The following is a 57252-nucleotide window of genomic DNA, read 5'->3' as shown; positions in this document are numbered from 1 at the left end:
GGCGAAGAAATCGCAAGCAGTCTTGCCGCTGCACATTTCATGGGGCAGCGCCGTCAACCGGGTGGGCATTTCGCCGGCATCCAGTTCTTCCTGGACAACGTCGACATCTCGAAATGGCCTTATCGTTTGCCAAGCCCCGCGGGCACCCACATGGCCGCGTCGATGGAGCAGATCGAATCCGTCTTGGCCGCCCGTGCGGCCGCCTTGGGCGTGGATGTCAGGCGTGGTCTCGGCGTCGAGGGTTTCGATCAATCGTCTGACGACGTGAACATTCACACGGACAGTGAGGCTGTTCGCGGGCGCTGGCTCGTTGGATGCGACGGCGGCCGCAGCACGGTTCGCAAGGCTGGCGGCTTCGAGTTCGTCGGCACCGATCCCGAGTTCACCGGTTATTCCGTTGAGATCGAATTGGCCGATCCGGACAGCCTCCCACAGGGCCGCCACTACACGCCGACAGGCGTGTACACTTACGCGAGGCCGGGGACGATCGCGATGGTCGAGTTTGACGGAGCTGCGTTTCATCGAACGCAACCGATGACGCTCGGGCACGTGCAGGCAGTGTTGCGACGTGTCACCGGATCTGATGTCACCGTTACGGCCCTTCAACTTGCTACGACGTGGACGGATCGTGCCTATCAGGCGACCGCTTATCGGAAAGGGCGGGTACTGCTCGCTGGTGACGCCGCTCACATCCATTCTCCCTTGGGCGGCCAGGGGCTCAATCTAGGGCTGGGGGATGCGATGAATCTTGGTTGGAAGCTGGTTTCCACGATCCATGGCCACGCGCCGGCGGATCTGCTCGACAGCTATTTCAGTGAGCGGCATCCCGTGGGCGCACAGGTTCTCGACTGGTCACGTGCGCAAGTCGCGCTCATGCGGCCAAGCCGGAGTTCGCGAGCGCTCGAAGCCATTGTGCGGGATCTCATCGACACGCGTGACGGCGCGACCTACTTCGCCGAGCGCGTGTGGGGTGTCTCTCTCCGCTACGAACTTGGCGGCGGCCACCCCTTGGTGGGCCGCAGCGTTCCTGACTTTGAATTGACCGAGGGTACGAAACTGGGTGAGTTCCTTGGGAAAGGAAAAGGCCTCTTCTTGGATTTTTGCGCGCATACGCCACTTCGAGCACTAGCTAGTCGCTGGAGCGAACGGATCAATTACGTCGCTACTGGCGCCAAAGATCGGCTGGGCTTGAGCGCCTTGCTCGTGCATCCGGACGGTTTCGTCGCCTGGGCCGCTGACGACGTCCCTATTCTTGAAGAAGCAGCTCAAACCGCGTCGCGATGGTTTGGCGCAGCTAATGAATGATGAAGAGTTCTCATCTTCATCCGCCAGGGCGAAGCGCGATGGCCTGATTCATTTGCATTTTTTTTATTGGCGCGCCCGAAAGGATTCGAACCTCTGACCCCCAGATTCGTAGTCTGGTGCTCTATCCAGCTGAGCTACGGGCGCGCATTTTTCGTCGCATCGGGGCGGTGGGCCCCGTCCGGCGGTGTGGCCGGGCGGCGAAGCACCCCTCTCTAGTTGGTCGCGTCGCGGAGCGCAAGTGCTTCGGACAGAGCTTTAGCGGACGAGTCGCCGCGCTCCCCCTGACCTCAGAGTTGGCCGCGACTCCTGATGCGCAGCGGGGGTCAAGATCGAGCGCTCTCGAGGACGTTTCAGTCGACGTGCCGATCCGGCAGCTCTATGCGGAAATGCGCGCCTTTTTTGCTGTCCATAAGCTTCAGCGAGCCGCCGTGGGCCTGCACCAGCTCGGCCGAGATGACGAGGCCGAGGCCCGTTCCGCCCTTCTTTGTCGAGCCTTGGAATGCCTTGAAAAGATTTTCCCGGGCCTTTGGCGGAATGCCGCTGCCGTTATCCATCACATCGATGATGACCTTGCGTCCTTCGCGATGAGCTGCAACGCGAACCTCGCCGTCGGTTTTACCTTCAACACTTTCGATCGCCTGCGCGGCATTGCGTATGAGATTGCTCAAGGCGCGGAACAGGTGCTCCTGATCGGCGTCGATCCGCAGGTTGGGATCCATCTCGGTGATGAATGCAACGTTGCCTTCGCGGGGGAGGCCCTGACTATCGGCGACTTCTTCGACCAGAGGCTTCAGCAACATCAATTCGCGGCGTGGGGCAGCTTCGGAAACGCCGCCGAATTGTGCCGATGAATTGCAGAACTGAATGGCCCGATCGAGGGAAGCAATGAGCTTTGGAACAAAGCGCTGCACCGTCGGGTCGGGGAGATCGACGAGCCTGTCGGATATCAGCTGCGTATTCGCGAGCATGTTGCGCAAATCGTGATTGATTTTCGAAACCGCCATGCCGAGTTGCGCGAGACGGTTCTTCTGGGTGAGCAAATTGCCGAGCTGACGCTGCATGCTTGCGAGCTCGCGTTCGGCGATGCCGATCTCGTCGCCGCGGCCGGTCTCCGGCATGATGCGGCTTTGATCTTCGGGGTTTTCCGCGAAGTGCAGCATGTTGCTCGTGATGCGCGTCAGTGGCTTTACGAAGAGCCGGCTCAGCGCAAAATAAACGACGATCGCCGTCAGCACCGAAAGGATGATCGACAGCCAGAGAATGTTCATGCCGTAGCGGATCATCGCCGCTTTGAGCGGCGCTTCCGGAATGACGATTTCGATCAGGTCGTTGTTGTCGGCCCCGGTGTGGCCGATCACGCGGATGGTGCGATCGCTCGAGGCAAGCGTCGTCACCGCATCCTTGGCTTGCTGGAGACGCGTCGTCAGGCTTTCCCAGAAAGTTTCGGGCTCGGGCGGCAGATAGTACACGTAGTCGATGGTCAGGTCGCCTTCGGGCGGAAATACCATCCGGCGCTCGCCTTCGCTTCGCGATGCGATTGCGCGCACTTGCGCGGTCCGAAGGAGATCAGCGCGGAGAGCCGACGGGATTTGTCCGCCGGGAAAAGCATCGGACGTCAGCGCCGCAAGTTGGGCCGCTGTCAGCCGCTCTTGAAGCCAGGTCACGCGGTAGCTTGCGATCGACGGCAGAAAGATCAGCGCTTCGGCGAGCAGAACGAATGCGGCCGTGAGGATGATGAGCTTCGCCGGAAGGCCGCGGCTTTCCCAGAGGTGCTTCAGGGCATGCCAGGGCGCGGCAGCAAAAGACGTTTTCGCCTTCAGGTCGTCAGTCTCTGGGTTGCCGCTGTTGGTAATTGCGCGCTGCACCGGATCGTACTTCTCCATTGGCGGAGATCATTAACCGAGCTTTGCCAGTAACGCGATGACTTTGCGCAAAAAGGGGTTACTCGGAACTGTTGCAAAGTAACGGAATGCAGCTTTCTTGTTGATCTCCGAAAGCGTCGGGTAGGGCGAAATCCATTCCGTCATCGCCTTGATGTTGAGGCCTTGTGATATGGCAAGCGACCACATCTGAATCAACTCGCTGGCCTCAGCTCCGACGATGCCTGCGCCCAATATTTTCCCGTGCTTCGACGTTATGACCTTTATGTGCCCATCGGTCTCGTGTTCGAGCTGGGCCCGGTCGTTCTCATGATAGGGCCAGCGCAGGACGTTTATTCTGCCGTACTTGGCGCGCGCCTCGGTTTCGTTCAGGCCGACAGTTGCAAGTTCGGGGTCTGTAAAGACGACGCGCGGCGCGACCCGGGCCTTTGCTCTCGCAGGCAGGCGGAAAAGCGACCTTCGCAAGACAGTCTCGGCATGATCGCCCGCGACGTGGGCGTATCGCGGAGCGCCCGTTGCGTCGCCGATCGCGAAGACCCGACTATTGGCCGTTCTCAATCCGGCGTTAACTTTGATGGCATTCGGCTTGACCTTTACGCCGGCGGCGTCGAGGCCGAGATCGGCAATGTTGGCTTTGCGTCCGGCTGCGAGGAGGATAGCCGACCCCTCGATGGTTTCGGACGCGCCACTGGTTTGAAGTTCGACGACGATTTTCCCAGTGCTGCCCGAGACGCGCTTTATCTGCACGCCTTCGCGAATGACGATGCCTTCATCGGAAAGCCGTGCGAGGAGCGCGACTGCGAGTTCGGGGTCTTCGCCGCCGAGCGCATTGGCGTTATCGAGCACGGTCACGCGGGAGCCAAGGCGGCGGTAAGCCTGCGCCAGTTCCAATCCGGTCGTTCCAGCGCCGATAATGAGGAGGTGCGGGATCAAGCTCGTATTGTCGAAGATTGTTTCGTTCGTGAAATAGGGGACATCCGCCAGGCCCGGAATGGGTGGAATGATTGGCGAGGAGCCCGTTGCGATGACGATCCGGCGTGCTGTGATCCGGTAGTCGCCAGCCACAACCGTCGACCGGTCGACGAACTTCGCAGCTGCCGAGATGACGCGGATGCCGAGGCCAGTGAAACGCTCAACGGAATAGTTCGGCGAAATCTTCGCGGTCACGTCGTCGATGTAATGGCTGACCGCGGCGTGGTCGATCAGCGGCTCGACACCGCGGATGCCGAAGGGCGAAGCGGTGCGCATTGCGTAGGCTCGTTTGGCTGCGACCAGCAGTGCTTTCGATTGCACGCCTCCGTAGTTAAGGCTGTCCCCGCCCATTTTGTGCTTTTCGATTAGAACCACGCGCTGTCCGAATGCGGCCGCGGCCGAGGCGAGGGCCAAGCCACCGGCGCCCGCACCGATTATGCAAAAGTCGGTTTCGATGTTTTGGCTCTGAGGGGCCTCGTCGGCCGTGTCCTTGGGCATAAAGGGCGATCCAGAAATGAAATTGGTTCGGCTAATTCGAATGCGCTTTTGATGCTCGCCCGGAAGACGCGGGCGTCAGTCTCCAACGGCGTCAGCGGGACAGTTTAATATGCTGGTGCCGCTTTGGGTGCGGGAGATCCTTCTCTATCCCCTGTTCGCAAGAGCGCGGCCCCGCCAGCAACCGCGGGATGGGCTAGGGCCTTATTCCGGCTTATACGACTGGTGGCGCGGAGAGGTTGCTTCGCGGGCGTTTGCAGACGGCTGCAGCAATCCTTCGGATTAGAACGGTTGTCGTGGCTTGCGCTCGTTGACTTGCCCAAGCGGCCCGACTATAAGGGCGCGAATTCCCGAGATATCTGCACTCTGCTGGGGTCTTGAGCCCCGGGCGACGTGTATTGGTAAGTCTCGGAAAAAAATAAGCAATATGCCGGCGTCCAGTACTGGATGCGGCTCAAGAGACTTGGACGGAGAGTTCCGTGAAGCGCACATATCAACCGAGCCGCCTTGTTCGCAAGCGCCGCCACGGATTTCGCAAGCGTATGCTGACGACCGGAGGTCAGAGAGTTCTGGCGCGCCGTCGTTCGAAGGGCCGCAAGCGTCTTTCGGCCTAGTCGGCTCTAGCGCCAAGGCCCCGTTGTCGCTTTGTCGCGGCTCTGGAGGCTGTCATTCCGATCCTGCCAACGCTCAAAGTGCGGTCCGAATTTCTGGCTGTGCGTGGCGGCCGGCGATCATCCACGCCGGCATTTCTAATTGAAATGCGTGAACGATCCGACGCGCCGAAGCGCGCCGGCGCAGGGCCCCGTTTCGGGTTCACGATCACAAAGAAAATTGGTAACGCGGTTACGCGTAACCGTATTCGCCGCCGCCTGAAGGCGGCCTTCGCGGCAGACCTTAAACGACGGGAACTCGGGTCCTGCGACTATGTCGTGGTTGCCCGCCGCGCCGCCCTGGACCGTCCGTTTGCCGAGCTACTTGGCGACGTCAGCCAAGCCATGTCCGCGCTAGCCCGCAGCCGGCCAGTCCGAACCGATAAAATCCGAGTTGATAAAAAAGGTTCAGCGTGACTGGGTGTCCCCTTCCTTTTATGACCAGTTTCCGCCATCGCTTCCGGGCCTAAACTAGGCCCCTGCCGCCGGCGCCGTGCCCTGAGGATTTGATGAGCTCTCCCAACGATCCCAAAGACCAGAACAATTTGATCCTCGCCGTGGTGCTGTCGATCGTGGTGCTGATGGGCTGGCAATACTTTTTCGCGCGCCCGCAAATACAACACGAGCAGGCTCGCCAAGAGTTCAACAACGCCCAGAACAACGGCACGGCGAACGTCGAGCGCCCGCCTAACGGCGCCACTTCGCCAGTCGCCCCTCCGTCCACCGCTGTTCCCGGTACAACGCCGCCGCCGCTCGAAAAGCCGCTGACACGCGAAGAAATCCTGAAACAATCGCCGCGGATCGAGATCGCCACGCCGTCACTCGAGGGCTCGATCGATCTGAAGAGCGGTCGCATCGACGATCTCGTGCTGTCGAAATACCGCGAGACGGTCGATCCCAACAGCCCGAAGGTGACGCTGCTGTCGCCTGCCGGGACGACTGATCCTTATTTTGCTGAATTCGGCTGGGTGCCCCAAGCGGGTTCGGCCATCAAGGTGCCGGACCGCGACGCGGCTTGGACGGCCGAAGGCGGGACGACACTGACGCCGGAAACTCCGGTGAGCCTGGTGTGGGACAACGGCCAAGGGGTCGTCTTCCATCGCACCATGTCGATCGACAAGGACTACATGTTCAAGGTCGTCGACGAGGTCGAGAACAAGACCGGCGCAGAGATCACTCTGATGCCCTACGCGCGCGTCCATCGCAGCGGCCATCCGCCTTCGCAGGTCTTTTCGGTTCTTCATGAAGGTCTCGTCGGCGTTTCCGGCGAGCACGGCCTTCAAGAGTTCAGGTTCGCCGACGCCGTCAAAAGCGGCGTTCCGACGACATTCGAGAATGTCATCGGCGGCTGGCTCGGCATAACAGACAAATACTGGGCGACGTCACTGGTTCCTGATCAGACGGCTCCCTATCGCGCGACATATACCGCACTTCCCGCTCGCGATCCGGGTGGCAAGGACGCGTTCCAAACGGACTATCTGCGCGGCGCTCTATCCGTGCCGCCGGGTATGCGCAAGGGAACCGAGGCGCATCTGTTCGCCGGCGCCAAGAAAGCTTCTTTGATCGACGGGTACGAGAACGCGCTGCATATCCTGCGCTTCGACCGCATGATCGATTGGGGCTGGTTCTATTTCATCACGCGTCCGCTCTTCCATTTGATGGAACTCATCAATGGGGTCGTGCACAACTTCGGCATCACCATTCTCATTCTGACGGTGTTCGTGAAGGCGGCGTTCTATCCGCTCGCCACCAAGCAGTACATGAGTATGGCGCGCATGAAGATGATGCAGCCGGAAATGGCGCGCATCAAAGAGCTGCATAAGGATGACCCGCAGCGGCAGCAGAAAGAAATCTTCGAGCTTTATCGCAAGGAGAAGATCAACCCGCTTGCCGGCTGTTGGCCGATCCTCTTGCAGATCCCGGTCTTCTTCGCGCTCTATAAGGTGCTGTTCGTCACGATCGACATGCGTCACGCGCCGTTCTTCGGCTGGATCCACGATCTTTCCGCGCCCGATCCGACGTCGCTCTTCAATCTGTTCGGACTGCTTCCGTTTGCGACGCCCGAGTTCCTGCACATCGGCGTGTGGCCGTTGATCATGGGCATCACGATGTGGGTTCAGATGCAGCTCAACCCGCCGCAGCCGGATCCGATCCAGCAGCAGATCTTCCAGTGGATGCCCGTGATGTTCACGTTCCTGCTGGCGAGCTTCCCGGCAGGTCTCGTGATCTACTGGGCGTGGAGCAACACGCTCTCGATCGCGCAGCAGATGCTGATCAACAAGCGGGCGGGCGCCGAGATTCATCTATTCGGGAATCTCAAGCGAACGTTTGCTCCGCTCCTACGATTGTTCGGAGCCAGTAGCGGCTCCGGCAAATAACTTTGCCGGAGGCGGCCCCTTTTTGCGGGGCCGCTCCATCGGATCAGAAAATGACAGACGCAGCGACGTTATCGGCTGACGAGATAGAAAATGGCCGGCGTCTGTTCACGCGTGCCTGGACTTTCGCGCGCGGCACGCCAGATCTCGATCACCTGCCGCCCGACGACCGGCCGGAGATAGCCTTCGCCGGGCGTTCAAACGTCGGCAAGTCGAGCCTCATCAATGCGCTCGTCGGCCAGCTGCGGCTGGCGCGCGCGTCGAACACGCCGGGACGGACGCAGGAGCTGAACTTCTTCACTGATCCGGAGCGCGATCTCTTTCTCGTGGACATGCCTGGCTACGGATTTGCTGAGGCCCCGAAGGAAAAGGTGGCGGCCTGGAACAAGGTCATTCGCGCCTATCTCGCCGGACGGCGGACGCTTCTCAGGGTGTTTCTTCTCATCGACGCGCGCCACGGGCTGAAGCCGCCGGACGATGAGATCCTGGACCTGCTCGACGGCGCGGCCGTGTCCTATCAGGTCGTGCTGACCAAAGCGGACAAGATCAAACCGACGGACCTCGAAAAGGTCATGGAGCGCACGCTGAAAGCGCTCGCGAAACATCCTGCGGCATTCCCAGCCATCATCGCGACGTCATCGGAGAAGGGGCTCGGATTTGAGGAGTTGCGCGGAACGATCGCCCAGCTTCTGGAATCGCACGGGAAGTGACGTCAGTGCAGAAACTTCTGCATTAGGCCCATTCCGGATTCGCCGAAGGTTGCGAGTGCTCCGCCGACGACCGCCGCGACCGTCCAACCGAGAAAGCGCGTGAGGGTTCGTGCGATGTTGGCGCGGACTTTTACTTCGACGAGTTGATCGGGAAGTGCTGTTTCGGCTGCAACGCCGTCGGCGCCGATCGTGCGGGCGGAGACGATAATCTGCAGGCTCGACCAGCCCCGCGATTGCGGCGTGATCAGAAAACGCCAGCTCGCGAAATCGTCGCTCGCGTAGCCGAGGTTGCTTTCGATCCATTGCGTTTCGGGCGAAGCGGATTCGATGAAGAATCCGCCCTCGGGCGCGCGAATGCGAACCGACATTGCCTTGGTGACGGCGACAGCGTGCTGCCAGACTTGGCCGCCGCCTTCGAGGCCTTCCGTTAGCGCTTTGACCGAGGCTTTGGCGATGCGGATTTCAGCGCGAGAGGTTTTTCCGACGCGCATCGAACGGGGAATATTTTCCGCGAGTTGCCCGGCGTCGACGTTCGAGCCCTTGGCGCGTTTTTCCTTGCGACGCACTTTGCCGTCCGGCGCTGGGCGCTGCGAAGCAGGCGGGCCCATCGGAGAATCGGTCCGGAAAGCAGGGTCGTGACCGAGAGCGGGTCTTGAACCCGGAGGTGCTGAACCCGGCGCCATTGGGCCGCCCTGTGCGGGTCCCATCGGCGCCGACGGCATCGGAGCGGACGGCATGGGGCCGGAAGGCATAGGACCGCGCATCCGCGGGTTTACGGGTCCGCCGTGGATTGGCGCTCCGGGTGGAATTGGAGGCGGCTGTATCCTGGAAGGTTGCGGGCGCGGCGGCAGGTCCGCGAAAATATCGGGCGGTGGTGCGGGGCTCGCCTGTGGCGATACCGGGCCAGCCGGATGGGGCTGCGGGAATGACTGGTCGTTCGGCCTCGCGGGGGCGGCCGGAGCTTGCTGTCCCTGCCAAGCGGGATGAGACCACGACGGATCGCGCTGGGCACGCCCTGGCTGCGGACGCTCTGGTTGGGCTGCTGGCGCGCCGCCGCCAAAGCTCGGTTCGGGCCGATACCGTTGCGCTTCGTGCGCTTCGCGCTCGCCGCCAGTCGGCAATTGCGGGTCGAGTGGCGCGGGAAACGACGGCGCGGGTGCGGGAGCTTCGGGTGCCGGATAAGGTGCGGCTTCGGTCTGTGGCTGCGGTCCGGTCGCGCCACCCGCGCTGCTGAACGTAGGCTCTTGCCGGACTTCTCGCCGGGCTAGCTCTTCTGTCTGCTCGCGTTGGGGCTCAGGCGCCGAGGCGACCTCCGGCGGCGGCACCGTGGGTTCGGGATGTGAAGGCGCGGGGCTCGGGGCGGCCGGGCTCGGGGCGTATGGGCCGGGCGGGGGCGGCGCCGGGGGCGCGGGCCGCGGCATGTCCTTCATGATTTCGCGCAAGGACGGCGCCGCACGCGATTGGACGCGTTCGCGGGCCCGGGCGAGCACGTCATCGGCGACGGGCGGCGGCGGTTGGGCCGGTGCCTCGCGCGGCGGCGCCAGCGCGGCTTGTAGGGCCCGGATGGCGTTATCGAACGTCAGCCCGTGGGCTTCGAGAATTTGTGCGGCCAGGCTTCGCGCGTCGCCGACGATTGCGGCGAGCACGATCGCGCCGTTGATATCGCGCCTGCGGCTTCCGCGCGCGGCTGCTGCGGCAGCCTCGAGGATGCGCCGAACGTCCTTCGATACGCCGAGGGAATCATGGCGTTCAGCAGAGGGTTCAGTGCCTTGCAGGACGCGCGAGACGACGTCGGCCTTCAGGCGTTCGGCGTTGATTTGGCTGGCGTCCAGCACCGCGCCCGCATCGGGATCGTCGCAGAGGGCTGCAAGCAGATGCTCGAGCGAAACCTCTGCCGCGCCGCTCGACCCGGCAAAGTCGGCACCCCGTGCCAGCGTGGCACCAAGATCCGACGACATCGGAATCTGCGTAATATCTGTGGCCGTCACGCCCACGACGTCTCCCAAACTGAAGGCCAAGACGGCCAAGACTGGCCAGGACTCAATGCATTAACGTGCCGAAAGGACATGCTGATGGCAAGGTATAGCAATGGCATGATCCTGGCACGGCAGAATGACTTTTCCTCCCCAGATGCCCCCAACGCCTGCGTCAGTAACGCCCGCGGGAGGCAAAGGCCGGGAATTCCGTTGAGGCATTTGGCCGAGAAGCTATAAGACCGCGACGAAGCGACCGGCTCCCCGCCGGCGCGAACAGAATGGCAAAAGGGGGAGCGCGTGACGTCGACCAAAAATCTCTCGGGAAATGCTGGCGCGGCGCCGGTTGAAACGCCTCTCAGCGCACATCAGCAAGCGCGTATCCTCGCGGAAGCCATACCGCATCTGATTCTCTACGATGAAAAGACCGTCGTCATAAAATTTGGCGGCAATGCGATGGTCGACGAGGAGCTTTTCAAAGCCTTCGCGCAGGATATCGTTTACCTGAAGCAATCCGGCATCAATCCGATCGTCGTGCATGGCGGCGGCCCGCAGATCGGCAGTATGCTGCAGAAGCTCGCGATCAAGTCGGATTTCGTCAACGGTCTGCGCGTGACGGACAAGCCGACGGTTGAGATCGTCGAGATGGTTCTCTGCGGAAAGATCAACAAGGAGATCGTTTCCGCCATCAACCAGCAGGGCGGCAAGGCGGTCGGCATCTCGGGCAAAGACGCCAACTTGATGATCGCCAAGAAGATCACCGAAATGCCGCACCCTCAGTCGAACGAGATGCAGAAGGTCGACATCGGCTTCGTCGGGGATCCGGTGGAAGTCAATCCGCACATCGTCGAAGTGATTTCGAAATCCGATCTCATTCCGGTGATCGCGCCCGTCGCCATCAGCCGCGAGGGCGAAACGCTGAACGTCAACGCCGATACGTTCGCGTCGGCTCTTGCGGCACGCATGCAGGCCAAACGGCTGCTTCTGCTGACCGACGTTTCCGGCGTGCTCGACGAGAACAAGAAGCTCATTCCGAGCCTTTCGATCGAAGAAGCGCGCGCCATGATCAAGAGCGGCGCGATTTCGGGCGGCATGATCCCGAAAATCGAGGGCTGCATCGAGGTCGTCGAGGCGGGCGTCGAAGGCGTCGTCGTGATCGACGGACGCGTGCCGCACTGTGTGCTCTTGGAACTCTTCACCGAGCACGGCGTCGGCACGCTCGTGAAACGCGCCGAGCGCAAGCGGGGCAAGGCCTGATGGCCATTCCGGCCTCAGCGTCGGATTTGCCGAAGCTCGTGCCGGCTGCGGCCAAGCGTGGGTTCACTCACGTCGACGCCTGGATTTTCGATCTCGACAACACGCTCTATCCGGCGTCCTGCAACCTCTTTGCGCAGGTCGATCTGCGCATGAGCGAATTCATCGCGAAGACAATCGGTGTTCCGCGCGAGCACGCGCGCCATCTGCAGAAGGCCTACTATCGCCAATTCGGGACGACGCTCGCCGGGCTGATGAAGGTACACAAGCTGCAGCCCGGTCCGTTCCTCGAATACGTGCACGATATCGATCTTTCCGTTGTCCCAGAGATGCCGGATCTCGCGTCTGCGATCTCGGCTCTTCCAGGGCGCCGCCTCATTTTTACGAACGGCTCTCGCCGTCACGCCGAGAACGTTGCGCGCAAGCTCGGCGTGCTCGATCTCTTCGAGGACATCTGCGATATCGCCGCGATGGACTATGTGCCGAAGCCCGAACGCGAAGCCTTCGACAGGATGCTGAAGCTGCACGATGTTCCTGCGGCACAGGCGGCGATGTTTGAAGATATGCCGCATAATCTCGTGGCGGCATCGACGCTCGGGATGACGACCGTGCTCGTTCATTCCGACTACATCGATCATCCCGCGCAGCTGAAAATCCGGGAATGGCGCGAGCTTCCGGATCATGTGCACTACTTGACGCGCGACCTCACAAAATTTCTCGTCGACGAGGTTTCGGCTCCAGCGAAGTAGGATGAGTGCGATGCCGGGCGGCGTCGAAAAGCTGGCCATCTTTGGTGTGCCGCTCGCGTTCATTTGGCTCTCTTTCATAGTCGAGCTGACGCCCGGCCCGAACATGACGTATCTCGCCGTTCTGACGTTGGCCGATGGCCGCCGCGCTGGTTTCGCGGCAGTTGCCGGTGTCGCCTCCGGCCTTCTTCTGATTGGCCTTCTTGCCGCGCTCGGAGTCGCGGCGCTCATTTCGGAATCGCGGATCCTCTACGAATTATTCCGTTGGGCCGGCGCTCTCTACATGTTCTGGCTGGCCTACGACATTTGGCGCGGCGAAGAGCCAACGGAGGCTAAGGGTGAGGCCGCACAAGCCACGCCGGACCGGTATTTTTTTCGCGGCTTCCTGACGAATGTCCTCAACCCAAAAGCGGCGCTCTTCTACATCGCGGTGCTTCCGCAATTCATCGATGCCAGCCGGGATCTGCTGCCGCAAACGGTGGCTCTCACTCTGGCCTACGTTGCCATCGCGACGATCGTTCATGGCGGGATCGTCGCGTTGGCTTCGAGAGCGCGGCCTTTGCTGCAGGACGCGGATCGTATGCGGGTGGTGAGACGAGGACTGGCGATCGGTCTCTTGCTGGTCGCGTTGTGGCTTCTGTGGTCGACGAAAGCGTCAAACGGCTAGGCGAGCGGCCCAGATTTTCTCGCGGGGCGGCCATCGATCAACCGCGGCCGATGAAGGGCATTTCCGTCGCCATCAGCGTCATGAACTGCACGTTGGCATCGAGCGGCAGGTTGGCGATGTAGAGCACGGCGTCCGCGACGTGGGCAACGTCCATCCGCGGCTCGACCATGACGCGACCGTCAGCTTGAAGAATTCCGCTCGCCATTTTGGCTGTGACGTCCGTCGCGGCGTTGCCGATATCGATTTGCGAGCAGGCGATGTTATCGGCGCGGCCATCGAGTGAAATGGATTTCGTGAGACCGGTGATGGCGTGCTTCGTTGCGGTGTAGGCGGCCGAGAATGGGCGCGGCACTTGCGCCGAGATCGAGCCGTTGTTGATGATCCGTCCGCCACCCGGCGTTTGCGCCTTCATGATCCGGATGGCTTCGCGCGCGCAGAGAAACGGTCCCGTCAGATTGACGTCGACGACGCGCTTCCATTCTTCGAGCGCCAGGTCTTCGAGCGGTACGCCCTGCGTGAAGGTTCCGGCGTTATTGAATAGGAGATCCAAACGGCCGAAAGCGGAGCGCGTCTTTTCGAAAGCGGCGTGGACTGCGGATTCATCGGTGACGTCGGCTGGCGTGACCAGGAACCGGCCTCCGCCAGATACGGCGTCTGCGGCGGTTTTTTCCAGTTCGGCGACGCGCCGGCCGAGAAGGGCGACATCAAATCCATCTGCCTGAAGCTTCAGAGCAACAGCTCGGCCGATGCCCGATCCGGCGCCCGTCACCATTGCCACGCGTGAATTGCCAATCATTTTCGTCTCTTGTGCTGAACATGCGAAACGGCTGCATAACTCCGAACGGCCCGGCGCGCCAGTTTGTGACGCCATGTGGCCATGATAGAAGAATCGCCGCTCGGGGCAGCACGGGGTTCGCGGTCATGGCGGGGACGGAAGCGGCAGGTTCCGCATTTTGCGTCAATTGCGGCACGGCATTGCAGGGGAAGTTCTGCAGCGGCTGCGGCGCACCCGCGGCGGCCCATCAGGGCAAGGAAGGTTGGAGCGCTCTTTCTTCGGAGTTCTTGAGCTCCCGCCGCGACAACAGCTTCTTCCCGGTTGTCGTTTCGTTTCTGATCCACCCCGTCGATACGATCATCCGGCTGACGGACGATCCCGCGTATCGCTCGCATTGGGCGTTCCTGACAGCGATGGTCGGGTTCCAGCTCACGCTCGCTTACGTCATTGTGCCGAAACTGCTTGCGACGCTTTTCAGTATTCCGAATACGGCCAGCAGCGCGACGGTCGTGACGAACGAGGTCGTGCAGTACGTCGGGATGGCGATCCTGACGCCCATTCAATACTACGTGTGCCGCGCACTCGGCACGCTGCCGCGGTCACCGATGTCGTATGTGAAGCTGTGTGTGTTGAGCGTCAGCTATGGATCGATGGTGGCGATCGCCGTCACGCTCATTGCGTTTGCGACAGGGTTTGCCGTGTTGAAGACCCAGGCGGACATCGATCTTAGCGTTGTTTGGCAGGTTTTGACGCTTGCGACTTACGCCGTCGTCCTCGTCTTCGTCTCGGCGAGCCATAAGAGATTTTGGGGAATGTCCTGGCCGGTTGCGATCGGCGTCACGCTCTTTGTCGGCGCGATGTCGTGGCTGGTCGTTTATCCGGCGCTAACGGCGCTTGCGGAACGGGCGGATGTGGCGGGCACTCTGGGCAGCGTTCTGGGATAGACGTCAGGTAAGGCTATGCGGTCGAGCCTTTATCTTGCTGGTACTTACCTGGTTGGGGCTTACCTCGTCGGGACTGGCTTTTCGCCCCGGTAATCGTAGAAGCCGCGCTTCGTCTTGCGGCCGAGCCACCCGGCCTCGACGTATTTCACGAGGAGCGGACAGGGGCGGTACTTCGAGTCCGACAGGCCTTCGTACAGGACCTGCATGACGCTGAGGCAGGTGTCGAGGCCGATGAAGTCGGCAAGCTCCAAGGGACCCATCGGATGATGCGCGCCGAGGCGCATCGCCTTATCGATTGCATCGACGGTGCCCACGCCCTCATAGAGCGTATAGACGGCCTCGTTGATCATCGGCAGCAGGATGCGGTTGACGATGAAGGCCGGAAAATCTTCCGACACTGCTGTGGTCTTGCCGAGGCTTTCGACGAAGACGCGCGCCGTCGCAAACGTCTCGTCGCCGGTCGCGATGCCGCGAATAAGCTCGACGAGTTCCATGACCGGCACCGGGTTCATGAAGTGCATGCCGATGAAGTCTTCGGGCCGGTCGGTGGTCGAAGCGAGCCGCGTAATCGAAATGGACGACGTGTTGGAGGCCAGCATGGCCGTCGGCTTCAGGTGCGGACAGAGCGCCGCGAAGATCTTGTGCTTCAGGGCTTCGTCTTCGGTGGCGGCCTCGATAACGAGATCGCACTCTCCGAAGTCTTCGAACGATGGTGCAAAGCTGATGCGCTCGAGCGCCGTGTCGCGCTCTTCTTCCTTGATCAGGCCCTTGGCGATCTGACGCGCCATGTTCTTATGGACGGCTTCGATGCCTTTATCGAACGACTCCTTTTTCAAGTCGTTCATTGCGACCGAGTACCCCGACAGGGCGACGACGTGCGCGATACCGCTGCCCATTTGACCGGCACCGATGATGCCGACCTTGCTGATCGTCCTGGCAGGTTTCACGCCGACCCTGCCTTTTTCCATCAGCTTCTGAGCTTGCCCCATGAACGCATGTCCTTCGCGGTGAATAGAAGCCGGACTTAGCGTCCGGCTTTCTGCAGTTCTGCGTCGAGTTCGGGCAGGGCCTGGAACAAATCCGCCACGAGCCCGTAATCCGCGACCTGGAAGATCGGCGCTTCGCCGTCCTTGTTGATCGCGACGATGATTTTGGAGTCCTTCATGCCGGCGAGATGCTGAATAGCGCCTGAAATGCCAACGGCGATGTAGAGGTCGGGCGCCACGACTTTGCCGGTCTGTCCGACCTGCCAGTCGTTGGGCACGAAGCCAGCGTCGACAGCGGCGCGCGAGGCGCCCATGGCGGCGCCCAGCTTGTCAGCAATCGGGGCGATATATTTGGTGAAGTTCTCGCCGTTCCCCATGCCACGGCCGCCGGAGATGATGATCTTCGCCGAGGCCAGCTCGGGGCGGTCGGATTTAGAGAGTTCGGCTTTCTCGAAGGTCGAGATGCCGACGGGGGCGGGAGCCGCGACCGTCTCGACTGCAGCCGAGCCGCCTTCACCAACTGCGGGAAATGCGGATATGCGGACGGTGATCACCTTCGTTGCATCCGACGATTGAACGGTCTGGATGGCGTTGCCCGCATAAATCGGACGTTCGAACGTGTCGGGTGAAACGACCTTCGTGATGTCGGATATCTGCATGACATCGAGCTTAGCGGCGACCCGCGGCAGGATGTTCTTGCCGTATGCGGTCGCGCCCGCAACGATCGCCGAATAGTTCTTGGCAATCGAGAGAATGAGTGCCGCAACTTCCTCGGCGAGGCCTTTGGCAAGCTGCGGCGCATCCGCGACGAGAACCTTCGAAACGCCTGCAAGTTTGGCTGCGGTCTCGGCGGCGCTACCAACGTCGGAGCCTACAACCAGAATGTGGACGTCTCCGCCAAGATCCTTCGCCGCGGAAAGTGTTTTGGCCGTTGCCGGCGAAAGGGCATTGCCCGAAAGCTCAGCGAGGAGAAGTGTCGTCATTAGAGAATCCCCGCTTGGCTTTTCAGGAGTTCAACAAGTTCAGCAACGCTGCCGACCTTCACGCCGGCTTTACGCGATGCGGGTTCGCTCGTCTTCAAAACTTTGAGCCGGGGCGCGATATCGACGCCAAAGTCTTCCGGCTTCTTGACATCGAGCGGCTTTTTCTTGGCCTTCATGATGTTTGGAAGCGATGGGTATCGCGGCTCATTCAACCGCAAGTCGGTCGTGACAACTGCGGGCAGGTTGACCTTGATGGTTTCGAGGCCGCCGTCGACCTCGCGGGTAACGGATAGCGAACCTGCTTCCGGAACGATCTTCGAGGCGAACGTGGCCTGCGGCCAGTCGAGCAAGCTCGCGAGCATTTGGCCGGTCTGATTGCTGTCGTCGTCGATGGCCTGCTTGCCGAGAATGACGAGATCGGGCTTTTCGGTTTCGACGAGCGCCTTGAGGAGCTTTGCCACGGCGAGCGGCTCGACGGTCGTGCCTTCCGGGACTTCAATGAGAATCGCGCGATCGGCGCCGATGGCGAGCGCTGTGCGGAGCGTTTCCTGGGCCTTCGCCGTGCCGATCGAGACGGCTACGACTTCCTTGGCGCCGCTTTTTTCCTTTAGGCGAACAGCTTCTTCGATGGCGATTTCATCGAATGGGTTCATCGACATTTTGACGTTTGCCAAGTCGATGCCGGAGCCGTCCGGTTTGACGCGAATCTTGACGTTGTAGTCGACGACGCGCTTGACCGGGACAACGATCTTCATGTCATTCGCCAGGATGCCCGGCGCTCCCTTGTTGTTGTTTCCCGCGCTTCGGACGAACGCAGGTTCTTGCAGCGCGCCTGCTGTCCCAGTCGGGCAAACCGGCTGCGCCCCAAAGGGCCGGCCTGCCCGGTGGCAGAAATAGCTCTCGCAACTGCGAAAGGCGAAAGCTACGGGCGGGTATTGCTCAAGTCAATCGGCGCGTGCGTCGCGGTGTCCTAAAGTTTTGAGGTCATTTCAGGGTACCGGAGAAGGGCTTGGCGGGTCTCTCGGATTATTGCCCTTCGGTCATCGGTTCCTGTCACCTGTTCTTGCCGGGGACCCACAGGATATCGCTTTTGCCCCGATCGTTGACGTAGCGGCTTGCGACGAAAAGGAAGTCGGAGAGCCTGTTAATGTATTTGAGGGCGGGTGCGCTCACCGGCTCATCGGGGAGGGCGGCCAGTTCGACCATTTTCCGTTCGGCCCTGCGCGAAACCGTCCGTGCGACGTGAAGCGCCGCGCCAACCGGGCTGCCTCCTGGTAGAACGAACGAGCGCAAGGGTTCGAGTTCGGAATTCATCTGATCGATCTCGTTTTCCAGTCGCGTCACCTGCGCATCGGAGATGCGCAGCGGTTCGTAGGAAAGTTTTTGGCCCCGGTCCGGCACACAGAGATCGGCGCCCAGATCGAAGAGATCGTTCTGGACGCGAAGTAACATTGCATCCACGTCCGGCAGTTCGCCCGCCAATTGGGTGCGCGCAACGCCGATGACGGCATTCGTTTCATCAACGGTGCCGTATGCCGCTATACGGGGAGACGTCTTCGGAACGCGCTCGCCAGTCCCTAGCGCCGTCGTCCCGGCATCGCCGGTTTTGGTATAAATGCGATTGAGTACGACCATTGGTGCGAAAACCTGGTTTGGCTCATGCAGGATAAAAGCGTCAGCGCCTGTGGCAGGCGGCCCGCCATTAGTGGGTCACAAAGACGTAGGCAAGAATAATAAGGATTGCCACAAACTGGAGGCCAACGCGCCACCGCATGAGCTTCTGGCTCAGATTGGGGTTTTTGCCCTTCATCATGTTCCAGAAGCCGAACAGCAACACGATGAGTACGGCAAAAACAGCAATCGTAGTGGCATGATAGAGAATAGTTTGCATTACCTACATCCGAACCGTGATTTGAGATTTTGCTTACGCCTTCCACCTGGGATGAGCAATGTTCATGTGGTTAAACTGACAGTCCGTACAGGTGTGCGGCCAGCCCGGACGGGGTTCGGCCAGCAAAGCATTACGCATTTGAAATTTGCTCTCCGCAGTAAATGCCTTAATTTTTCCGCCGCATCATTCGCACGCTCGGTTTGGGTCGTCCCAAATCGTGCACACTCTGCGATGTGCGCCCAATGAGCAGAGGCCTCGTGTCAAAGAACCTATCGTCGTCGCGCAGTGGACGGCCTCGCCTTAATGGCGCGGGCGGACGTGCGGGACTGGCCGGCGCACTGATGCTGTCGCTTGCCGTCGCTCCGCTTGGTCCCCTCTATGCGGAAGACGCTCTGCCTTCCGATCCGGGTACCGCACGCAAGGTGCTCGAAGACAAGAAACGCGAACTCGATGCCAATGCCGCCAAGGAGCTGACGATCCAGTCCGACGTCGTGCAGCTCGGCGCCGAGCGCGAGCGGCTGAACGGCCGCCTCGTCGAAACGGCGGGCCTCATTCAGCGCAGCGAAGCGCAGATGACGTCGATCGAGGGACGTCTTTCGGAGCTCGAAGAGCAGGAGCGTGTCGTGCAGGGCTCTCTCGCCCAGCGGCATGGACAGATCTCGGGATTGCTGACCGCATTGCAACGCATGGGGCGCAATCCGCCGCCGGTCCTCGTCACGCGGCGCGAGGATGCCCTGAAGATGGTGCGGAGCGCGATGCTGCTGTCGTCGGCGTTTCCGGATCTAAAAGACCAGGCGGTCACGCTCGGAACGCAGCTCGCCGATTTGCAGCGCGTGATGGGTAATATTCGTACCGAGGGCGCGAGGCTGCAGGCCGAAACGGACCGCCTCAACGAGGCGCGCACCCGTCTCGCCAGCCTCATGGAAGCCAAAAAGCTGACGCTCGCCGATCGCCAGTCGGAGCTAGCGTCGGTTCGTGTCGCGACCGCCGACATCACGAAGAGCGTCACCAACCTGTCGGAACTGATCAACCGTCTCGATACGACCGTGACGGAGAAGACAGGGCTCGGCGCTTACAACGACGAACTCAAGGCACGGCATCTCGCTGACGCGTCGCAAGGACAGACGCAGCCGGCCGGACCGCAGATCATCAAGCCTCCGCCGCCCGAGCAGGATGGCGATAACGCGAAGTCGGCAGCAGCAGGAACGCTTGCCACCAATGTCGCGACTAATCAGGCCCTCAAATCGCCGGCAGCCGCTCCGCAGGTGAAGGCGATACCGGTCGGCGGGCTGACGAAAGTCTCCGCGCCCGAAGCCGACCTTGCGACGGCTGCACCGAGCCCCGCCGGCGGAAGCGGCTCGAAAGTAGCCATGGTCGAATTGGCTCCCGGCGGATCATCGCTCATTACCGGCAGCCCGGGCCGAATCAAACCTGCGATTCCGTTTTCGGACGCTCGCGGCAAGCTGCCTTTGCCGGCCCAAGGACGGCGCGCTCTGACGTTCGGCGAACGCACCCAATTCGGCGGCCAGTCGAAAGGCATGGTCATCGAAACGCGGGCTTCGGCGCAGGTCACATCACCGTGTGATGGCTGGGTTGTCTACGCTGGAGAATTCCGCAGCTACGGCCAACTCTTGATCATTAACGCGGGCGATGGCTATCATGTGCTGCTCGCGGGTTTATCGCAGATCGACGTCCAGCCGGGACAATTCGTGCTGACCGCGGAGCCAGTCGGCACTATGAGCGGTGGGCAAAAGAATTCCTCGCCCGCGCCTGTTAGCGGACCTGTTTTATATGTTGAACTTCGTAAAGATGGGCGTCCTATAGATCCCGATCCCTGGTGGGCATCAGGTCAGCAGAAGGTACAAGGCTAATGCGCAAGACTGACTATGCATTCTGGACATTCCTGTTGATGACAGGTTTGGCCGGCGCGACCACGCTGCTGAACGTCACTCAGACGTACTCGGCGACCGCGTCGCAAAATTCCGAGCTCTATAAGCAGCTCGATCTCTTCGGCGACGTGCTCGAGAGGGTTCGCTCCGATTACGTCGAAAAGCCCGACGATACCGCGCTCATCGAAGCGGCGATCAACGGCATGCTCGCATCCCTCGATCCGCATTCATCGTACATGAGCCCGAAGAATTTCCGGGATATGCAGGTTCAGACGCGCGGCGAATTCGGTGGCCTCGGAATCGAAGTCACCATGGAGAACGGCGTCATCAAGGTCGTTTCGCCCATCGACGACACGCCCGCCGCCAAGGCTGGCCTGATGGCGAACGATCTCATCACCCATCTTGATAACGAAGCGATTTCCGGCCTCACGCTCGAACAGGCCGTCGAGAAGATGCGCGGTCCGGTCAATACGCCGATCATGCTGACGGTCGTGCGCAAGGGCAAAGATGAACCGTTCGACGTGAAAGTCGTGCGCGACGTGATCCGCATCAACGCCGTCAAGTCGCGTGTCGAAGGCGATATCGGCTACGTCAAGGTTACGACCTTCAACGAGCAGACACACGCCAACCTGGTGAAAGCCGTCGAAACTCTCGACAAGCAGATCGGGCCCAACATCAAGGGTTACATCATCGATTTGCGCAACAATCCGGGCGGTCTCCTCGATCAGGCCATCGCGGTGTCGGATGACTTCCTCGAGCAGGGCGCCATCGTTCTCACCAAGGGCCGCAACAACGAGGAAACGCAGCGGGCGAACGCTCGTCCGGGCGATATCTCGGACGGCAAGAAACTCGTCGTCCTGATCAACGGCGGCTCGGCGTCGGCTTCGGAAATCGTTGCGGGTGCTTTGCAGGATCATAAGCGCGCGACGGTCATCGGCACGCGGTCGTTCGGCAAGGGATCGGTCCAGACGATCATTCCGCTCGGCGCCAACGGTGCAATCCGCTTGACCACGGCTCGTTACTACACGCCGTCGAACCGGTCGATCCAAGCCAAGGGTATTGAGCCGGATATCAACGTCGAGGAAGCCGTGCCGGATGACATGAAGGACAAGATCGCCGCCGAGAAGCCGCGCGGCGAGGCGAGCCTTCGCGGCCATCTGAAGAATCCTGACGGCACCGAGAAGGAAGACGATCTGGGCGAACCGTCGGGCTCGGCGTCTTACGTCGCCAAGGACGCCGACAAGGACACGCAGTTGCAGTACGCAATCAACTTCCTGCACGGCACAGCGAAGGGTCCGGAGACGTCCAGCGCGACGCCGTCGCCTGCACCGACCACGACCGGGCCGACGTCCGGCTCGAACAGCAAGGCTCCGGTTCCGTCCGACGATGACAAGAAGGTCACGCCGAACTAAAGCAACCTGCAGAGGTTAGGGTTTGAAGGGCGCCCATTCGGCGCCCTTCATTTTGTTGGGCTGTATTCAATAAGGGGCGGGGTTATGCCGGATCAGTTGAAGAAGGCCGCAGCGGGCGAGCTTGCATACCGTCCCTGCGTCGGCCTCATGGTCATCAATCGCGACGGCCTCGTGTGGGTTGGCCGGCGCGCCGACGTCCCCGGCGACGCCGAGGGACGCGGGACGTGGTGGCAGATGCCCCAAGGCGGCATCGATCCGGGCGAAGAACCGGCGACAGCCGCCCGGCGCGAGCTTTTCGAGGAAACAGCGATCGTCTCGGCCGAACAGATCGGGGAAACATCGAAATGGCTGACCTACGATCTTCCCGATCATCTCATCGGGGTCGCATGGGGCGGCAAATATCGCGGGCAGAAGCAGAAATGGTTCGCCTTCCGCTTCACCGGAGATGACAGCGAAATCAACATTGTGCCTCCCAAGGGAGAGCCTGAATTCGTGGCTTGGCGTTGGGCGGCCGCCGACGATCTTCTCGATCTCATCGTGCCGTTCAAACGAGAGGTCTACCGGGATGTCCTCGCCGAATTCGCTCCGCTCGCGCGCGGCGGTGGCTGACGTGACACGCCTTCCGGTCCTCCGGAAAGCTGCCCAAAAAAGCGCCTTGTGGCGTTTGTCCCCTATGTGACAGTCTAATGTCATAAGACTGCTATGATTTTCTGTACGATAGACGAATCATAGCGCAAACTTGCGTTGAGTTATCCACAGGTCTGGCTAATGACTTTGCTGCCTGATCTTCCAAGCCTCTCCCACACCGCGCTGCCGTTTCGGACGTGCGTCGGCATCATGCTGCTCAATCGCGAGGGCTTGGTGTGGGTCGGCCGTCGCCGTCCCAAGTGGGCGGGAGATCATCAGGCCTACATCTGGCAAATGCCCCAGGGCGGTATCGAGAAGTTCGAAGCGCCGCGGCTTGCGGCTCTCAGAGAGCTTCGCGAGGAAACGGGCGTTACAAACGCCGAAGTGATCGGCGAGCATCCGGAGTGGCTGACCTACGAGCTTCCCGACAGCTTGCTCGGCATCGCGCTCAAGGGCCGGTATCGCGGCCAACGGCAGAAATGGTTCGCGATGCGTTTCCTCGGAGACGATAGCGAAATCGATATTCTGCCGAAGGAAGGCACGAAAGCCGAGTTCGATGCGTGGCGCTGGGCGCCGCTCGACTCGGTGCCGAAACTGATCGTGCCGTTCAAGCGCGAAATCTACGAGCGCGTGACGTGCGATTTCGCGCATCTGGTGCGGCCATTGTCTGAACGCCAGGGTTAGCGCATCTCGCGCGTCCGCACGTTGTTCGACGTTCCGCCAATTCCGCAAACGGCAGATTCAGCAAACAGATTGTCAGTGGTGTGGCACGGTCATGCCGGCAGCTGACATGAGCATTCGAATAAGAACCGCGGCGACACCGACCGCGGCGACGCCCCCGGCGTAGATCAGCACAAGCCAGCCGATGCGGCTCAGCCACGAAGGCTTCTCCATTTCGGCATCTTCGGCGCGGGCGACACGCGTTCCGCGCGCCGGCCGCCCTCGCGGAGCGCACGGCTTCAATGGTAGCCCTCTCCAGCTTTCACCTTGCCGCGAAACACGCTGTAGGCCCAAGCCGTGTACATGAGGATGAAGGGAATTATGAAGAGCGCTCCAACGAGCGTGAAGCCAAGGCTCTGTGGGGGCGATGCTGCCTCCCAGATCGATATCGACGGCGGAAGGATGTTCGGCCACAGGCTGATGACCAAGCCGCTATAGCCTAGGAAGATCAGCGCCAGCGCAAGGATAAACGGTAGCCCGTGGGAATCTCGCTGTACCGCCCAGAGCAATGCGAGCGTCGCCAAGACGACGAGAACCGGTACCGGCGAAAACAGGATGATGTTGGGGAACGAGAACCAGCGTTCCGCTATCGCGGGATGCTCGATGGGCGTCCAGATGCTGACGATGACGATCGCCGCGAAGAGCGTCATGATGATCGGGCGCGCGAGCGCGCGCATGCGCTCCTGTAACGGGCCTTCGGTCTTGATGATCAGCCATGTTGCTCCGAGCAGTGCGTAGGCGAAGAGCAAGGCCAGTCCCGTGAAGATGCTGAACGGCGTCAGCCAGTCGAACGGTCCCCCCGTATAAGCGCGGTTCGTTACCTCGAAGCCCTTGATGAACCTGCCGAGGACGACACCTTGCGAAAAGGTCGCGAGGTAGGAGCCAAAGGAAAACAACGTATCCCATGTGTGTCTCGGCGTCCGTTCGGCGCTCAAACGGAATTCGAAGGCGACGCCACGAAGGATGAGACCGGCGAGCATCGCGATGATCGGCAGGTAGAGGGCCGTCAGAACGACCGAATAGGCGACCGGAAAGGCTGCTAGGAGACCCGCGCCGCCGAGCACCAGCCACGTCTCATTGCCGTCCCATATCGGCGCGACGGAGTTCACCATCAAATCGCGATCGGAGCGGGCGGGGACGAACGGAAAGAGAATTCCGACACCCAGATCGAAGCCATCCATGATGACGTACATCATGAGGCCGAAGCCGATGATCAGTGCCCAGATGAGCGGAAGGTCGATGCCCATAGCTGTCAATTCCCTGGCGCTGACGGAACAACATCGTCGCGTTCGGCACCGGAAATCGGGCGGGCAGGACGACGGAACGGATCATCGACGGAGCCGGCGGCCGGGCCCGCGCCTTCGTCCGGACCTCGCGCAATGATTTTCAGCATGTAGGCGAAGCCTATGCCGAAGACGAGGCAATACAAAACGACGAAAACGATCAACGAGATCGAAAGCTGGAAAACGGAATGGTTCGATGCGCCGACCGCCGTGCGCATGACATTGTAGACGACCCAAGGCTGGCGGCCCATCTCGGTCGTTATCCAACCGGCCAGGATTGCGATCAATCCCGCCGGTCCCATCCACAAGGCGAAACGAAGGAAGGATTTCGAGGTGTACAACTCGGACTTCCACCACAGCCACAGGCCCCAGAGGCCGAGCGCGAGCATGAGAATGCCGAGGCCGACCATGATGCGGAACGTCCAGAATACCACCGTCGCATTCGGTCGATCGTCCCGCGGAAACTGCATCAGTCCCGGGATCTCGCCGTACAGTTTGTGGGTCAAGATCAAGCTGCCGAGATATGGGACTTCGACAGCGTAAAGCGTTTTCTCCTCCGACATGTCCGGCCAGCCGAACAGTATGAGCGGGACGCTTTCGCCGGGAATGTTCACCCAATGGCCTTCAATAGCCGCCACCTTGGCCGGCTGGTATTCGAGCGTGTTGAGGCCGTGCTGATCGCCGATGAACATCTGGATCGGTGTCAGCACCAAAACCAGTCCCATCGCCATCAAGAGCATCGTGCGTATGGCGGGCGTCTGCCGGCCCTTCAGAAGGTGCCATGCGGCAGAGGCGCCGACGAGCAGTCCCGTCGCCAAGAAGGCCGCGACCGTCATGTGCGCGAGCCTGTAGGGGAATGACGGATTAAAGACGACTTTCAGCCAATCGGTGGGAACGACCTGGTTGTCGACCACCGTGAAGCCTGCCGGCGTTTGCATCCAACTGTTGGACGCGAGAATCCAGAGTGTCGAAATCAACGTGCCGGTGGCGACCATTATCGTCGCAAAGAAATGAATGCCGGGGCCGACTTTTTGCCAGCCGAAAAGCATGACGCCGAGGAAGCCCGCTTCGAGGAAGAACGCGGTGAGAACCTCATATGCGAGGAGAGGGCCTGTGATCGGGCCGGCGAAGGTCGAGAATACGCTCCAGTTGGTTCCGAACTGGTACGCCATGACGATGCCCGACACGACACCCATAGCAAAAGCGATTGCAAATACCTTCGCCCAATATTGATAGAGTTCGCGGTATTTGACTTGCTCAGTCCACAGCCAAAGACCTTCCAGCACCACGAGATAGCTTGCGAGCCCGATCGTGAGCGCGGGAAAGATGATGTGGAACGAGACGGTGAATGCGAACTGGAAACGCGCCAGGTCGATGGCCAGAGCCGATGCCGCGGTGGTATCCATGCTTTAGCCTCGGTATCCGAGCGCGCGAGGTATCACGCGTTCACCTTCACCGGCGGAAAAGTCCCGGCTATCTTGCGCCTGACGCCGCTATTCCGAAACAGCGTCGCCTGCGCGAACTTAATGAACGGCTAAGGCGAGGGCGACTTTTCGGAATACATCGAGATCGTTCGCACGCTGATCTATCTCATCGCAACGAGCAATTCAGCAAAAATCAAAAATTCAAATCAAGAATCAAATCAAGAAAGTGCTTCGCGTATTCTTTGCGAGAGTCATGCGGCTAGCGACGCTGGCCGCCACCGCTACCGCCGCTTTGGACGCCGCCGGGCCGCGTGTTATAAATCGAAGGATTGGTGTAGTTCCTCAGCCGATCCGGATAGCTCGGGGCAGGCGAGCCGACATTTCCACCGCCGCTATTTACCGTGCTCGGCGGTGTGCGGATGATCACGTCCGATCCTCCAGACGTCTGACCTGATGCCGTTTGCGCCCAGACTGGCGTAACAACAACCAGCGCCGCTGCGACGGCAAGGATTGGTTTTTTCATTTTCAGCCTCATAATTCATCGTCACGCAGGGGCCCACCCGCCTCATTCACATGGGGAATCCGGATCAGGCTGCAAGGCTGGCCGGGACCTCAGTCAGCGGACCAAGAAGATGGTCCAAGTCGCCAAGCCGAAGAGGACGGCGCAAAGCAGCGTCAGCATGAGCGGATTGCTCACCGGAGGTTTGTCGCTGCCGTCGGGCGGATCAGTGAGTTTTGACATGGAGCATCAGGAATACAAATTGTTTGAACTGAGTATGATGGAAACTTAGTACGATTTTTCAGTGTGTTGGCAGATAAATGTCGAAAAGTGGTTGATCTTTCGTGAATAAGCTTTTGAACTTAGTTTCGCATCGAGGCATCGTGGATCTACGATCATTTGACATAGAGCATTCGCGGCTAGGCCGAATAGTCTGGAAATCCACGCGATCCGGCATATTTTGAGTCCGCGGCGGGGGAGTGCTTCCGAAAGCTGAGGAGCTTTAGGATGCCAATACCGTACCTCAGCGGCTGCATTGCGGCCGCGGTAGCTATTCTCGGGCTCGGCGCGTTCAGCATGATCGCTTATGGGGATGCGGAGCCCGAAAGCCTTCGGATCCAGAAAGAAACCGAGAAGTCTTATAAGACGACGCCGGTCGTCCCGATCGATCGGCCAAATTCTCATCACCGCGAGTTTTTGAAAGATGGGCCGGCCGGCTATCAGCTCGGTCCGGCGCCGCCTATTCCCGGCACGGGTGGGTCCGGAAGTGGAAAACGCGCGTCCGGAAAGTAGCGCGAAGAATTTTTTCCAGGGCCCGAGCGGGCCCTACAAGCTCATGAAGACGGTCGTGGGAGTTCACGTCACGCCGCCCGGCGATCTGCGTAGCAGCCCGCCCCTCAACACATGCCGAACCTAAGTCTTCCAGACAACGTCCTGATGCGGAAAGGCGAATGGCGCTCGGGAGCGACGCTGCGGCATCCGGCACATTGGACAATTTGCCCAATGCCCTCGCGGTTGGGACCGGGACAAGAAGCTACGAAGAGGCTCGCGGACGCTTTGCGCGCAGAGCTGGGCATGGTTCAAGGAGCAATTACGGCCGATGAGTGGAGCCTCAGCCACGTTCGAACGGGACGCGAGAATCGTGAATGCCCGTCACGGCGATGTTAATCCCGGCGAGATCGCCATCGGGGTCATCATCGGCCGGACCTCGGAGTTTTTTGACTTCTTCGTCTACGCTATTGCGTCAGTCCTCGTTTTTCCGAAGCTCGTCTTTCCGCATCTCGATGCGCTGACCGGCACGCTTTATTCGTTCGCGATCTTCGCGCTTGCATTCGTCGCTCGCCCGATCGGCACCGTCATCTTCATGGGCATCGATCGTGCCTACGGTAAGGGCGTGAAGCTGACCATCACGCTGTTCCTGCTCGGCAGCTCGACCGTCGCGATCGCGTTTCTTCCGGGCTATGAACAAATCGGCTGGGCATCGGCGTTTCTTCTCGCGGCTTTCCGCATCGGCCAGGGCCTTGCTCTCGGCGGCGAATGGGATGGTCTTCCCGCACTGCTAGCGCTCAACGCACCAGAAAAGCGGCGCGGCTGGTACGCGATGATCCCGCAGCTCGGTGCGCCGCTCGGCTTGATGGTCGCAGCTGCACTCTTCGCTTATTTTGCCGCCAACCTTTCGTCGGAAGATTTCCTCGATTGGGGCTGGCGCTATCCGTTCTTCGTCGCGTTCGCGATCAACGTCGTTGCGCTCTTCGCGCGGCTTCGCATGGTGGTAACGCCCGAATACACGCAGCACTTCGAGCAGCGTGAACTTGAACCGAAGCCCATCGGAGAGACGATCCGCGTCGAGGGCGTGCATATCGTGATCGGCGCGTTCGCGCCGCTCGCGAGCTTTGCGCTCTTTCACATGGTCACGGTGTTCCCGCTTTCGTGGGTCTTCCTTTACACGGATCAGAGCCCATCGCGCTTTCTCGTCATCGAGCTGATCGGCGCCATCGTCGGTCTCATCACCATCGTGCTCTCGGGGTATGTGGCCGATCGCGTCGGCCGTAGAAATCTGCTGTCCGCGACAGCGGCCGCCATCGCTGCCTTCAGCGGGTTCGCGCCGCAGCTTCTCAACGGCGGCGACGTCGGCGAAGTCATCTTCATGGTGTCCGGCTTCATCCTGCTCGGCTTGTCGTTCGGGCAGTCGTCGGGCGCGGTGGCGTCGAACTTCTCGAAGGCTTATCGCTACACGGGATCGGCGTTGACGACGGACCTTGCCTGGCTCGTCGGCGCTGGGTTTGCGCCGTTCGTCGCGCTTTATCTGTCGAGCCAGTTCGGTCTGATGGCGGCGGGCGGTTACCTGCTCTCAGGCGCCGTCGTTACGCTGCTGGCGCTTGCAATGAGTCGTCAGCTCGAGTCGACCGATCGCTAAGTTTCTTCGATCACTACCGTCATAAAAAACGCGCCGGGCTGTTAGCTGGGCGCGTTTTTGTTTGTCAGTTTGTGGGCGGCAGCCGGTCTCAGGCGAGGCCGAGCTTCTGCGCCAAGCCTATGCGCTGTAGCTTGCCCGTCGCGCCTTTCGGAATTTCCGGCAGAAGCAGAATCTTACGCGGCACCTTGTAGTTCGCCAAGCGCTCGCCGGCGAAATCACGCAGCTCGCGCTCGGTTGCTTCCTGGCCTTCCCGCAGAACGACGGCGGCGGCGACGTCCTCGCCGAGCTTGTCGTGCGGCACGGCAAACGTGACGACCTGCAAGACGGCCGGATGATCCATCAGAACTTCGTCAACCTCGCGCGGCGATACCTTCTCGCCGCCGCGATTGATGATCTCCTTCAGGCGGCCCGTGATCGTGATGTAGCCGTCAGCATCGATCGTGCCCTGGTCGCCGGTGCGGAACCAGCTGTTGGTGAAGGCTTCGCCGTTCGCCTTGTCATTGTTCTCGTAGCCGGCGGTGACGTTGTCGCCGCGGATGACGATCTCGCCGACTTCGCCGGCCGCGAGCAAATTGCCGTCGGTGTCCATAATGGCAACCTCGGGTCCGGCGGCGATTCCGACGGTGCCGGGTTTCCTGACGCCACCGATCGGGTTCGATGCCATTTGATGCGACGCTTCGGTCATGCCGTACGCTTCGACGACGGGCGCGCCGAACGCGGCTTCGAGCTCGGTGATGACTTGCGGCGGCAGCGACGACGAGGACGAGCGAATGAAGCGCAGCTTATGACGCGCAATCGTTTCGCGATTGTGGTTGGCGCGGCCGACGATCGCCTGATGCATGGTCGGGACAGCCGTGTACCAAGTCGGCGCGGCCTCTTCCATTGCCGAGAAGAATTTGAGGGCATTGAAGCCGGGCGTGCAGAAGATCGAGCCACCGCGCGACAACGGCGCGAGCACGCCTGCGATCAGTCCGTGGATGTGGAAGAGCGGCATGATGTTGAGCGCGCGATCGTCGCTGGCGAGGTTCAGCGCCGTCGCGATGTTGGACGCGGACGCTGCGACGTTGCCGTGAGTCAGCGGCACGATCTTGGGACGAGACGTGGTGCCGGACGTGTGGAGGATCAGCGCGATATCGTCGCTATCTGCCGGGCCGGGCCGGTCAGGCTGTTCGCGGCCGGCGGCAGCAGCCGAAAGCGTGAAGGCGCCCGCGCCGTGCGCGGGATCGGACTTGAGCGTGATGATGGTGATGCCACGCTTTTCGGCGACGCCAACCGCGGGCGAGGTGCTGCCTTCCTCGACGATGAGCGCCTTCGTGTTGATGTCCGACATGTAGAAATCGAACTCATCGGCGCGATATCCCGGGTTGAGCGGCGCGGCGGTCGCGGCCGATGCGGTTGCGACGAATGCCGTCGCCATTTCCGGGCCATTCGGAAGTACGATCGCGACGCGGTCTCCGCGGCCTATCCCGAACTCGTTCAGGCGAGCGATCGTCCTCAGGACGAGCGTCCGAAAGCCGGCATATGTGAGTGGCTCGGCGCCCGACGTTCTGATCGCCGGGGCCTGGTCATCGCCCGCTTTGAGAAGGTCGTGAAGTGTCGCGCTCGTTGTCATTTTGTTACTCGTGTCTCCGGTGCGACGCCATTTGAAGGCGTCGTCAGGCTTTTTCAACTCAGGCTTTTTCGATTCTCAGGCGGCCGCCATCGCGTGCGAGTGTCGCCGCGAGCAGCTTCACGCAGGCGTAAACCGTCTCGATTTGCGGGGTCGGAACGTTTGCGACCCGGCCCAGTTCGATGACGGAGCCAATCAGCGCATCGGCTTCGATGCCGCGGCCTGCCTCGATATCCTGAAGCATCGACGTCTTGTGCGGGCCGACCGCCTCGGCGCCGGCGATGCGTTTCTCCAACGGAATTCGGAAGCGGACGCCTAGTGCTTCGCCGACGGACTGGGCTTCGCGCATGAGGCGTGCGGCCGCGTCCCGGGTCGGCTGGAATTTGCAGATATCCTCAAGAGTAGCATGCGTGAGGGCGCTGATCGGATTGAAGCTCAGGTTGCCCCAGAGCTTCGTCCAGATCTCGGCGCGGATATCGCCTGCGACCGGGGCTTTGAAGCCCGCTTTCTGCAGCGCCTCGGAAATACGCACTATGCGTTCCGTTTTCGAATTGTCGATTTCGGCGATCGAGAAGCGGTTGCCTTCGATATGCTTAATCACGCCGGGCTCGGTTATCTCGGCAGCCGGATAAACGACGCTCCCGAGCACACGTTCAGCCGGCAGGTTGTCGGCGATGATGCCGCCGGGATCGACGCTTTCGAGGCGCCGGCCTTCGTGCGGTCCGCTGACGCGCAAGAAATACCACCAGGGAATTCCGTTCTGTGCGGTGAGCACGGCGGTGTCGCGACCATACAGCGCGGGAAGATCGCGAACGACGGCTGCGACCTGATGTGCCTTCATGCCGAGGATGACCAAATCCTGTTCGGTTAGGTCCGCGATTTTATCTGTCGCAGCGATGCGAGAGATGTTTTCGCGTCCGTCCTCTTCGATCAGCTTCAGTCCATTCGCGCGGATCGCGGCAAGATGGGGCCCGCGAGCGATGACGGTGACCTCTTCGCCGGACTGCGCGAGGCGTGCGGCAAGCAGGCCGCCGATACCACCTGCACCGACGACACAAATTTTCATTGAACCTCGTCCTTCACGTATTGCGCGGGCGCAGCAAAAAAACTTTGTTGCCGGTTCGCGTCAACGCTCCACTTGTCGAGCGCGATATTTCACGATTTATGTGCGGAGCGCTTTTAGTGCGAAATCAAAAAGAATTACAAGCCTGAGGGAAGGCCAACACTATGACTATTCAAGCGGAGACGAGCGCTCCCGCCTCAAGTGTCGCGGCGCCGTCGTCGAAGCGCTGGCTGCAGCTGCTTCTTGGCGTGCTGTGCATGACGATGATCGCCAACCTGCAATACGGTTGGACGCTGTTCGTCAATCCGATGGCCACAAAGTTCGGTTGGGAGYTGGCGGCGATCCAATGGGCATTCACGATCTTCGTTCTGACGGAGACGTGGCTCATTCCATTCGAAGGCTATCTCGAAGACAAGTTCGGACCGCGGCCGCTCGTGCTGTTCGGCGGCATTATGGTCGGCATTTCGTGGGTGATGAACTCGTATGCCGACTCGCTCATGATGCTTTACGTCGGACAGGCGATCGGCGGCGTCGGCGCGGGCGCGGTTTACGGCACGTGCGTCGGAAACGCTCTCAAATGGTTTCCCGACCGGCGCGGCCTTGCGGCAGGTGTGACGGCCGCAGGCTTCGGAATGGGGTCTGCACTGACAATCATTCCGATCTCGAAGGTCATTGCCGCCGACGGATATGAAGCGGCCTTTCTCTATTTCGGAATTTTGCAATCCGTCGTCATCGTGATTGCATCGTTCCTGCTCAAATCGCCGTCGAAGGAGACGCTCGCAGCCCGGCCAACGACGCTGGTTTCGGCGCAGCGGTCATTTTCACCGATGGAGATGCTGAAGTCGCCGATCTTCTGGGTCATGTATGCGATGTTCGTGATGATGGCGGCCGGCGGCTTGATGGCCACGGCGCAGCTCGCACCCATCGCGAAAGACTTCAAGGTTGCGGACGTTCCGGTTTCGCTTCTCGGCATTACGCTGCCGGCTTTGACGTTTGCGCTCTCTCTCGACCGTATTCTCAACGGCGTGACGCGACCTTTCTTCGGCTGGGTCTCGGACAAGATCGGACGTGAGCAGACGATGTTCATCGCCTTTGGCATCGAGGGCATCGGCATTCTCGCGCTCGGCCACTACGGCCATGATCCGTTCATGTTCGTGCTGTTGACGGGTCTCGTGTTCTTCGCGTGGGGCGAAATCTACAGCCTCTTCCCGGCGACGTGCGGCGACACGTTCGGCTCGAAGTTCGCGACGACGAACGCGGGCCTTCTCTACACGGCGAAGGGAACGGCGGCGCTGCTCGTGCCGTTCTCCAGCATCCTGACGCAATCGACGGGAAGCTGGCACGCGGTGTTTTACGCGGCGGCGGCCATGAATATCCTGGCGGCTATTCTCTCGCTCTTGGTTTTGAAGCCGATGCGAGAGCGCGCTTTGCGGACGCAGTGACGCATCTCTAGATTTCAAATGCTTTGAAAGTTTCGAGCGAGCTGGAACCTGGTTCCGGCTCGTTCTGTTTTGAGCGCAGGCAAATGCTTCAGGGCAATCGCAATGAGAGCCGCCGATCCATCGAAGGCATATCTACTCTTGGAGCCTGCCCCATCGTGCTCGTCACGACGGCTGGCGAAAGTCGGTCGAGAAGAGCTAATCGACCATCCTGCCGCGATGGAGAGAGCGCCTAGCTGCCGCTACCGGGCTCTATGAATGAGCGGCATGGTGAGCGAGCGAGACATTCGCGCAGCAAATCCACCGTGGTCTGAGCATATTCGTTTCTGGCTTTGCTGGCGAACAGGCCATAGTTCACGATCACTCTGCGTTCTGGCTCTGCAAAAGGACGTATAATTTTCATTGTCCTTTCGCTCATGCTCTCCGGTGTCAATAGCGCAACCCCAAGGCCGCTTTCGACCGCTGTCCGGATGACTCCGATATTGGAACTGGTTACCGCCACGCGATAGTCGCGGCCTGCATCGGCCAGAGCGTCGAAAATGATCCGGCGCCATGAGCATGGTTCAGCGTAGACAATGACATCCAGCGGTTGGTCAGGATCGAGATCGAAATCGATCGCACAGGCCCAATTCAATTCGACATCCCATGTGTGCAGCGGCTCTGCGTCGAAGGAGGAGCTCGCCCCGACGGCGATATCGAAGGCGCCATCTTTCCAGCGCGCGCCCAATATCGTCCCATCATCGACCGTGATGTCGAGATGGAGTTGCGGACAGATGCGCCTCAGCCGGCCCAGTGCCGCTGGAAGCGCCGCCAGGGCTACGTCCTCGGAAAGACCGATCCGGATTGTACCGGAGACCTTTCTCTCGTTGAGGCGCGCGGCTGCGGCTTCGCCGAGCGCGAGCAGGCGTTTGGCATAGCCCAGCAGCAGCTCACCCTCGGCGGTCGGTACAACGCCGCGTCCTGTTCGGCGCAGCAGTCGCTGACCCAGCGTATCCTCCAGGCGGCGAACTTGAGCACTGAGCGCAGACTGCTTGCGCCCGGCGCTTTCGGCGGCTCGACTGAGACTGCCATGCTGGCAGATGGAAACGAACATCCTAAGCGAAGCCGGGTCGAGCGCGTCTGATATCATGTGCAGGTTATCTCTGATACTTCTGCTATGATACTACTCGAATATCTCCTCCCTCGCTAAATGATCAATCGAACAGGGCGAAAGGAGATTTCCCATGAAGGCAGCGATCTATCACGAGGCGGGTCCTCCGGATGTCTTTCGCTATGAAGAAATCGCAGCCCCGGTCCCGGGCGACAATGACCTTCTGATCCGCGTCGAAGCGATCAGCATCGAAGGCGGTGACCTTGCCAACCGTCGTGACATTACCCCCGGGCTGAACGAGGTGCCCGGTTATGCCGCTGCGGGCGAAGTCATACAGGTCGGTGAGGCAGTTGAAGGCTTCTCGGTCGGGCAGAAAGTCGCGACCTTCGACTGACAAGGCTCACATGCAGAACTGCGAGTCGTGCCCGCGGCACAGAGCTTCCTCGTCCCTGAAGGGCTCGACATCAATGTAGCTTCGACGATCGTTGTTGGCCCCGGGACTGCGGCCTGGGCTTTAAAACTCGCCAGGCTCCAACCTGGCCAGACCGTGCTTATCGTTGGCGCTGCCGGTGGCGTTGGCCTTGCTTCAGTGCAGCTCGCCGCGCGGCTCGGTGCACGCGTCATCGGTACAGGTACTAGCAAGGAAAGCCTCGGCAAGCTCCGTGACTACGGCTTGAATGATGGAATCGTCGTGGGTGATGTGACGGCCAGCGAACAGATCCGGGACCTTTTGGGTGGTAACAAGGTCGATGTCATCATCGACAATGTCGGCGGCCCGGCACTGGTCGACGCGCTGAGCGTGCTAAAGGACGGCGGCGTCGCCATCCTGATCGGAGTGTTCGGCAATCGAAGCACACTGATCGACGCGGGGCGCATCCTGATGCGCCGGCAGACCATTATCGGTTGCCTGCTCGGCAACGAGATGGGCGAGGCAGAGCCACGCCGCGTTGTCACTGAGGTCTTCGAAATGGCCCGAGATGGAAAACTGATTGCCCCCATCGACGCAAGCTTCCATTTGTCCGATGCAGCGTCCGCCCACCGTCGTGCGGAAGAGCGCGGTCGAATAGGCAGGGTCATAATGACGGTATAAGCAGGGGTGTCACCAGTCCCAGTTACACAAACTCAAAGCATTGGGTTGCCGGGCGAGCGACGGCAACCCGTGGAGCGCCATGCGTGAGGTCACGCTCTAAGCCAATTCGGGCGCTGCCGTCACGCCGTTTGCGAGGGACCGCCACGCTTTCTGAACAGCAAGGCGATTACGAAACCTGCAGCAAAGCCGCCGACGTGGGCCATGTACGCGATGCCTCCGGTATCGGCCGTCTCGGTGTCCGCTACGGAGCCGACGCCGCTGAGGAGCTGCAGGACGATCCAGAAGCCGATGACGACCATCGCCGGCATCGAGATGACCTGGCGAATGACGAGCACGTCCACGCGCGATTTTGGGAACATCAGAATGTAGGCGCCGAGCACGCCTGCAATTGCGCCGGAGGCGCCGACGTTCGGGATGTTTGAGCCTTCATTGAAGACATATTGGGCGAACGTCGCGGCGATGCCGGCGGTCAAATAGAAGGCGAGGTATTTTACCGGGCCGAAGTTGTCCTCGACGTTATCGCCGAAGATATAGAGATAGAGCATGTTGCCGAAGAGGTGCATCCAGCCGCCATGCATGAACATGGCGGTGAAGATCGTCGGCCATTCCGTCGCCGGGCTTTGACTGAAGTGACTCGGAATGAACGCCCACTTCTCGACGAATTGGTCGCCGCTGCTCAGTTCGACCAAAAAGAAAAGGATGTTGGCCACTATCAGGGCGTACGTGACGACGGGAGTGGTGCCTACCGTCGAGTCGTCGTCGCCGATTGGAAACATGGCCGTCCCCTCAAGAAGCTGCGCCGTGCTCAACGCCGTTACTTGCCCGATCAGGCCGGGTGGAGTTTCCGTGCCGACATCAGATAATTGACGCCGGTATCGGAGTTTCGCGTCCACACGTCCTGCAGCGGATTGTACGTGATGCCTTCGAAGTGCGTGTCGGCCAAGCCGGCCGTCCTGACATATTGTCCGAGTTCTTCGGGCGTGATGAAGCGGTCCCATTGATGGGTGCCGCGCGGCAGCCAGCCGAGAACATATTCAGCGCCGACGATGGCGAGGGCCCAGGCCTTGAGCGTCCGGTTGAGTGTCGAGAAAACGGCGATGCCGCCGGGCGCGACCAAGGACACGCATTCGGCGACGAACTTCGCGGGGTCCGGAACGTGCTCGACGACTTCGAGGCATGCGACGATATCGAACAAGCGGCCCTCGGCGACGAGGTCTTCGACGCGGGCTACGCGATAATCGATTGTCAGGCCCTGCGGGTCGGCGTGCGACTTGGCGATTGCGATATTGCGTTCCGAGGGATCGATGGCGGTCACGGTTGCGCCCATGCGCACCAAGGGTTCGGCGACGAGGCCGCCGCCGCAGCCGATGTCGATCGCCGTCAGGCCGGACAGCGGCCTCAGGGCTTTGGCGTCGCGGCCGAACTGTGCGACGGCCGAATCGCGGATGAACGAGAGGCGCGGAGGGCCGATCTGGTGAAGTGGGCGGAACTTACCCGTGGGGTTCCACCATTCGCTCGCGAGGCGCGAAAAACGCTCAACCTCTTCGCTATCGAGCGTTCTGTCGCCGGCTCCAGATCTTGGGGCTCCAGATTGTTGCGGTGCGGTCATTATCCTCTCCGGTCTTAAGCCTTACTCGTGAGCCGGACGCTCGTATTGTCAAGCGATTGTCCAATTCAGCCGGGTTTTGGCCCGCCGGGCCCAGGGCAGTTGCAGGGGGGCGCGCGAGCGGTTAAGAAGCGCCGGACTCAATCCAAATCTCATTACGCGTTTGGCCCCCTATCAGGGTCCGAGCGGGTTTGCTCAGGGAAAGCGCTTCGCCGATGGCGACGGTAGTTATGAAATTTGGCGGTACCTCCGTCGCCAATATCGAACGGATTCAGAATGTCGCTCGCCACGTGAAGCGCGAGGTCGATGCCGGTAACAAGGTTGCCGTCGTCGTTTCGGCCATGTCGGGGGTGACGAACCAGCTCGTCGCCTGGGTCAAGGAAGCCTCCCCCCTTTACGATGCCCGGGAATACGACGCGGTCGTCGCAACCGGCGAGCAAGTGACGGCCGGCCTTCTCGCGATCACGCTTCAGGGCATGGGCCTCAGGGCGCGCTCGTGGACCGGCTGGCAAGTTCCGGTGAAGACGAATGCTGCGCACGGCTCGGCGCGCATCACCGAAATTCCGGGCGCTCAGATCAAAAAGGCCATCGAGGGCGGCGAAATCGCGGTCGTTACCGGCTTCCAGGGAATAGAGCCGCTCGAGAAGCGGATTTCGACGCTCGGGCGCGGCGGTTCCGATACGAGTGCCGTTGCGATTGCCGTCGCGCTCGAAGCCGACGTGTGCGACATCTATACCGACGTGGACGGCGTCTATACGACGGACCCGCGCATCGTTCCAAAGGCGAAGCGCCTCGCCAAGATCTCATATGAAGAAATGCTCGAGATGGCGTCGCTCGGATCGAAGGTCTTGCAAACCCGTTCCGTCGAACTGGCGATGGTCTACAAAGTCAGAACACGCGTTCTTTCGAGCTTTGTCGCGCCCGACGGCATGAAGGCCTTCAGCCCAGACAATATCGAAGATATCGGCACTATCGTATGCGATGAGGATGAGATCGTGGAACAGCAAGTCGTGAGCGGCATCGCCTACGCGAAGGACGAGGCCAAGGTTACCCTGCTTAAGGTCGACGATAAGCCGGGCGTCGCTGCACGGATTTTCGGGCCGCTCGCAGACGCGAACATCAACGTCGACATGATCGTCCAGAACGTCGGCGCCGACGGCAAACATACGGACATGACGTTTACCGTTCAGGCGGCCGAGCTTGCGCGCGCGATCGACGTTTTGAAGAAGGCCAAGGCCGATATCGGCCATTTCGACATCAAGAGCTCAGCCGACATCGTGAAAATTTCCGTCATCGGCGTCGGGATGCGTAGCCACGCAGGCGTTGCGGCGCAGATGTTCAAGGTGCTCTCGGAGAAGGGCATCAACATTCACGCCATTTCGACGTCCGAGATCAAAGTCAGTGTATTGATCGAAGCGGCGTATGCTGAGCTTGCCGTTCGCGCGTTGCATTCCGCCTACGGCCTCGACAACGATTAGACGGGCGCCCTTCCAAGCCCCGTCTCTTTGCGGATATGAAACAATCGGCGGCAGCAGTCTGCCGGCGGGACGGTTGGCAAGGTTATGATAACGCGGCGCGACGATCCGAGACCCCTACCGAGCGAAACCTCGCTCCGGGTGATCATGCGCCATTTGCGTGAGATCATGGCCGACGGGGGCGAGGGGCAGGAGAAGCTCGACCGTATTGTCCGCCAGATCGCCGGCGTCATGGTCGCCGAGGTCTGCTCGATCTATCTCAAGCGTCAGGACGGCTCCCTCGAGCTTTTCGCGTCGGAAGGCCTCAATCCCGATTCTGTCCATACAACCCGTCTGAAGCGCGGCGAGGGTCTGGTCGGGCGCGCGTCGGAGCTCGGCGTGACGGTGAACGAGCCGGAGGCTTCGAATCATCCGGCGTTCTCCTACAGGCCGGAGACGGGCGAGGAGATTTATCACTCCCTCCTCGCCGTGCCGATTTCGCGTTCGGGGCAAGTTCTCGGCGTGCTCGTCATTCAGAACCGGACGCCGAGGGAATATTCCGACGAGGACGTCGAGGTGCTGCAGGCGACCGCGATGGTGATCGCGGAGAACCTCGTTTCAGGCGCGGTCGCGGGCACTGTCGCGTCTATCGAAGCATCGCGTTCGCAGCCGGGTGTCATCGAAGGCGAGCCGCTGTCGGAGGGCATCGCGCTCGGCCATGTGGTGCTGCACGAGCCGCGCATCGTCGTCACGCAGCTGCTGGCGGAAAATCCCGCTATCGAACTCGAGCGTCTCGATCTGGCTCTCGACAAGCTGCAAAAACATATCGACGAAATGTTTGAGCAGGAGCACCTGTCGAACGTCGGCGAGCATCGCGATGTGCTCGAAGCCTATCGGATGTTCGCGCATGACAAGGGCTGGCATCGCCGTTTGCGCGAAGCTGTCGAAGGCGGCTTGACGGCAGAGGCAGCTGTCGAGCGCATTCAAAACGCCATGCGCACGCGCATGCTGCGCCAGCACGATACATACTGGCGGGAGCGCCAGCGCGATCTCGACGATCTCTCCGACCGGCTGCTGCGCGTCCTTGCCGGGCGTCTCAAGAGTTCCGAGGACGATGGCGGTCTTCCGCCCGATACGATCCTCGTTGCGCGGACGATGGGGCCGGCGGAGCTGCTCGATTACGATCGAAGCCGCCTGAGGGGTCTCGTCGTCGAAGATGGGTCGAGCCAGAGCCATGTCGCGGTCGTCGCGAAGGCGCTCGGGATTGCTGCGATCGGGCAGGCGACTGGCATAGTCGACAGGGTGTACGCCGGAGATGCCGCGATCGTCGATGCCGTCACGGGCGAAGTTCACCTTCGCCCGACGGCGGAACTCATTTCCGCATATTCCGACAAGGTGCGGTTCCGCGCGCGCCGGCAGAAGCGCTTTCAGTCGTTGCGCGACCGCCCGGCGATCACCAAGGACGGCGTTCCGATCGCCTTGATGATGAATGCCGGTCTTCTTGTCGACATGCCTCATCTCGATGAATCCGGTGCCGACGGGATCGGGCTCTATCGTACCGAGCTGCAGTTCATGCTGTCGGAGTCGTTTCCGCGCCTCGACCGGCAGACGCAGCTTTACCGTTCCGTTATCGACGAAGCGGGCGGCAAGCCCGTTGTCTTCCGCACGCTCGACGTCGGCGGCGACAAGGTTCTTCCGTACCTTCGTCAGCCGAAGGAAGAAAACCCGGCCATGGGCTGGCGCGCGATCCGAATGGCGCTCGACCGGCCTGAGCTTTTCCGGCTCCAGATCCGCGCGCTGCTCAAGGCGGCTGCGGGGCGCGAGCTTCGCGTGATGATCCCGATGGTGTCTGCGAGCTATGAGCTCGGGGCCATTCGGGCGCTGATCGAGCGGGAAAAGGCGTTTCTGACCGAGCACGGGCATCCGCTTCCCGAGACGGTGCTCGTCGGCGCGATGTTCGAAGTTCCGGCATTGCTGTTCGAGCTCGACGCGTTTCTGACGCGGGTCGATTTCGTGTCGGTCGGGTCCAACGATCTAATGCAGTTCCTGTTTGCTTCCGACCGTACCAATGCGCGCGTCGCGAGCCGCTTCGACGTGCTGGCGCCAGCGCCGCTCAGGGCACTCAGAACGCTCATCACGACAGCGCACAGCTACAACGTGCCGGTTACGCTGTGCGGCGAGATGGCGGGAAGTCCGCTCGAGGCGATGACGCTCATCGCGCTCGGCTTCCGGTCATTGTCGATGGCGCCGGCTTCCATCGGTCCGATCAAGTCGATGGTGCTGTCGCTCGATGCCGCCAAGGCGACGGCCTACACCGACGGACTTTTGAAAGAAGGTGCGAAAGACGTCCGCATGTCCTTGCTCCAATTCGCGGAAAAGGAGCGCGTAGCGATCGACGGTTAACGAACGCCGATCATTTTTGCGCTCAGGCTTTGACAAACAAGCATTTTTAGCCAAGAGTATGCTTAACGTTGGGGGCCGGCGCGTTATGCCGGAATGTTGTATGCGTCGTGGCTTTGAGCAGACCGTTCCGGTCGGGGGTTATGAATATGCGCGGCCGGTCACGGCGCGCATGGATTCGGCTCAGCATCAGCAAATCGCTGAAAGCCGCGCGCTCATCGGGCAATTCTTTATCGATCTCAGACGGGCATTGCGGCTGACGCTGCCGCAGGCGGCGGAGTATCTGCAGGTTCGCCCGGAGGTCATCGAAGCGCTCGAGACTGGCCACGTCGAATATTTGCCGGACTGGCCCGACACCTCGGCGATCGTCATGACGTATACGTCCATGGCCAGTATCAATGGGCGCCCGGCGCTCAATGCCATTGGCCAATTGATCTCATATCTCTCCAGTTTTGCGCCGGTTCAGAGCCTGCCCGCCGCCAGCGATTACCCGCCGGCTCACGTTCAGGCGCAGGCGTATTCACCGCCCCATGCGCAGGCGCAGCCGTTTCCGCGTTCGCAATCCTCTTTGCCGCGGTCCGAGCCCTGGCCGCGGTCCGAGTCACGCTCGCTACCGAGCAACCCTCCGAGGGACAGGCAGCCCGGCCGGCAAGGCAGCGTGCAGGCGGCGAACTTCATGCGTGCCGGTTCGGCGATTGCGAACGGCGCCAAGCGGCTGCCGCAAGAGGCGCTCGATCAATTCCGGCGACGGCCGCAGCGGGCCCTTTACGCCGTGTCGCTGCCGCTCGGCCTGATGCTGCTTATGTTGCATTCGTCTATTTTTGAAACCGTCTCTAAGCCGTTCGGGTCGGCCGTGCGCTGGGCCAGCAGCTATTTTCAGGAACATTACGGCCCCATCCGAGACGGCATGCGCTATATCGAGGTCGACGATCCCCGGTCGCGGCGGGGGGATAAATTGCGGATCGGCGGCGGTTCGTATTAGATACGCGCCGGCTGATGCGCGACCTTCGCGCTCAGAGCGCTCCGCGGCTCTTTCGCGGCCTGTCATCAAAGCCCACATCTAAGCCCCACCGGCGAAACCCATCGAACCCATGTCAGCACTGCCGCGCGATAAACTCGACCGTCTTTCCGAACGCTGGATGGCTATTCAGGATCAGCTGAACCACGGCGTCTCGCAAGCCGACTACGTGAAGTTGACCAAGGAATTCTCGGAGCTGAGCCCCGTCGTGGCGCAGATCGACGCCTTGCGCAAAGCGGAAGCGGAGAACAAAGACCTCGAACAGCTCATTCGCGATCCAAGCGCCGACAAGGACATGGTCGATCTCGCCTATGCGGAGCGCGCGAGCCTCTCGGAGCGCATCACGGGGCTCGAGCAGCTTCTTCGTATCGCGCTACTTCCCAAGGATGCCGCCGACGAGAAAAGCGCGATACTCGAAGTCCGGGCGGGAACAGGCGGCGACGAGGCCGCGCTTTTTGCGGCGGATCTGTTCCGCATGTACACACGCTATGCCGACCTCAAGGGCTGGAAGACGGAGATCATTTCCGCGTCTGAGAACGATCTCGGCGGCTACAAGGAAATCATCGCCTCGATCACGGGGCAGGGCGTGTTTGCGCGGCTCAAGTTCGAATCCGGCGTACACAGGGTGCAGCGGGTTCCGGCGACGGAAGCGAGCGGGCGCATTCATACATCGGCTGCGACGGTCGCGATCATGCCGGAAGCGGAAGAACTCGACGTCGACATCAAGCCGGAAGACATCCGCATCGATACGATGCGGGCAGGCGGCGCGGGCGGTCAGCACGTCAACAAAACGGAAAGCGCCGTCCGCATGACGCATTTGCCGACCGGGATCGTCGTCGTGTCGGCGGAAAAATCGCAGCATCAGAATCGCCGCCTGGCCATGGCCGTTCTCAAAGCGCGCGTTTACGAACTCGAACGCGAGAAGGCTGCAAACGAGCGTTCCGACGCACGCAAATCGCAGGTCGGCTCGGGCGATCGTTCGCAGCGGATCAGGACGTATAATTTTCCGCAGGGCCGTGTCACAGATCATCGCATCAACCTGACGCTCTACAATCTCGATGAGATCATTACGGGCGGCGGTCTCGATAGCTTGATCGACGCGCTCGTGACCGATCATCAGGCGACGATGCTCGCGGAACTGAGCGCGGCGTAACATGCCGGTATCGCGTGCTCAGGATTTGCCTCACGTGCAACTTCGGCCAGAGCAGACCGTCTCGGATGCTTTGGCGGCAATGACGCGGGCGTTCACCGAGGAAGGGCTCGAAAGCCCGCAACGCGACGCGCGTTTTCTGCTGCAGGGATTGCTTGGGATCGATGGCGCGCAGCTGCTTTCGGTATCTTCGCGGACGCTCGGAACTGCGGCCGAGATCATCAGCGACAGCGTCAATCGCCGGCTTGCGCACGAGCCTGTTTCGCGGATTCTCGGGCGGCGCGAATTCTATGGCCGGATGTTCACCGTGACGCCGGACGTTCTCGACCCGAGGCCCGATACCGAGGCCGTCATAGATCTCGCCCTCGACGTCATAAGGTCGAGCGGGCTTTCGGGGCGGCCGCTTAGGATTGCCGACATCGGTACGGGTTCGGGCATTCTCATTTCGACGCTCCTGGCCGAACTTCCGGGCGCGACCGGGGTGGCGACCGATGTCAGTTTGGCCGCACTCGAAGTCGCCAACGGAAATGCCGATAGATTGGGCGTTGCCGGCCGAATCGCCTTCGTTGCGACATCTGGTCTCTCCGGCTGTGAGGGCCCATTCGACCTTCTCGTCTCAAACCCTCCCTATATAAGTGGGGAAGAGATTGCCGGCCTCGAGCGAGAAGTGAAGGATTTCGATCCGCTTCTGGCTTTGGATGGCGGGGCGGACGGGTTGGACGTTTACCGTGAGATCGCCCGTAATGCCTTGGAATTGCAGTGCCCGCTGAGGCTCATTCTCGAGGTAGGCTCGACCCAAGCGGATGCTGTGGAAAGCCTGTTCAAGGCAGTCGGCGCGCGGCCCATCGGCCGGCGCCTTGATCTCGGCGGACATACCCGAGCTGTTGCAATGGAGATACATCTCTAACCTAACCGATCATTTCTATTTGCGGAAACGCGTTTCCGAGGTAATATCGGCAGTGAAGAGTTTGATCGGATGCGCCCGGAGCTGACGTGCCGCTGAAGCGGCGATAAACCCGGCCTTCCCATCTCAGATCATCAGCGCAAACTTTCTCGGACGTCTTGGTCCGTTGAGTGTCGAGCGTCGAGCTTCTTTTCTCGGCGCGTGTGCTGACAAAAGCTCCTTTGAGGACGGCTCTAGTATCTTTTGCAGGGTTGATGAACGGGATTACTGCGATTTTGCCCAAGGCAGTGGGGCAAGAGCCGGGACTGAGGTCCGTGGGGCAGTGGTGGCTTTAGAATCGATTTATTGAATTGGATCGGAGGATCCATGGCGCCGCATAACGATCAGCGAGCGCCGGTGGCAACGTATCAACAAGCATGAACGGGAGCCCATGAGGCAAGGTCAACAGAACCGTCGCGGTCGCGGTCGAAACAACAACAACAATAATAATAACAATAACCGCAAATCGCAAAATCCCCTGATGCGCAGTTTCGAGAGCTCGGGGCCCGATGTGAAAATCCGCGGCACGCCCTCGCACATCGCCGAGAAGTACATAACGCTGGCGCGCGACGCGTTGTCGTCGGGCGATCCGGTGCTGGCTGAGAATTACCTGCAGCACGCGGAACACTACAATCGCATCATCCTCAGCTATCGCGAACAGATGGCGCAGCAGGGCGGCGTTGACCCCATGGGTAACGGGGCCGCTCGTACGCATTCGCTCGCCGGGCCTGAGGGTTCGGACGGCGATGAGTTTGGTGACGAGGACGGCGACGAGTTCGGCGGTCAGCCGCAGCTTGGTGGCCAAGCTGGCCAGCAGCCCGATCCGCAGCAGCCGCCGTTCCCGCAGCAGCCGCGCAACTTCGACAATCAGAACCGCTACGAAAACCGCCAGCCGCGAAACGAGCGCTTCAACAACAATCGCAATGACAATCGTAACGATCGGGGCGACCAACAGCGGTACGACCGGAACGATCGCAACGACAATCGAAACGACCGGCAAGATTTCCGCGGCGACAACCGCTACCGCGACGACCGGCGTCCGCATGGCGGCGAAGGCAATCACAATCAGGGCGAGGGCGGTTTCCGTCGCCGTGAACGTTATCAGGGCCCGAACGGCAACTCCAACGGCGGCGATCGCGAAGGCGCCAATGGTTTCCCGCAGCCAGTCGTTGGCGCGCCGCAGCCTGTCGCTGAGCGCGCAGAACGTCCCGAGCGTGCAGAGCGCCCAGAGCGAGCCGAACGTCCTGAGCGAGCTGAACGTCCAGAGCGAGCCGAGCGTCCGGAACGGGTAGAACGTGCCGAACGTCCTGAACGTCCTGAACGTCCGGAACGGGCAGAGCGTCCTGAGCGCGCCGAACGTCCCGAACGAGCAGAGCGTCCGGCGCCAGCGGCCGCTCCGGCCTCCATCGAGCAGGAACAACCGGCATTCCTTCGCCGTCCAGTTCGCCGTCCGCGCCGTGAGGAGCCCGCCGAGGCTCCGGTTGCGCCGCCGACCGCTGCGAACGCGAACGAAGACCAGGAATAAACGCGATCATCAGCGCGTACATTTTTTCGCCGGTCACGGTCTCCGTGGCCGGCGAAATGCGTTTTGCCGACGGAGGCCGGCACCCGCGACAAGGCTCGGTTTGTGGATGTTCCGCGGGTCGACCGCGCCACAGGCAGACGATGTCACCGGTCCTTGACTCGATCCCGGCCTTCGCCGGGATGACGGGAGGGACGTGAAATGGGTTGTCTTCCACCACCGTCATGCCGACGGAGGTCGGCACCCAGTCAGGCTTCGGCATGTTCAGTACTTGTGTTGAGTCTGACAGTACTGCGGGCGATCTCGATACCAGCCTTGACGATAACGAGCGTCGACGTCCGGTCGTCAAACTCCATGCGGAACGTTGCCAGTCCACGTTCTTCATCAGCATGACGAAGTGGATCTTCGAGAGATGGCGCGGGTTTTGAGGATCGAAGGGGCCGTGTCCATTTTCGATCGCGTACGCACGGTCGAAGGGCAAGGGTCTACATGGGGATCAAAGGAACGCTTTCGAGCGGTTCCGGAATCAAACCCTTAACCGGGTAGCGATAAAGAGCCTTAATCCTTGCGGGACCAACCTTGCGATGCCCAGAATTTTCCCTCGGTTTTGCCTCCCCAGCCCCTTTTTCCGGCGCCGCCCACGCCTATATCGCGTTGATCATACGGGGCGGTGGGGATGCCTACCATTGGGTCTTTGTCCGCGCCTGGATGATAAATATCAAATCGCATGGCATTCTTTCCGGGCCTTATGGGGTGGTGAGAATGCGCTGGAGAACGCGACATGAATTTTGAACGGTACACGGACCGCGCCAAGGGCTTCGTTCAGGCAGCCCAGTCGCTGGCGCTTCGCGAAAATCATCAACAGGTGACACCTGCTCATCTCCTGAAAGTGCTGCTTGACGACCCGGAGGGTCTCGCGAGCGGTCTCATTCAGCGGTCGGCCGGAGATTCGCGGAAGGCGCTGCGCGAGGTCGAAGCTGATCTCGCCAAAAAACCGAAGGTGACCGGCGGCTCCGGCCAGGTCTACGTCTCGCCCGAGATGGCGCGGATGTTCGATTCCGCCGAGAAGCTTGCCGACAAGGCGAGCGACAAGTTCGTCACGGCTGAGCGGCTGCTGCTCGCGTTGGCGCTCGACAACTCGACTGACGCCGGCAAGATCCTGCGCGACGCGGGCGTCACGGCGGACAAGCTCAATGGCGCCATCAATGACATCCGCAAGGGCCGCACGGCCGACACGGCGTCTGCCGAACAGGCTTATGATGCTTTGAAGCGCTATTCGCGCGACCTGACCGAAGCAGCGGCGACCGGCAAGCTCGATCCCGTCATCGGACGCGACGAAGAGATCCGCCGCACCATCCAGGTGCTGTCCCGGCGCACGAAGAACAATCCCGTTCTCATCGGCGAGCCCGGCGTCGGCAAAACGGCGATTGCCGAAGGCTTGGCGCAGCGCATCGTCAAGGGCGACGTGCCCGAAAGCCTCAAGAACAAAAAGCTGCTCTCGCTCGACATGGGCGCACTGATCGCGGGCGCCAAATATCGCGGCGAGTTCGAGGAGCGTTTGAAAGCCGTTCTGTCCGAGGTCGAGGCCGAAGGCGGCAACATCATTCTGTTCATCGACGAGCTGCACACCATCGTCGGCGCCGGCAAGACCGAGGGCTCGATGGATGCCGGCAACCTGTTGAAGCCAGCGCTCGCCCGCGGTGAACTCCACTGCGTCGGCGCGACGACGCTCGAAGAATATCGCAAGCACATCGAGAAGGACGCGGCGCTAGCGCGGCGCTTCCAGCCGATCTTCGTTCCGGAACCGACGGTCGAGGATACGATCTCGATCCTGCGCGGCTTGAAGGAGAAGTACGAGCTGCATCACGGCGTGCGCATCACCGATAGCGCACTGGTCTCCGCTGCAACGCTATCGAACCGCTACATCACGGACCGCTTCCTGCCCGACAAAGCGATCGACCTTGTCGACGAAGCGGCGTCGCGACTTCGGATGCAGGTCGATTCCAAACCGGAAGAGCTCGATGCGATCGATCGCGATCTCATGCAGCTGCTGATCGAACGCGAAGCCTTGAAGAAGGAAACGGATTCCGCTTCCAAGGATCGTCTCGGCCGCATCGAAAAGTCGATTGCGGATCTCGAGGAAAAATCGAAGGCGATGACGCAGCGCTGGGAGGCCGAGAAGAAGAAGCTCGGTTCGGCGCAGAAGATCAAGGAAGAGCTCGACAGCCTGCGGAACGCGCTCGAACAGGCGCAGCGCAAGGGCGACTTGGCGCGCGCGGGCGAGCTTCGCTATGGGCGGATTCCGGAGCTTGAAAAGAAGCTTCAGGGTGTTGAAAGCCAAGAAGGCAAGGGCGCACTCGTCGGAGAGGCGGTGACGCCGGATCAGATCGCGGCCGTCGTGTCGCGCTGGACGGGCGTGCCTGTCGACAAGATGCTCGAAGGCGAGCGCGAGAAGCTTCTCAAGATGGAGGACGCTCTTTCGAAGCGCGTCATCGGGCAGCGGGAAGCCGTCGTCGCCGTGTCGACTGCTGTTCGCCGCGCCCGCGCCGGGCTGCAAGACCCGAACCGGCCGATCGGCTCGTTCATGTTCTTAGGCCCGACCGGCGTCGGTAAAACGGAGCTGACAAAAGCGCTCGCCGGCTACCTCTTCGACGACGACACCGCGCTCATCCGCATCGACATGTCGGAGTACATGGAGAAGCATTCGGTTGCGCGCTTGATCGGCGCGCCTCCGGGCTACGTCGGTTACGAAGAAGGCGGTGCGCTGACGGAAGCCGTTCGCCGGCGGCCGTATCAGATCATCCTCTTCGACGAGATCGAGAAGGCGCATCCTGATGTGTTCAACGTGCTGCTGCAGGTGCTCGACGACGGGCGCCTGACGGACGGCCAGGGCCGCACGGTCGACTTCAAGAACACGCTGATCGTGCTGACGTCGAACATCGGCGCGGAATATCTCGTCAACCAGAAGGAAGGCGAGGACACCGAAGCTGTGCGCGACGAGGTGATGGCGGAAGTGCGGACGAAGTTCAGGCCCGAGTTCCTAAACCGTCTCGACGACATCATCCTGTTCCACCGTTTGCAGCGGAACGAGATGACGAAGATCGTCGACATCCAGATGGGCCGTCTGCAGAAGCTCTTGGCGGATCGCAAAATCAAGATCGAACTCGACGAGCAAGCCAAGACGTGGATCGCCAACCGCGGCTACGATCCCGCTTACGGCGCGCGGCCGCTGAAGCGCGTCATCCAGCGATACGTGCAGGACCCGCTCGCCGAGAAGATCCTGGCGGGCGACGTGAAGGACGGCGACACCGTGCGCCTTTCCGTTGCCGACGGCGATCTGACGATCAACGGATTGCGGGCGAAAGAGATAGCTTAGTTGATTGTCCCCGGCGGCCGTCTTTTGATGGTCGCCGGCGACTCTGCTTCTCAGAGCCGGCCGCCGGGGACGGGAATGTTGCTTTAATCTGGTGGCGCTGGCGACTTGCCGACAGGCTACCGCATGGTGAGAGTTGTGATAGGTGGCGGACAATCAGTCCCACTTCGCGTTTATATCGCCTCGACGCAACAGCTATGGCTGCCAGCCCTTCGCCAAATTTTCTTCCAGCCATAGATGAACGTCATCGGGGGACATGCTGGGTGGAAACATCCAGTGACCTTCATTGACGCGGACAGGGCCGGGCTGTGCTGGTGGCGGAAAAGCAGGAAAGTCGAGGGTTTCAAAACTGGTTAGTACCGCGCGCAAAACTTCAATTTGAGCTTTCAGTTCGTCGAGCAGATCTCGACCCTTCACTTCGGAATCACCGTCCAGTCCAAGTCTGAAAGTGCAAGGAATCTCGGTTCCGACCGGCGGTCCGTTTTCCTCATGAGAAACCATCAAGAGTTTGCCATCCCAGACCTGCTTTCTGGCTGGGAACGGATCAATTAAACTTTCGCCTTTAAGTTCGTGCAGGAAGAAAGCCGTTCCCTCACTGAATTCAGCACCGCTCATCACCGGGATGATTGAGCGGTGTTTGTCGAGGTTCCACAGTTCATGCAGAGCGAATAGACGTGACCTACCGCCGCGAAACGGTTCCCACGCCTCGACCAGTGCCCGCACGATCGGGGCAGCAAGGCCGACCTGAGATTTGGTCAGTGCATTCTTCTTTTTGGATTCATCTTGCCACATCGGAAAGCACAAATGACGGGTGGCGGCGGTTGCATCGTGATCGAGGACGACTTCCGTCATCATGATGTCGAGCGCAGACCGCAAATTGTGGACTAGGTCACCGATGATCGGCGCTAATTTTTCCGGCACCGGATTTTGGATGCGGGCGACCAGTCCGACAAGTTTGGAGTTTGACGAGTAGGTTGACTCGAAGCGCTCGCTCCAGGGGACCTGTTCCCATATCAGCCGAAGCGGGTCCGTTGCGGTGTAAGCGACAAACTCACCGCTCAGCTCGTCGAAGAGATGTGCAGCCCGGTTGACCTTCAAATGTGAGGCGCGGAATTTCATCCTAAGAATCTCTCGGTGACGTTGGTGCTTCACCACATCGTAGGCTGAGTCGCGCGGGCAGGCGTAGGGGAGCGGTCGTAACAGTCAGGCAGTTGGCCCGCCCGATCTTATCTCCTTCACAAATCCCGAAAAAAACTTACCCCCGCACGATCCGTTCACCGCATAATTCCTGCGCCTCGCCGCCCGCCAATATCTCCGTCATGCCGACGGAGGTCGGCATCCAGACAAGTGTCATCATCTCGCATGTCTAGGCTTGGCTGGATCCCGGCCTTCGCCGGGATGACGTTTTTTTGGGGGGGTACATTCGAAAGGCGGAACGCCCTTCGAGCGAAGGGCGCTCTTATGACCTCACTGTGCTGTTACCGGCGCGACACCTACACTTCGCACCACCGGCGGCGGGTTCCATTTGCCGGTCAACGCATCGGATTTCGGGGCGTAGAGGCGCATGGTGAGATTGAATGGCCCTTTTGGTGCAGGCAGCCAGTTCGCTTCCTTATCGGCGCCGGGATTCTCGTTCTGAAAATAGAGATCGAGTGAGCCATCCGCGTTGAACTTGAAGGGCATCCAGCTGCTCACGGCGAAGCGGTTTAGACCATTCGCGACCTGGAACCCCTCGTCATCGTAGAGTGTGATTGACCAGAAGGCGTCGACTGGCGGAATCGTCGCCTTGTCGAAGTGGATCGTGTATTTATTCGCGCCATCGAGAGGCTTGCCCGTGTCATCTGCGAGGTTGGCGGGATAAATCGAATCCTCGGGCAAGTTGGCGCCGAGGCCAAACTGGGTAATTAGCGCGCGCTTCAGATAGTAATTGCCGTAGACGCCCATCGTATCCGTGTTCATCGACCAGCCGTTGGCCACACGTGCGAGTGTCGGGAGCTTCCATTTGAGGAGCTGCTGCGCTTCCTGCGGAGCCGTTTCAAGAGCCTTTTGAACTGCTGGATCCAATTTGGTGATGTGTAGCTCTTGCCGGGTTCGATGCCGATCCGGTGCATCTGCGCGATGATCGGTTGATCCGTAATGTGCGGAGGATGCAGCTTCAAAAGTTCGGCGGCATAAGCAAAGAATTTGCCGGCAGGCATTGTGTCGGCGAGGGTTTTGGGCGGCGTCTTCACATCGACGTTCGGATCAATCTTTGCTTCGATGGGCGCCGGGGCTTTGCCCCATTCGGACAACGGCGTGATCTTGTAGCCTGCCTGGATCTCGTGAACCGCATCGTAGTCCGCCGGGCCATCCGTCTTCGTGCGTCCGATAATCCAGACGTAAGGCGTTGGGGCGTCAATGAGCTGGGTGTCTTTCGGCAGCCCGAAGTCCTCAATCAGCTTCGCTTTCAGATCGGGCTTCCAGCCCGGCGGCACGAGAACAAAGTTACCGGCTTGTGTTCCGGTCGTTCGCCAGCCGGGTGACGCAAAGACATCCGTCCACATGTCAAGCATCGGCAAGAGGTAGTATCGCCCATGCGTATCGGGCACCGAGACAACCACAGGCTCTTCCGTGAGATCGAGCCAGGCGCTCGAATAGAGCGTATCGAAATTCGGGCGGACGACGACCCGCATGTCGGCAGTCGGATAGGTTTCTATGTTGGCGAAGGTATTCATCGGACCACCGATCGATCCCTTGCCGGGCGCTGTGTTAATCAGCTGCTTCCGGGTCAAATCCATCGTCACGGGGGAATAGAAATACATTGGCATTGACGGCGATGTCGTGTGCTTCCTGGGGGGTGATGGTTTCGGCTCTAACCGCCGTCGAGTGCCCAACCGCCATGGCAAAGGACCAAGCGGCAATCGACGCGCTCATAAGGAGGCGTCGTCCTCGTGCTGAACTTTCTGGCATCTTGCAGGCTCCTGCCCTCTCGACACCCACACCCGCTATGAAAACAACGATTTTCCTAAGAATGCGCTAGGTCCCCTTGCACAAGGTAAACCAAGAATTTCGCGTCTGGCCGGCCGAGGCTGGCACCCAGACAAGTGTCATTATCTCGCGTGTCTAAGCTTGCCTGGATCCCGGCCTTCGCCGGGATGACGGACGGTGTGTGTTGCATTTTCGCGATAGCTGGAACGTGCATTCCCTGATTGTATCCCGCTTGATTGTAATACCGATGGTGCGGGGCGGAGTGTACGATATGCGACATCTAAAATTCATCGGCGTTCTGCTCATCGGCGCAACACTCGCTGGATGCGGCAGCCATGATGCCGAAAATGCCGGCCTCGCCAAGATGCCACAGCGAACATCCGATGCCCGGCTCAAGATTTATCGAACCGATGCTTTGGAATCGGCCGGCGATTCCGCGCGCGTAAGGATCGATGGGCGAGAGGTGGCCAGTCTTGGAAGCGGCGGATCGACAATGCTCGATGTCCCCGCCGGACTACACAAGATCGTCGTCGACACTCCTTTGCATCCGAACGTCTACGAGATTTCGCTCGCGACAAAGCCAGGCGCGCATTATGCGCTTGAAGTCTCGCCGCGATCTGCGGCGACGGTTGCGAGGATGTTCGGCGTTGTTGGCATGTTGGCAGAATCCGCCGCCAATCAGAATGGCGGGGAATTCCAAATTCGCGTCGTAGAATCCGGTGAGAAAACCTAGCCGAAAACTTATCCCGCTCTATCTGCGCACCGCATAGTTCCCGCATCGCGCTACGCCAGCCGACCAACGTAACCGTCATGCCGACGGAGGCCGGCACCCAGAGACGTGTCATCATCTCGCGTGTCGAGCCTTGGCTGGATCCGGGCCTTCGCCGGGATGACGGTGGGGCGGGTATTTTGTGGCCGTTAACGCTTGGGAGGTTAGAGGATAGGTCCTACTAGCTGCGCGGGGGGCCAATGAGCAGACCAAATGCCAAGGGAGTAGTGCTGCTCGTTGGTCTGGCAGCAGGGCTTATCGGAATTGGTGCCGGATACATCGCGTGGGGATGGCCCCCTAACTGGTACGCATCTCGCGATGTCTTCAGGCTTCCGGCAACTCCTGAAAACCAGTTGATCCAGTACGGATGGCAGCTCGTTACGGAGACACCGCATTTAATCGGCAAGAGCGCCTCGGAGCCGGCATTGCGATACGCTGGCAACGATTTGGCTTGCACGCAATGTCATTTGAAAGCCGGCAGCAAACCGTTCGCTGCACCTTTTGTTTCGACGTTCGCGTCATTCCCGATGATGGCGAATGATGAAGTCGTGACGCTCACCGAGCGCATCAATGGGTGCATGACGCGCAGCATGAATGGCCAGCCGCTGCCCGAAAGCGGACGCGAGATGGATGCCCTTATCGCCTACATGCGATTTGTCGGAAAAGGTTCTCCGGAAGGCGTGCGAGTTGCCGGGATGGGACTGCTGCCGCTAGCGCCGGCACAACAAAAACCGGACCGCGAGCGCGGGGAGAAGATTTTCTCCGACTCATGTGCCAGCTGTCACGGAACGAACGGTCAGGGCCAACATAGATTGTCGCCCGAGGTTGGTTTTATGGTGCCGCCACTGTGGGGCGGAGATTCGTTCAATTCAGAAGCGGGCTTGAGCCATATAGAAACCGCCGCTGCCTTCATCCGAGCCAACATGCCCTACTTAACGACGGACTATCGCAATCCGTTTTTGAGCGAGCAGGAGGCGTGGGACGTAGCGGCTTACGTTACATCGCAGCCGCGGCCGTCCAAGCCTTCAGAACAGCCTCGTTGATAGAAGCAGGTCCGCGAATAGGCAGATGCGGAAGTCGCCGCGAACGGCGCTACGTGCAACTTGTCGGATTTGTAAATGTTTCGAGAGGAACACTGCTTATTCTTCCACGTTCATCATCCGTCGAAGCATCTCAACCTTTCCTCCAGGTCGCATGAAAAAAATTTCCCTTCAGGCCGGCGTCGTTCTCGTCGCCGCGGCAGCAACTCTCTATTGCCTTGGCACGACCGCGGCAGTTCTCGCTCAAAGCAATCCCTCCAACGACGACCTCGAGCTGGCCTTCAACGGCCATTGCCGCGAGTGTCACGCGTTCGATAAGGGCGATAATCGATTGGGTCCGACGCTTTACGGCGTCGTCGGCCGGAAGGCGGGGACCGTTCCAGGCTTTGAATATTCGGACTCGCTCAAGAGTTCGGGCATCACTTGGGACGAGAAGACGCTCGACCAGTGGATCACCAATCCGAATGCGGTCGTGCCGGGGAACAACATGGGCGCGATCTTCAGTGGGCTAGCGGATGCGGGAGAGCGCGCGAAGATCATCGCCTTCCTCAAGCAGGATACGAAGACGGGCAACAAGATGTGAGATGTTGTTTGCGATCGGCGCCTCTACTCCGTGGAGCCGGCCGCCGATCGCGTTTGCCGTTTCGTTAGTTGCGCGGGCGATCGCGGTCGCGGTTGTAACGGGCGCGGTGGTAGCAGCGCTTCGCACCGATTTTGCACGCGATGTTCGGACCGGCGGTGTAGCCGATGACGCCGCCTGCCACGAGGCCGACGGGACCAAATACAACTGCTCCTGCGAGGCCGCCTAATGCTGCATCGGTCACGCGTTCATACGCGTTGGCTGCGGCCGGTCCGATGACAATGCCTGCGGCGACGACAAGACAGCCTGCAAAGGTCTTCATGGTTCTTCCCTCCGTGGTTTCGTCCCCCGCGGACGTTGTTGAGACCTAGATCGCATCATCCGCGATTCGAAATCTGATGACGACCCCGAGCTTTCCATCAGAGTATTCACAAATGGTTTCTGAGATTTTTCGCGCGCAGTTATTCTCCATGACGCGCAAACGCGAGATGCACGGCGGCGAACGAAACTGAACGGCGCTATTTGTTGTGCTGCATCACGGGCGTGCGGCGCATGAGCTCTTCAATGCGGCCGCGTTCCTTCTGGAACTCCGCGAGATCCTTGCCGTCGAGCTTTCTTTCGCGCGGCACCTGAATGGACATCGGATCGACGAAGCGATTGTTGACGAGCACCTCGAAGTGAACGTGCGGACCTGACGACAAGCCTGTCGATCCGACAAAGCCGATGACCTGGCCCTGGCGGACTTTCATGCCGGGGGTCACGTTTCCGAAGCGGCTCATGTGGCCATAAGCGGTCTGATAGCCGTTAGCATGACGAATGCGGATGTAATTGCCGTAGTAGCCCTTGTGTCCGACTTCCTCGATCGTTCCGTTGCCTGCGGCAATGATCGGGGTGCCCTGCGCGCAGGCCCAGTCGACGCCGGTGTGCATTTTCCGCGAGTTGAGCAGCGGGTGGAAACGAACGCCGAAGCCGGACGTGAGGCGCACGTCGTCGCCGCGAACGGGCTTGCGGACAAGGAACTTCTTCGAGTTGTTGCCGTCTTCGTCGTAGTAGTCGACGACGCCATCGGCCGAGCGGAAGCGATAGAATTTGTAGACAGCGCCGCCGCTCGAGATCGCCGTGTAGAGCAGTTCGCCGGGATTGCCGTCAGTCGATTGATCGTCCTTCATGTCGAAGAACATCTCGAGCGCATCGCCCGGGCGGACGCGGCGGCGGAAGTCCGTATCGAAGGCATTGATGCTCAACACCTTCGAGATGGTCTCGGCCGGCAGACTTTGATTGAGGCCTGCGAAATAGACGCTGGCATAGAGGCTGACGTTCTGCGGATCGTCGCCGTCGCTGTTGGCGATGTGCTGCAGCTCGTCGTTGAACGGCGGTTGCGAAGAGCCGACGAATTCGCCGGCGGCGCTGCGGCTGACGGTGACGAGATGGTCGTGGCCATCGGAGAATATCGAGTAGCGCGCCGGCTCCATCTTGCGCGGATCGGAGAGCGAGGGGATGAGCGTTATGCGTACTTCCTGGCCCGGAACGAGCGCGTTCTCCGAGAAGATCGAGTGGCCGGCCTCGATCATGCTGTGCACGTCCCATTCGGGAGCACCGGCTTTGGCGAGGATTTTTGCGAGCGTGTCCTGCGGGCCGACCTTGACGACGATGACCTGTCCGCCTTCGAGATCATCGGAGGGTTCGTCGGGGGCTTCGGTCGACTTGAAGATGTCGGTCGTGTTGAGATTGTCCGACGTCGCCGCCTTTGGCTGCCAGGAGTCCGTTCCTTGCGCGGGTACCGCGGGACCGGAAGCTGCTACCCCATCGAGAGGGGCACCGGAGCCATCTCCAACGGTCGCGCCGGCGGGGCCTGCGTCTCCACCGCGCTCGACGATGTCCTGAACTTCCTGGGCATCGAGTTCCTGACCGTCCTCCTCGGGCAGGATGCCGCCCAGGAGCTCGACAACCTTGGTCGAAACGTCCGATCGCGACAGACCGCTTCCCGCATTGTCGTCGGCGTCCTCTCCGCGTTCGGAGGGCTGGCCGCTGCCGTATAGCTTGAACGGGTTGAAGGCCGGTATTTTTTCTTTCTCGTCCGCGGGGACCGGGGCGAGGCGGGCGACGATGCGTGCGTAAGGCTTCTGGCGAACGTATTCGCGGCTGTCGCGGCGGCTCTTCGAAGACTCGTGGATGATATAGCGGGTCGAGAGGGCGCCGGTGGTGAGCTGAAGGCGGTCTGATTTCGGCGTGACCCACTTTAGGCCGCCGGCATTTTTCGGTGTGAGAGCGACTTGAGGGACGAGCACTCCTTCGCCGAGGCTTTTCAAGGCTGGGAGGAGGCCGTCGTTCGTGCGGTCGCCGTCGTCGGAAGAGCCGTAGACGACGATCAGAATTGCGATTGCGCCGATGGTGGCCGCAAGGCAGGTGCTCAAAATCCAGCGAAACCGGCCGCCTGCGGCGGGTTCGGGGTTCGTCTCGGTTTCGTAGATGTGCTGGAAAAAACTGCCGCCGCGTCCGGCATAGGCGTTTGTCGGAAAAAGGCGCGTGTCATCGTCGGGTGCAAAAGCCCCCTCGGTCGCGGCCGAAATCTTCTTCCGACTCTGAAGCACGCTCAGCAGGTCCCCCACAGCCCCGCGAGGCCTCTCTTACAAGCATTTTAGCGGAGAAGCCTCCCGCTTCGGGGCCGAAGACCTCGAAACGTGGCCAGACCACGCCTTTACCGCCCGTTGAGACGACCAGCCCCCGATACCGTCAACGAGCGAAAACCCCGTGACGGCGCAGCGACGTACACCCGACACACGTTTGTGAAACAATCGGGGCGCGGTCAAGGCAAGGTCCTGAAAGAGACGTTGGCGACGTCTTCTAAAGGGGCACTCGAAGGTAACGGCCAAAAACCGGCGCGTCGAAGTCATTGGACGGGCCTGGGGACGGGGCCTGGAAGACGGTTTCAGCACGTCATCCTTAAGGCCCAAGCAGAAATCAATCTGCTGAGTCGGTCGAAGCCAGACCAAAAAGGGGCGCAACAGAGACGCATTCCGGAGGCTGCAGCCGCAAAAATTTCCGACCTAAATCGCTGATAAACATGACGTTTTCTCGGTAAACGGCCTTCTTTGAAGATTTTTTTAAAGCGGGTGTTGACACCGAAGTCGGTATGTTGTTTAAACAGCCTCGTTGGCGGGCCACACGGCCTCGCCGCCCTCGCAGGGCATGAAACTCTCGAAACTCTCGCGGTTCTCAACCGGCCATACCGGTGGGGACCTCGTCGTCTCGGAAAAAACAAC

50 protein-coding genes, 1 tRNA gene and 1 pseudogene (1 of these 52 only partly in view) are annotated in these 57252 nt (G+C 60.6%); 28 read left to right on the top strand and 24 right to left on the bottom strand.

The window, feature by feature from the left end; all coding sequences use genetic code 11:
- Positions 1-1305: the 3' portion of an FAD-dependent monooxygenase gene (locus AC1DK3_RS14530; RefSeq protein ID WP_477192974.1), read on the top strand. 243 nt of this gene lie to the left of the window's left edge; only the last 1305 of its 1548 coding nucleotides appear in the window; its start codon lies beyond the left edge, outside the window; its stop codon occupies positions 1303-1305.
- Between the two features lie 67 nt (positions 1306-1372).
- Here AC1DK3_RS14530 and AC1DK3_RS14525 read toward each other — a convergent pair.
- The 3 genes from AC1DK3_RS14525 to AC1DK3_RS14515 form a co-directional block, all read right to left on the bottom strand.
- Positions 1373-1449, bottom strand: a tRNA-Arg gene (locus tag AC1DK3_RS14525).
- 206 nt (positions 1450-1655) lie between these two features.
- Positions 1656-3188 (bottom strand): sensor histidine kinase, encoded by a 1533-nt coding sequence (locus tag AC1DK3_RS14520; RefSeq protein ID WP_477192973.1) that lies wholly within the window; start codon positions 3186-3188, stop codon positions 1656-1658.
- A 12-nt stretch (positions 3189-3200) separates the two neighbouring features.
- Complete coding sequence (locus tag AC1DK3_RS14515) at positions 3201-4655, bottom strand: dihydrolipoyl dehydrogenase family protein (RefSeq protein ID WP_477192972.1); 1455 nt, start codon at positions 4653-4655, stop codon at positions 3201-3203.
- A gap of 476 nt (positions 4656-5131) precedes the next feature.
- On the opposite strand from AC1DK3_RS14515, the gene rpmH reads away from it, so the two are divergent.
- From rpmH to yihA, 4 genes are all read left to right on the top strand, one after another.
- Complete coding sequence (rpmH, locus tag AC1DK3_RS14510) at positions 5132-5266, top strand: 50S ribosomal protein L34 (RefSeq protein WP_045834540.1); 135 nt, start codon at positions 5132-5134, stop codon at positions 5264-5266.
- Between the two features lie 78 nt (positions 5267-5344).
- On the top strand, positions 5345-5719 hold the full coding sequence (gene rnpA, locus AC1DK3_RS14505; RefSeq protein WP_477192971.1) for a ribonuclease P protein component: 375 nt from the start codon (positions 5345-5347) through the stop codon (positions 5717-5719).
- A 92-nt stretch (positions 5720-5811) separates the two neighbouring features.
- Positions 5812-7680: a membrane protein insertase YidC gene (yidC, locus tag AC1DK3_RS14500; RefSeq protein ID WP_477192970.1), complete on the top strand. Its 1869-nt coding sequence runs from the start codon at positions 5812-5814 to the stop codon at positions 7678-7680.
- Positions 7681-7730: 50 nt separating this feature from the next.
- A complete protein-coding gene (gene yihA / locus AC1DK3_RS14495; RefSeq protein ID WP_477192969.1) occupies positions 7731-8387 on the top strand; it encodes a ribosome biogenesis GTP-binding protein YihA/YsxC in 657 nt (218 codons plus the stop codon).
- A gap of 2 nt (positions 8388-8389) precedes the next feature.
- Here the strand turns inward: yihA and AC1DK3_RS14490 are convergent, their stop codons facing one another.
- Positions 8390-10375 (bottom strand): Clp protease N-terminal domain-containing protein, encoded by a 1986-nt coding sequence (locus AC1DK3_RS14490; protein WP_477192968.1) that lies wholly within the window; start codon positions 10373-10375, stop codon positions 8390-8392.
- Positions 10376-10660: 285 nt separating this feature from the next.
- On the opposite strand from AC1DK3_RS14490, the gene argB reads away from it, so the two are divergent.
- The 3 genes from argB to AC1DK3_RS14475 are packed head-to-tail and all read left to right on the top strand — an operon-like array spanning position 10661 to position 13027.
- Complete coding sequence (gene argB, locus AC1DK3_RS14485; RefSeq protein WP_477192967.1) at positions 10661-11617, top strand: acetylglutamate kinase; 957 nt, start codon at positions 10661-10663, stop codon at positions 11615-11617.
- On the top strand, positions 11617-12363 hold the full coding sequence (locus AC1DK3_RS14480) for a pyrimidine 5'-nucleotidase (RefSeq protein ID WP_477192966.1): 747 nt from the start codon (positions 11617-11619) through the stop codon (positions 12361-12363). Before argB ends, AC1DK3_RS14480 begins: the two co-directional genes overlap by 1 nt.
- Positions 12364-12373: 10 nt before the next feature.
- Positions 12374-13027, top strand: coding sequence for a LysE family translocator (locus AC1DK3_RS14475; protein WP_477192965.1), 654 nt, complete (start codon positions 12374-12376; stop codon positions 13025-13027).
- 37 nt (positions 13028-13064) lie between these two features.
- On the opposite strand, the gene AC1DK3_RS14470 is transcribed toward AC1DK3_RS14475, so the two are convergent.
- The gene (locus tag AC1DK3_RS14470; protein WP_477192964.1) at positions 13065-13823 is read right to left on the bottom strand and encodes an SDR family oxidoreductase; all 759 of its coding nucleotides are present in this window, start codon (positions 13821-13823) and stop codon (positions 13065-13067) included.
- A gap of 125 nt (positions 13824-13948) precedes the next feature.
- On the opposite strand from AC1DK3_RS14470, the gene AC1DK3_RS14465 reads away from it, so the two are divergent.
- Positions 13949-14746: a zinc ribbon domain-containing protein gene (locus tag AC1DK3_RS14465; protein ID WP_477192963.1), complete on the top strand. Its 798-nt coding sequence runs from the start codon at positions 13949-13951 to the stop codon at positions 14744-14746.
- A gap of 59 nt (positions 14747-14805) precedes the next feature.
- Here AC1DK3_RS14465 and AC1DK3_RS14460 read toward each other — a convergent pair whose 3' ends face one another.
- From AC1DK3_RS14460 to AC1DK3_RS14440, 5 genes are all read right to left on the bottom strand, one after another.
- Entirely contained in the window at positions 14806-15735 is a 930-nt protein-coding gene (locus tag AC1DK3_RS14460; protein ID WP_477192962.1) for a 3-hydroxybutyryl-CoA dehydrogenase, read from the bottom strand.
- A 35-nt stretch (positions 15736-15770) separates the two neighbouring features.
- A complete protein-coding gene (locus AC1DK3_RS14455) occupies positions 15771-16715 on the bottom strand; it encodes an electron transfer flavoprotein subunit alpha/FixB family protein (RefSeq protein ID WP_477192961.1) in 945 nt (314 codons plus the stop codon).
- Complete coding sequence (locus AC1DK3_RS14450; protein ID WP_339086771.1) at positions 16715-17470, bottom strand: electron transfer flavoprotein subunit beta/FixA family protein; 756 nt, start codon at positions 17468-17470, stop codon at positions 16715-16717. Before AC1DK3_RS14450 ends, AC1DK3_RS14455 begins: the two co-directional genes overlap by 1 nt.
- 298 nt (positions 17471-17768) lie before the next feature.
- Positions 17769-18350, bottom strand: a complete 582-nt coding sequence (locus tag AC1DK3_RS14445; protein ID WP_477192960.1) for a cob(I)yrinic acid a,c-diamide adenosyltransferase — start codon at positions 18348-18350, stop codon at positions 17769-17771.
- A gap of 67 nt (positions 18351-18417) precedes the next feature.
- Complete coding sequence (locus AC1DK3_RS14440) at positions 18418-18606, bottom strand: twin transmembrane helix small protein (RefSeq protein ID WP_092869055.1); 189 nt, start codon at positions 18604-18606, stop codon at positions 18418-18420.
- Between the two features lie 257 nt (positions 18607-18863).
- Between AC1DK3_RS14440 and AC1DK3_RS14435 the strand changes: the two genes are divergently transcribed.
- The 4 genes from AC1DK3_RS14435 (at position 18864) to AC1DK3_RS14420 (ending at position 23218) form a co-directional block, all read left to right on the top strand.
- Positions 18864-20477 (top strand): murein hydrolase activator EnvC family protein, encoded by a 1614-nt coding sequence (locus AC1DK3_RS14435; RefSeq protein ID WP_477192959.1) that lies wholly within the window; start codon positions 18864-18866, stop codon positions 20475-20477.
- The gene (locus AC1DK3_RS14430) at positions 20477-21907 is read left to right on the top strand and encodes a S41 family peptidase (RefSeq protein WP_477192958.1); all 1431 of its coding nucleotides are present in this window, start codon (positions 20477-20479) and stop codon (positions 21905-21907) included. Before AC1DK3_RS14435 ends, AC1DK3_RS14430 begins: the two co-directional genes overlap by 1 nt.
- A gap of 84 nt (positions 21908-21991) precedes the next feature.
- On the top strand, positions 21992-22516 hold the full coding sequence (locus AC1DK3_RS14425; protein WP_477192957.1) for an RNA pyrophosphohydrolase: 525 nt from the start codon (positions 21992-21994) through the stop codon (positions 22514-22516).
- A gap of 168 nt (positions 22517-22684) precedes the next feature.
- Positions 22685-23218 carry an RNA pyrophosphohydrolase gene (locus AC1DK3_RS14420; RefSeq protein ID WP_477193413.1) on the top strand — a complete coding sequence of 178 codons (534 nt, stop codon included), beginning with the start codon at positions 22685-22687 and terminating at the stop codon, positions 23216-23218.
- A gap of 72 nt (positions 23219-23290) precedes the next feature.
- Here the strand turns inward: AC1DK3_RS14420 and AC1DK3_RS14415 are convergent, their stop codons facing one another.
- From AC1DK3_RS14415 to AC1DK3_RS14395, 5 genes are all read right to left on the bottom strand, one after another.
- Complete coding sequence (locus tag AC1DK3_RS14415; protein WP_477192956.1) at positions 23291-23428, bottom strand: DUF2474 domain-containing protein; 138 nt, start codon at positions 23426-23428, stop codon at positions 23291-23293.
- A gap of 65 nt (positions 23429-23493) precedes the next feature.
- Positions 23494-24501 (bottom strand): cytochrome d ubiquinol oxidase subunit II, encoded by a 1008-nt coding sequence (gene cydB / locus AC1DK3_RS14410; protein WP_477192955.1) that lies wholly within the window; start codon positions 24499-24501, stop codon positions 23494-23496.
- Positions 24502-24506: 5 nt separating this feature from the next.
- Positions 24507-25943 (bottom strand): cytochrome ubiquinol oxidase subunit I, encoded by a 1437-nt coding sequence (locus AC1DK3_RS14405; protein ID WP_477192954.1) that lies wholly within the window; start codon positions 25941-25943, stop codon positions 24507-24509.
- Positions 25944-26220: 277 nt separating this feature from the next.
- Complete coding sequence (locus tag AC1DK3_RS14400) at positions 26221-26484, bottom strand: hypothetical protein (RefSeq protein WP_477192953.1); 264 nt, start codon at positions 26482-26484, stop codon at positions 26221-26223.
- A 93-nt stretch (positions 26485-26577) separates the two neighbouring features.
- Positions 26578-26703: a hypothetical protein gene (locus AC1DK3_RS14395; protein ID WP_477192952.1), complete on the bottom strand. Its 126-nt coding sequence runs from the start codon at positions 26701-26703 to the stop codon at positions 26578-26580.
- Between the two features lie 264 nt (positions 26704-26967).
- On the opposite strand from AC1DK3_RS14395, the gene AC1DK3_RS14390 reads away from it, so the two are divergent.
- On the top strand, positions 26968-27252 hold the full coding sequence (locus AC1DK3_RS14390) for a hypothetical protein (protein ID WP_477192951.1): 285 nt from the start codon (positions 26968-26970) through the stop codon (positions 27250-27252).
- Positions 27253-27559: 307 nt separating this feature from the next.
- The gene (locus AC1DK3_RS14385) at positions 27560-28876 is read left to right on the top strand and encodes an MFS transporter (RefSeq protein WP_477192950.1); all 1317 of its coding nucleotides are present in this window, start codon (positions 27560-27562) and stop codon (positions 28874-28876) included.
- An 88-nt stretch (positions 28877-28964) separates the two neighbouring features.
- Here AC1DK3_RS14385 and AC1DK3_RS14380 read toward each other — a convergent pair whose 3' ends face one another.
- Both AC1DK3_RS14380 and AC1DK3_RS14375 read right to left on the bottom strand, forming a co-directional pair.
- Complete coding sequence (locus AC1DK3_RS14380; protein ID WP_477192949.1) at positions 28965-30488, bottom strand: acyl--CoA ligase; 1524 nt, start codon at positions 30486-30488, stop codon at positions 28965-28967.
- Between the two features lie 58 nt (positions 30489-30546).
- Positions 30547-31551, bottom strand: a complete 1005-nt coding sequence (locus AC1DK3_RS14375; protein ID WP_477192948.1) for a ketopantoate reductase family protein — start codon at positions 31549-31551, stop codon at positions 30547-30549.
- Positions 31552-31712: 161 nt separating this feature from the next.
- Between AC1DK3_RS14375 and oxlT the strand changes: the two genes are divergently transcribed.
- Positions 31713-32990 carry an oxalate/formate MFS antiporter gene (oxlT, locus tag AC1DK3_RS14370; protein ID WP_477192947.1) on the top strand — a complete coding sequence of 426 codons (1278 nt, stop codon included), beginning with the start codon at positions 31713-31715 and terminating at the stop codon, positions 32988-32990.
- A gap of 229 nt (positions 32991-33219) precedes the next feature.
- Here the strand turns inward: oxlT and AC1DK3_RS14365 are convergent, their stop codons facing one another.
- Positions 33220-34080 (bottom strand): LysR family transcriptional regulator, encoded by an 861-nt coding sequence (locus AC1DK3_RS14365; RefSeq protein WP_477192946.1) that lies wholly within the window; start codon positions 34078-34080, stop codon positions 33220-33222.
- Between the two features lie 130 nt (positions 34081-34210).
- Between AC1DK3_RS14365 and AC1DK3_RS14360 the strand changes: the two genes are divergently transcribed.
- Together AC1DK3_RS14360 and AC1DK3_RS14355 are read left to right on the top strand one after the other, a co-directional pair.
- On the top strand, positions 34211-34471 hold the full coding sequence (locus AC1DK3_RS14360) for an alcohol dehydrogenase catalytic domain-containing protein (RefSeq protein WP_477192945.1): 261 nt from the start codon (positions 34211-34213) through the stop codon (positions 34469-34471).
- Between the two features lie 27 nt (positions 34472-34498).
- Complete coding sequence (locus AC1DK3_RS14355; protein WP_477192944.1) at positions 34499-35167, top strand: quinone oxidoreductase family protein; 669 nt, start codon at positions 34499-34501, stop codon at positions 35165-35167.
- Positions 35168-35286: 119 nt separating this feature from the next.
- Here the strand turns inward: AC1DK3_RS14355 and AC1DK3_RS14350 are convergent, their stop codons facing one another.
- Both AC1DK3_RS14350 and ubiG read right to left on the bottom strand, forming a co-directional pair.
- Positions 35287-35943: a rhomboid family intramembrane serine protease gene (locus tag AC1DK3_RS14350; RefSeq protein ID WP_477192943.1), complete on the bottom strand. Its 657-nt coding sequence runs from the start codon at positions 35941-35943 to the stop codon at positions 35287-35289.
- A 50-nt stretch (positions 35944-35993) separates the two neighbouring features.
- Positions 35994-36776, bottom strand: coding sequence for a bifunctional 2-polyprenyl-6-hydroxyphenol methylase/3-demethylubiquinol 3-O-methyltransferase UbiG (ubiG, locus tag AC1DK3_RS14345; protein ID WP_477192942.1), 783 nt, complete (start codon positions 36774-36776; stop codon positions 35994-35996).
- Positions 36777-36988: 212 nt separating this feature from the next.
- On the opposite strand from ubiG, the gene AC1DK3_RS14340 reads away from it, so the two are divergent.
- The 7 genes from AC1DK3_RS14340 (at position 36989) to clpB (ending at position 48636) form a co-directional block, all read left to right on the top strand.
- A complete protein-coding gene (locus AC1DK3_RS14340) occupies positions 36989-38251 on the top strand; it encodes an aspartate kinase (RefSeq protein ID WP_477192941.1) in 1263 nt (420 codons plus the stop codon).
- An 84-nt stretch (positions 38252-38335) separates the two neighbouring features.
- The gene (gene ptsP / locus AC1DK3_RS14335; RefSeq protein ID WP_477192940.1) at positions 38336-40630 is read left to right on the top strand and encodes a phosphoenolpyruvate--protein phosphotransferase; all 2295 of its coding nucleotides are present in this window, start codon (positions 38336-38338) and stop codon (positions 40628-40630) included.
- A 100-nt stretch (positions 40631-40730) separates the two neighbouring features.
- Complete coding sequence (locus AC1DK3_RS14330) at positions 40731-41609, top strand: helix-turn-helix domain-containing protein (RefSeq protein WP_477192939.1); 879 nt, start codon at positions 40731-40733, stop codon at positions 41607-41609.
- 109 nt (positions 41610-41718) lie between these two features.
- A complete protein-coding gene (prfA, locus tag AC1DK3_RS14325; RefSeq protein WP_477192938.1) occupies positions 41719-42798 on the top strand; it encodes a peptide chain release factor 1 in 1080 nt (359 codons plus the stop codon).
- Positions 42799-42832: 34 nt separating this feature from the next.
- Positions 42833-43702 (top strand): peptide chain release factor N(5)-glutamine methyltransferase, encoded by an 870-nt coding sequence (prmC, locus tag AC1DK3_RS14320; RefSeq protein WP_477192937.1) that lies wholly within the window; start codon positions 42833-42835, stop codon positions 43700-43702.
- 427 nt (positions 43703-44129) lie between these two features.
- Entirely contained in the window at positions 44130-45263 is a 1134-nt protein-coding gene (locus AC1DK3_RS14315) for a DUF4167 domain-containing protein (protein ID WP_477192936.1), read from the top strand.
- A 778-nt stretch (positions 45264-46041) separates the two neighbouring features.
- On the top strand, positions 46042-48636 hold the full coding sequence (gene clpB, locus AC1DK3_RS14310; protein WP_477192935.1) for an ATP-dependent chaperone ClpB: 2595 nt from the start codon (positions 46042-46044) through the stop codon (positions 48634-48636).
- Positions 48637-48828: 192 nt separating this feature from the next.
- Here the strand turns inward: clpB and AC1DK3_RS14305 are convergent, their stop codons facing one another.
- Together AC1DK3_RS14305 and AC1DK3_RS14300 are read right to left on the bottom strand one after the other, a co-directional pair.
- Positions 48829-49752 carry a hypothetical protein gene (locus AC1DK3_RS14305; RefSeq protein WP_477192934.1) on the bottom strand — a complete coding sequence of 308 codons (924 nt, stop codon included), beginning with the start codon at positions 49750-49752 and terminating at the stop codon, positions 48829-48831.
- A 348-nt stretch (positions 49753-50100) separates the two neighbouring features.
- A pseudogene (locus tag AC1DK3_RS14300) lies at positions 50101-51513 on the bottom strand (DUF1254 domain-containing protein).
- A 358-nt stretch (positions 51514-51871) separates the two neighbouring features.
- Between AC1DK3_RS14300 and AC1DK3_RS14295 the strand changes: the two are divergent.
- The 3 genes from AC1DK3_RS14295 to AC1DK3_RS14285 all read left to right on the top strand — a co-directional run bounded on the left by AC1DK3_RS14295 (position 51872) and on the right by AC1DK3_RS14285 (position 53992).
- Entirely contained in the window at positions 51872-52333 is a 462-nt protein-coding gene (locus AC1DK3_RS14295) for a hypothetical protein (protein ID WP_477192933.1), read from the top strand.
- Between the two features lie 236 nt (positions 52334-52569).
- A complete protein-coding gene (locus AC1DK3_RS14290; RefSeq protein ID WP_477192932.1) occupies positions 52570-53412 on the top strand; it encodes a c-type cytochrome in 843 nt (280 codons plus the stop codon).
- Between the two features lie 151 nt (positions 53413-53563).
- Positions 53564-53992: a c-type cytochrome gene (locus tag AC1DK3_RS14285; protein ID WP_477192931.1), complete on the top strand. Its 429-nt coding sequence runs from the start codon at positions 53564-53566 to the stop codon at positions 53990-53992.
- A gap of 64 nt (positions 53993-54056) precedes the next feature.
- Here the strand turns inward: AC1DK3_RS14285 and AC1DK3_RS14280 are convergent, their stop codons facing one another.
- Both AC1DK3_RS14280 and AC1DK3_RS14275 read right to left on the bottom strand, forming a co-directional pair.
- Positions 54057-54311, bottom strand: a complete 255-nt coding sequence (locus tag AC1DK3_RS14280) for a hypothetical protein (protein WP_477192930.1) — start codon at positions 54309-54311, stop codon at positions 54057-54059.
- Positions 54312-54507: 196 nt separating this feature from the next.
- Positions 54508-56580, bottom strand: a complete 2073-nt coding sequence (locus AC1DK3_RS14275; protein WP_477192929.1) for a peptidoglycan DD-metalloendopeptidase family protein — start codon at positions 56578-56580, stop codon at positions 54508-54510.
- Positions 56581-57252 lie beyond the last annotated feature (672 nt).

It is taken from the genome of Hyphomicrobium sp. 01T421 (genome assembly GCF_056398805.1).
The sequence above is the reverse complement of the archived record's forward strand: the minus strand, read 5'-3'. Positions and strand labels throughout refer to the sequence as shown.

Bases quoted from the DNA above. Each gene is read 5' to 3' on its own strand.
- AC1DK3_RS14520 (WP_477192973.1), bottom strand. From the start codon at position 3,188: ATGGAGAAGTACGATCCGGTGCAGCGCGCAATTACCAACAGCGGCAAC.
- AC1DK3_RS14515 (WP_477192972.1), bottom strand. From the start codon at position 4,655: ATGCCCAAGGACACGGCCGACGAGGCCCCTCAGAGCCAAAACATCGAA.
- yidC (WP_477192970.1), top strand. From the start codon at position 5,812: ATGAGCTCTCCCAACGATCCCAAAGACCAGAACAATTTGATCCTCGCC.
- yihA (WP_477192969.1), top strand. From the start codon at position 7,731: ATGACAGACGCAGCGACGTTATCGGCTGACGAGATAGAAAATGGCCGG.
- AC1DK3_RS14480 (WP_477192966.1), top strand. From the start codon at position 11,617: ATGGCCATTCCGGCCTCAGCGTCGGATTTGCCGAAGCTCGTGCCGGCT.
- AC1DK3_RS14475 (WP_477192965.1), top strand. From the start codon at position 12,374: ATGCCGGGCGGCGTCGAAAAGCTGGCCATCTTTGGTGTGCCGCTCGCG.
- AC1DK3_RS14470 (WP_477192964.1), bottom strand. From the start codon at position 13,823: ATGATTGGCAATTCACGCGTGGCAATGGTGACGGGCGCCGGATCGGGC.
- AC1DK3_RS14465 (WP_477192963.1), top strand. From the start codon at position 13,949: ATGGCGGGGACGGAAGCGGCAGGTTCCGCATTTTGCGTCAATTGCGGC.
- AC1DK3_RS14460 (WP_477192962.1), bottom strand. From the start codon at position 15,735: ATGGGGCAAGCTCAGAAGCTGATGGAAAAAGGCAGGGTCGGCGTGAAA.
- AC1DK3_RS14455 (WP_477192961.1), bottom strand. From the start codon at position 16,715: ATGACGACACTTCTCCTCGCTGAGCTTTCGGGCAATGCCCTTTCGCCG.
- AC1DK3_RS14450 (WP_339086771.1), bottom strand. From the start codon at position 17,470: ATGAAGATCGTTGTCCCGGTCAAGCGCGTCGTCGACTACAACGTCAAG.
- AC1DK3_RS14445 (WP_477192960.1), bottom strand. From the start codon at position 18,350: ATGGTCGTACTCAATCGCATTTATACCAAAACCGGCGATGCCGGGACG.
- AC1DK3_RS14440 (WP_092869055.1), bottom strand. From the start codon at position 18,606: ATGCAAACTATTCTCTATCATGCCACTACGATTGCTGTTTTTGCCGTA.
- AC1DK3_RS14430 (WP_477192958.1), top strand. From the start codon at position 20,477: ATGCGCAAGACTGACTATGCATTCTGGACATTCCTGTTGATGACAGGT.
- AC1DK3_RS14425 (WP_477192957.1), top strand. From the start codon at position 21,992: ATGCCGGATCAGTTGAAGAAGGCCGCAGCGGGCGAGCTTGCATACCGT.
- AC1DK3_RS14415 (WP_477192956.1), bottom strand. From the start codon at position 23,428: ATGGAGAAGCCTTCGTGGCTGAGCCGCATCGGCTGGCTTGTGCTGATC.
- cydB (WP_477192955.1), bottom strand. From the start codon at position 24,501: ATGGGCATCGACCTTCCGCTCATCTGGGCACTGATCATCGGCTTCGGC.
- AC1DK3_RS14405 (WP_477192954.1), bottom strand. From the start codon at position 25,943: ATGGATACCACCGCGGCATCGGCTCTGGCCATCGACCTGGCGCGTTTC.
- AC1DK3_RS14400 (WP_477192953.1), bottom strand. From the start codon at position 26,484: ATGAAAAAACCAATCCTTGCCGTCGCAGCGGCGCTGGTTGTTGTTACG.
- AC1DK3_RS14395 (WP_477192952.1), bottom strand. From the start codon at position 26,703: ATGTCAAAACTCACTGATCCGCCCGACGGCAGCGACAAACCTCCGGTG.
- AC1DK3_RS14390 (WP_477192951.1), top strand. From the start codon at position 26,968: ATGCCAATACCGTACCTCAGCGGCTGCATTGCGGCCGCGGTAGCTATT.
- AC1DK3_RS14385 (WP_477192950.1), top strand. From the start codon at position 27,560: ATGAGTGGAGCCTCAGCCACGTTCGAACGGGACGCGAGAATCGTGAAT.
- AC1DK3_RS14380 (WP_477192949.1), bottom strand. From the start codon at position 30,488: ATGACAACGAGCGCGACACTTCACGACCTTCTCAAAGCGGGCGATGAC.
- AC1DK3_RS14375 (WP_477192948.1), bottom strand. From the start codon at position 31,551: ATGAAAATTTGTGTCGTCGGTGCAGGTGGTATCGGCGGCCTGCTTGCC.
- AC1DK3_RS14365 (WP_477192946.1), bottom strand. From the start codon at position 34,080: ATGTTCGTTTCCATCTGCCAGCATGGCAGTCTCAGTCGAGCCGCCGAA.
- AC1DK3_RS14360 (WP_477192945.1), top strand. From the start codon at position 34,211: ATGAAGGCAGCGATCTATCACGAGGCGGGTCCTCCGGATGTCTTTCGC.
- AC1DK3_RS14350 (WP_477192943.1), bottom strand. From the start codon at position 35,943: ATGTTTCCAATCGGCGACGACGACTCGACGGTAGGCACCACTCCCGTC.
- ubiG (WP_477192942.1), bottom strand. From the start codon at position 36,776: ATGACCGCACCGCAACAATCTGGAGCCCCAAGATCTGGAGCCGGCGAC.
- AC1DK3_RS14340 (WP_477192941.1), top strand. From the start codon at position 36,989: ATGGCGACGGTAGTTATGAAATTTGGCGGTACCTCCGTCGCCAATATC.
- ptsP (WP_477192940.1), top strand. From the start codon at position 38,336: ATGATAACGCGGCGCGACGATCCGAGACCCCTACCGAGCGAAACCTCG.
- AC1DK3_RS14330 (WP_477192939.1), top strand. From the start codon at position 40,731: ATGCGTCGTGGCTTTGAGCAGACCGTTCCGGTCGGGGGTTATGAATAT.
- prfA (WP_477192938.1), top strand. From the start codon at position 41,719: ATGTCAGCACTGCCGCGCGATAAACTCGACCGTCTTTCCGAACGCTGG.
- AC1DK3_RS14315 (WP_477192936.1), top strand. From the start codon at position 44,130: ATGAGGCAAGGTCAACAGAACCGTCGCGGTCGCGGTCGAAACAACAAC.
- clpB (WP_477192935.1), top strand. From the start codon at position 46,042: ATGAATTTTGAACGGTACACGGACCGCGCCAAGGGCTTCGTTCAGGCA.
- AC1DK3_RS14305 (WP_477192934.1), bottom strand. From the start codon at position 49,752: ATGAAATTCCGCGCCTCACATTTGAAGGTCAACCGGGCTGCACATCTC.
- AC1DK3_RS14295 (WP_477192933.1), top strand. From the start codon at position 51,872: ATGCGACATCTAAAATTCATCGGCGTTCTGCTCATCGGCGCAACACTC.
- AC1DK3_RS14290 (WP_477192932.1), top strand. From the start codon at position 52,570: ATGAGCAGACCAAATGCCAAGGGAGTAGTGCTGCTCGTTGGTCTGGCA.
- AC1DK3_RS14285 (WP_477192931.1), top strand. From the start codon at position 53,564: ATGAAAAAAATTTCCCTTCAGGCCGGCGTCGTTCTCGTCGCCGCGGCA.
- AC1DK3_RS14280 (WP_477192930.1), bottom strand. From the start codon at position 54,311: ATGAAGACCTTTGCAGGCTGTCTTGTCGTCGCCGCAGGCATTGTCATC.